Origin of the sequence: Novosphingobium rhizovicinum (genome assembly GCF_040813635.1) — a bacterium.
In the GTDB taxonomy this organism is placed as follows: Bacteria; Pseudomonadota; Alphaproteobacteria; order Sphingomonadales; family Sphingomonadaceae; genus Novosphingobium; species Novosphingobium rhizovicinum.
The window spans coordinates 112,582-153,646 of sequence record NZ_JBFNXR010000012.1 but is presented as its reverse complement, the minus strand read 5'-3'; the positions used below and the strand labels follow the sequence as shown (position 1 = coordinate 153,646).

38 protein-coding genes and 1 tRNA gene are annotated in these 41,065 nt (G+C 61.7%); 11 read left to right on the top strand and 28 right to left on the bottom strand.

The annotated features are described in order from the left end of the window. The first annotated feature begins 65 nt into the window (after positions 1-65). A protein-coding gene (locus ABUH87_RS00995) for an IS5 family transposase (RefSeq protein ID WP_367767727.1) occupies positions 66-823 on the top strand; the annotation gives its coding sequence in 2 pieces (ribosomal slippage) (positions 66-399 and positions 399-823; 759 coding nt in all). Here ABUH87_RS00995 and ABUH87_RS00990 read toward each other — a convergent pair. Both ABUH87_RS00990 and ABUH87_RS00985 read right to left on the bottom strand, forming a co-directional pair. Next, positions 754-2,676: a putative Ig domain-containing protein gene (locus tag ABUH87_RS00990; RefSeq protein WP_367768023.1), complete on the bottom strand. Its 1,923-nt coding sequence runs from the start codon at positions 2,674-2,676 to the stop codon at positions 754-756. The genes ABUH87_RS00995 and ABUH87_RS00990 overlap by 70 nt on opposite strands. A 1,704-nt stretch (positions 2,677-4,380) precedes the next feature. Next, a tRNA-Ser gene (locus tag ABUH87_RS00985) sits at positions 4,381-4,470 on the bottom strand. Positions 4,471-4,620: 150 nt separating this feature from the next. On the opposite strand from ABUH87_RS00985, the gene hspQ reads away from it, so the two are divergent. Then, positions 4,621-5,001 (top strand): heat shock protein HspQ, encoded by a 381-nt coding sequence (gene hspQ, locus ABUH87_RS00980; RefSeq protein WP_367768021.1) that lies wholly within the window; start codon positions 4,621-4,623, stop codon positions 4,999-5,001. Positions 5,002-5,031: 30 nt separating this feature from the next. Here the strand turns inward: hspQ and ABUH87_RS00975 are convergent, their stop codons facing one another. Together ABUH87_RS00975 and ABUH87_RS00970 are read right to left on the bottom strand one after the other, a co-directional pair. After that, entirely contained in the window at positions 5,032-5,496 is a 465-nt protein-coding gene (locus tag ABUH87_RS00975) for a nuclear transport factor 2 family protein (RefSeq protein ID WP_367768019.1), read from the bottom strand. Between the two features lie 82 nt (positions 5,497-5,578). Then, positions 5,579-6,457: an ABC transporter permease gene (locus ABUH87_RS00970; RefSeq protein ID WP_419956650.1), complete on the bottom strand. Its 879-nt coding sequence runs from the start codon at positions 6,455-6,457 to the stop codon at positions 5,579-5,581. A gap of 99 nt (positions 6,458-6,556) precedes the next feature. Between ABUH87_RS00970 and ABUH87_RS00965 the strand changes: the two genes are divergently transcribed. Beyond that, positions 6,557-7,255, top strand: coding sequence for a GcrA family cell cycle regulator (locus ABUH87_RS00965; protein ID WP_367768017.1), 699 nt, complete (start codon positions 6,557-6,559; stop codon positions 7,253-7,255). Positions 7,256-7,300: 45 nt separating this feature from the next. On the opposite strand, the gene ABUH87_RS00960 is transcribed toward ABUH87_RS00965, so the two are convergent. Beyond that, on the bottom strand, positions 7,301-8,698 hold the full coding sequence (locus ABUH87_RS00960; RefSeq protein WP_367768015.1) for an MFS transporter: 1,398 nt from the start codon (positions 8,696-8,698) through the stop codon (positions 7,301-7,303). A gap of 132 nt (positions 8,699-8,830) precedes the next feature. Between ABUH87_RS00960 and ABUH87_RS00955 the strand changes: the two genes are divergently transcribed. From ABUH87_RS00955 to ABUH87_RS00940, 4 genes are read left to right on the top strand one after another with little or no spacing between them, the layout of a single operon-like run. Then, the gene (locus ABUH87_RS00955) at positions 8,831-9,574 is read left to right on the top strand and encodes a peptidylprolyl isomerase (protein WP_367768013.1); all 744 of its coding nucleotides are present in this window, start codon (positions 8,831-8,833) and stop codon (positions 9,572-9,574) included. Position 9,575: 1 nt separating this feature from the next. Beyond that, complete coding sequence (locus ABUH87_RS00950) at positions 9,576-10,298, top strand: prolipoprotein diacylglyceryl transferase family protein (RefSeq protein WP_367768011.1); 723 nt, start codon at positions 9,576-9,578, stop codon at positions 10,296-10,298. After that, positions 10,249-11,715, top strand: a complete 1,467-nt coding sequence (locus tag ABUH87_RS00945) for a radical SAM protein (protein WP_367768010.1) — start codon at positions 10,249-10,251, stop codon at positions 11,713-11,715. The genes ABUH87_RS00950 and ABUH87_RS00945 overlap by 50 nt, the downstream gene beginning before the upstream one ends. Then, on the top strand, positions 11,715-11,972 hold the full coding sequence (locus tag ABUH87_RS00940; protein WP_367768008.1) for a hypothetical protein: 258 nt from the start codon (positions 11,715-11,717) through the stop codon (positions 11,970-11,972). Before ABUH87_RS00945 ends, ABUH87_RS00940 begins: the two co-directional genes overlap by 1 nt. A gap of 7 nt (positions 11,973-11,979) precedes the next feature. On the opposite strand, the gene ABUH87_RS00935 is transcribed toward ABUH87_RS00940, so the two are convergent. Both ABUH87_RS00935 and ABUH87_RS00930 read right to left on the bottom strand, forming a co-directional pair. Continuing rightward, positions 11,980-12,678, bottom strand: a complete 699-nt coding sequence (locus ABUH87_RS00935) for a M23 family metallopeptidase (protein WP_367768006.1) — start codon at positions 12,676-12,678, stop codon at positions 11,980-11,982. Position 12,679: 1 nt separating this feature from the next. Continuing rightward, the gene (locus tag ABUH87_RS00930) at positions 12,680-13,816 is read right to left on the bottom strand and encodes a L,D-transpeptidase family protein (RefSeq protein ID WP_367768003.1); all 1,137 of its coding nucleotides are present in this window, start codon (positions 13,814-13,816) and stop codon (positions 12,680-12,682) included. A 254-nt stretch (positions 13,817-14,070) separates the two neighbouring features. Here ABUH87_RS00930 and ABUH87_RS00925 point away from each other — a divergent pair, with 254 nt between their 5' ends. The 3 genes from ABUH87_RS00925 (at position 14,071) to ABUH87_RS00915 (ending at position 16,607) form a co-directional block, all read left to right on the top strand. Further along, positions 14,071-15,117 (top strand): GGDEF domain-containing protein, encoded by a 1,047-nt coding sequence (locus tag ABUH87_RS00925; RefSeq protein WP_367767994.1) that lies wholly within the window; start codon positions 14,071-14,073, stop codon positions 15,115-15,117. A 216-nt stretch (positions 15,118-15,333) separates the two neighbouring features. Beyond that, complete coding sequence (locus ABUH87_RS00920; protein ID WP_367767992.1) at positions 15,334-16,182, top strand: sensor domain-containing diguanylate cyclase; 849 nt, start codon at positions 15,334-15,336, stop codon at positions 16,180-16,182. Next, entirely contained in the window at positions 16,182-16,607 is a 426-nt protein-coding gene (locus ABUH87_RS00915) for a GGDEF domain-containing protein (protein ID WP_367768043.1), read from the top strand. Before ABUH87_RS00920 ends, ABUH87_RS00915 begins: the two co-directional genes overlap by 1 nt. A gap of 124 nt (positions 16,608-16,731) precedes the next feature. On the opposite strand, the gene pnp is transcribed toward ABUH87_RS00915, so the two are convergent. From pnp to ABUH87_RS00815, 20 genes are all read right to left on the bottom strand, one after another. After that, the gene (gene pnp, locus ABUH87_RS00910) at positions 16,732-19,047 is read right to left on the bottom strand and encodes a polyribonucleotide nucleotidyltransferase (protein WP_367767990.1); all 2,316 of its coding nucleotides are present in this window, start codon (positions 19,045-19,047) and stop codon (positions 16,732-16,734) included. A 191-nt stretch (positions 19,048-19,238) separates the two neighbouring features. Further along, entirely contained in the window at positions 19,239-19,508 is a 270-nt protein-coding gene (gene rpsO / locus ABUH87_RS00905) for a 30S ribosomal protein S15 (RefSeq protein WP_367767988.1), read from the bottom strand. 5 nt (positions 19,509-19,513) lie between these two features. Continuing rightward, positions 19,514-20,434, bottom strand: coding sequence for a tRNA pseudouridine(55) synthase TruB (gene truB, locus ABUH87_RS00900; RefSeq protein WP_367768041.1), 921 nt, complete (start codon positions 20,432-20,434; stop codon positions 19,514-19,516). 11 nt (positions 20,435-20,445) lie between these two features. Next, positions 20,446-21,126, bottom strand: coding sequence for a site-2 protease family protein (locus ABUH87_RS00895; RefSeq protein ID WP_367767986.1), 681 nt, complete (start codon positions 21,124-21,126; stop codon positions 20,446-20,448). A gap of 120 nt (positions 21,127-21,246) precedes the next feature. Beyond that, complete coding sequence (rbfA, locus tag ABUH87_RS00890; RefSeq protein ID WP_367767984.1) at positions 21,247-21,639, bottom strand: 30S ribosome-binding factor RbfA; 393 nt, start codon at positions 21,637-21,639, stop codon at positions 21,247-21,249. 79 nt (positions 21,640-21,718) lie between these two features. Beyond that, positions 21,719-22,252 (bottom strand): DUF1697 domain-containing protein, encoded by a 534-nt coding sequence (locus tag ABUH87_RS00885; RefSeq protein WP_367767982.1) that lies wholly within the window; start codon positions 22,250-22,252, stop codon positions 21,719-21,721. A gap of 115 nt (positions 22,253-22,367) precedes the next feature. Next, positions 22,368-25,037 carry a translation initiation factor IF-2 gene (infB, locus tag ABUH87_RS00880; protein ID WP_367767980.1) on the bottom strand — a complete coding sequence of 890 codons (2,670 nt, stop codon included), beginning with the start codon at positions 25,035-25,037 and terminating at the stop codon, positions 22,368-22,370. Positions 25,038-25,060: 23 nt separating this feature from the next. Next, positions 25,061-25,849, bottom strand: coding sequence for a DUF448 domain-containing protein (locus ABUH87_RS00875; protein ID WP_367767978.1), 789 nt, complete (start codon positions 25,847-25,849; stop codon positions 25,061-25,063). Next, positions 25,830-27,464: a transcription termination factor NusA gene (nusA, locus tag ABUH87_RS00870; protein ID WP_367767976.1), complete on the bottom strand. Its 1,635-nt coding sequence runs from the start codon at positions 27,462-27,464 to the stop codon at positions 25,830-25,832. The genes ABUH87_RS00875 and nusA overlap by 20 nt, the downstream gene beginning before the upstream one ends. A 4-nt stretch (positions 27,465-27,468) precedes the next feature. Continuing rightward, entirely contained in the window at positions 27,469-28,029 is a 561-nt protein-coding gene (gene rimP / locus ABUH87_RS00865; protein WP_367767974.1) for a ribosome maturation protein RimP, read from the bottom strand. A 365-nt stretch (positions 28,030-28,394) separates the two neighbouring features. Beyond that, a complete protein-coding gene (locus ABUH87_RS00860) occupies positions 28,395-29,165 on the bottom strand; it encodes an acyltransferase family protein (protein ID WP_367767972.1) in 771 nt (256 codons plus the stop codon). Positions 29,166-29,279: 114 nt separating this feature from the next. After that, on the bottom strand, positions 29,280-31,415 hold the full coding sequence (locus ABUH87_RS00855; protein ID WP_419956649.1) for a prolyl oligopeptidase family serine peptidase: 2,136 nt from the start codon (positions 31,413-31,415) through the stop codon (positions 29,280-29,282). Between the two features lie 166 nt (positions 31,416-31,581). Beyond that, positions 31,582-32,004: a 50S ribosomal protein L17 gene (rplQ, locus tag ABUH87_RS00850; protein ID WP_367767970.1), complete on the bottom strand. Its 423-nt coding sequence runs from the start codon at positions 32,002-32,004 to the stop codon at positions 31,582-31,584. A gap of 142 nt (positions 32,005-32,146) precedes the next feature. Beyond that, positions 32,147-33,211 carry a DNA-directed RNA polymerase subunit alpha gene (locus ABUH87_RS00845; RefSeq protein ID WP_367767968.1) on the bottom strand — a complete coding sequence of 355 codons (1,065 nt, stop codon included), beginning with the start codon at positions 33,209-33,211 and terminating at the stop codon, positions 32,147-32,149. Positions 33,212-33,331: 120 nt separating this feature from the next. Next, positions 33,332-33,721, bottom strand: a complete 390-nt coding sequence (rpsK, locus tag ABUH87_RS00840; RefSeq protein ID WP_007011846.1) for a 30S ribosomal protein S11 — start codon at positions 33,719-33,721, stop codon at positions 33,332-33,334. Positions 33,722-33,799: 78 nt separating this feature from the next. Then, positions 33,800-34,168 carry a 30S ribosomal protein S13 gene (gene rpsM / locus ABUH87_RS00835; RefSeq protein ID WP_367767963.1) on the bottom strand — a complete coding sequence of 123 codons (369 nt, stop codon included), beginning with the start codon at positions 34,166-34,168 and terminating at the stop codon, positions 33,800-33,802. Between the two features lie 297 nt (positions 34,169-34,465). Then, entirely contained in the window at positions 34,466-35,584 is a 1,119-nt protein-coding gene (gene dnaN / locus ABUH87_RS00830; RefSeq protein ID WP_367767961.1) for a DNA polymerase III subunit beta, read from the bottom strand. Between the two features lie 162 nt (positions 35,585-35,746). Continuing rightward, positions 35,747-36,511 (bottom strand): 3-oxoacyl-[acyl-carrier-protein] reductase, encoded by a 765-nt coding sequence (gene fabG / locus ABUH87_RS00825; RefSeq protein ID WP_367767959.1) that lies wholly within the window; start codon positions 36,509-36,511, stop codon positions 35,747-35,749. Positions 36,512-36,616: 105 nt separating this feature from the next. Further along, positions 36,617-37,552 carry an ACP S-malonyltransferase gene (gene fabD / locus ABUH87_RS00820; protein ID WP_367767957.1) on the bottom strand — a complete coding sequence of 312 codons (936 nt, stop codon included), beginning with the start codon at positions 37,550-37,552 and terminating at the stop codon, positions 36,617-36,619. Positions 37,553-37,636: 84 nt separating this feature from the next. Then, positions 37,637-38,464 carry an LD-carboxypeptidase gene (locus tag ABUH87_RS00815; protein WP_367767955.1) on the bottom strand — a complete coding sequence of 276 codons (828 nt, stop codon included), beginning with the start codon at positions 38,462-38,464 and terminating at the stop codon, positions 37,637-37,639. A gap of 55 nt (positions 38,465-38,519) precedes the next feature. Here ABUH87_RS00815 and ABUH87_RS00810 point away from each other — a divergent pair, with 55 nt between their 5' ends. Continuing rightward, positions 38,520-39,950 carry a UDP-N-acetylmuramate--L-alanine ligase gene (locus ABUH87_RS00810; RefSeq protein WP_367767953.1) on the top strand — a complete coding sequence of 477 codons (1,431 nt, stop codon included), beginning with the start codon at positions 38,520-38,522 and terminating at the stop codon, positions 39,948-39,950. A gap of 6 nt (positions 39,951-39,956) precedes the next feature. Here the strand turns inward: ABUH87_RS00810 and ABUH87_RS00805 are convergent, their stop codons facing one another. Beyond that, positions 39,957-40,904, bottom strand: a complete 948-nt coding sequence (locus ABUH87_RS00805) for a DUF808 domain-containing protein (protein WP_367767951.1) — start codon at positions 40,902-40,904, stop codon at positions 39,957-39,959. Positions 40,905-41,065 lie beyond the last annotated feature (161 nt).

The window sequence follows — 41,065 nt, the reverse complement described above, 5'->3', positions numbered from 1 at the left end:
CCTAGGCTCAGGACCCATTGATTGGTTGAGGGCAATGTGATTCAGGCTCCGCGAGGAGACTGATCATGAGCGACCTGTACTGGCTGACGGACGAGCAGATGGCGCGGCTTTCGCCATATTTCCCGAAGAGTCACGGCAAGCCGCGGGTGGATGATCGACGGGTTCTGAGCGGGATCATCTTCGTCAATAGCAACGGCTTGCGGTGGCGTGATGCGCCCAGGGAATACGGCCCGCACAAGACGCTCTACAACCGCTGGAAACGTTGGGGCGAGATGGGCGTGTTTGGCCGGATGATGGAAGGCCTTGCCGCCGAAAGAGCGGAGCCCAAGACCGTCATGATCGACGCGACCTATTTGAAAGCGCACCGCACGGCCTCGAGCCTGCGGGTAAAAAAGGGGACCTTGGGCGGCTGATCGGGCGCACCAAGGGCGGCATGAACACCAAGTTGCACGCAATCACCGACGCCAACGGTCGCCCCTTGAGCTTCTTCATCACCGCCGGCCAGATCAGCGATTATACCGGTGCGGCAGCTTTGCTGGACGACCTGCCCAAGGCACAGTGGATGCTGGCAGACCGGGGCTATGACGCCGAGTGGTTCAGGGATGCCCTCGGGCAGAAAGGTATCAAACCTTGCATTCCAGGCCGGAAATCCCGTTCTCTTCCCGTCCAATACGACAAGCGCCGATACAAGCGCCGCAACCGCATCGAGATCATGTTCGGCCGCCTCAAGGACTGGCGCCGCGTGGCAACCCGCTACGACCGATGCCCGACCGTCTTCTTCTCTGCCCTCGCTCTCGCGGCAACCGTCCTCTTCTGGCTCTGATCAACGAGTCCTGAGCCTAGCGTAACGGTATCAGAGAGCCGGGCATCCACTCCAGCACTTACACCGGTCGTCGTGGCGCTGATCTTGGCACGGCCGGTCGCCGCGCTGCGAGTGCCTACATCAATAGTACCTCCGGTCCAAACAGCTACCTTTTGGCAATCCGCGTCGGATGTAAACTGATCCAGTGCATCTGGCTCTCCAGCAGTCGCGCCAAGATTGTTGGCAACCGCAGTTGGCATTGTACCGCCACGCTCCACTTCCCCGTCCGGGAAAATGCCGTCGGCAGACGCGGCGATCTTCAACGCATTTGTAGAGCGGCGGCAGGTGCCATGAAGATTTTCAACCCGCTGCATGACGTTGGTGAGTTGCGCTCGCGCAAAGCGGCGCGTGGTCTCGGCCTGCGCGTCGCTGATGGCTTGAACCACCGGATCTGCTGACGGGTCGGGCCGGCGAGCGACGTTGACAGTCACAGTAGCGGGAGCAGAGCTGCCAAAAGCGTTCCTAAGCGTATAGACGATGCGGATGGCCCCCTCGAAGCGAGCCTGCGGAGTTACATCAAGGCGGAAGGTTCGGGCTGCATCTACCCCGCCGGCAACGAGCACGGCCGAAGCCTGTTCGGCCGGAGAGACTGCGAGGATTTCCGCCCCTCTAAACGGGCCATCCGTTGCTCCATCGGTCAACTCAATTCCCACAGTTTTGCCGTCAGTTGTGCTGGCCGTGTGAGACCGCGCAGTCGGCTTACGTGCCACAACCTGGATAACGACGGTCGCCGGCGTTGACGTCCCTCCTGGACCGACTGCTGCAAACTGGAAGCGGTCGCTGCCCTGATAGTCCGCGTCAGGCGTGTAGACTGCCAGCACCTGACTGGGGACCTGGAGCAAGGACAATGCGGCTGCTGCCATAGCGAATACGCCGCCGCCGCCACGCACCGCGAGTGTCCGCGAAATTGTCACTCGTCCATGCTGCGGCTGCGAAATGATACGGATATCGTCGTATTCGCCGGTAACAAGGCTGGACAAGTTAATGCTGACGTTTTGACCTGCCTCTGTGGTGGTATTGGCGGGGACGGAAGCCGATGTCGAATCGGCCGCAATTGGTGGCGCAGGAAGCGCAATCACGATCGTGTAGGCCGCCGTTCCGGTCGCGCCATGAGCGTCGGTGACAGTGACCGTGACGGGGTAGCTGCCGGCAGCCGTGGGCGTGCCGCTGACCGCTCCGGTCGAGGGATCAATCGCCAGACCCGCCGGCAGGCCGGTGGCGGCATACGTGTAAGGCGCGGTGCCGCCAGTGGCCGAGATCGCCTGGCTGTAGACCGAACCCACTGTGCCTCCTGGCAGCGTGCCAGCTGCAGGCGCCAAAACGAGCGTGGGTGCCGTTACGGCACTCTGGTACGGTGACCCCGCGATCGCTGTTCCGTCCAGCTTGATCTCGATGTCGTCGGTCCCCGCCATCGTAGGAACATATGTAAAAGTGTACGCCCCGCCTCCCTGATCAGTAATCCCGCTTAAGGGCACTCCGGCATTGGCACCGGTCAGGGCAGCAGTAAGTGCACCTGCCGCGCCGGCGACACCTACTCCGCTGCTGTCTTTGACCTGCACCGTCACCGTCGTGATTGCTCCGACAGTGCCGGCCGGTACTGAGGCTGATGAATGAGCCGGGCTGCGTACTCCAGTGAAGGTTACGAACACCGATCCGGAATTCGCCGTTGTGCCGTTGGCAAAGATTTGGGCATGGTAAGTCACTGATCCCGCCAACGTGCCGTTGACCGTGAACGTCGCTTGACCGCTGCCGTTGGTCGTGGTGGTAGAAGGTGTTATCGACGAGGTGCCTGCTGGACCTGCAAAAAGAGTCACCGTAGCTCCCGACAGAGGGCTCCCGGACGACAGATTGACAGTTGCAACAATCGCGATGTTTTGTCCAACCGCCACTGTTGCAGTAGACCCACCATTTACTCGAAGTGTGGATGTCGCTGGGTCTGGGGCAGTCGCGTCGAGATACTCGTTCAGCTTCGTGACGATTGCATTGGAACTGCCGGTATAGCTACTCGACGTCGTATAAGCTCCGCTGAGGACGAGTAAGCGGTGCCCACCTGTTCCGCTGAACGCAACGGCGTCTATCACGACATTCCCGTTCGGGTAACGTGAGTTCAGAACACCGGCCTCAGCATAGAGCACGCCTGCAACACGATAATACAGTGTACCGCTTGTGTTTTGAAACGAACGTTGGGTCCCCCCATCCGCAAAGCGGATTGAACCCGGATCAGCATTCAGAATGGTTGCCGTAGTGAATGTCTGTCCCGACAAGCTGCCTTGATAAGCGCGGTTAAAAGTCAGATCGGCAGCATGTGCCGAGCCAAACGCTAAGCACCCCACGAAAAGTGCTAGAATCAGTTGCACTAGCTCTTTGCAACGACGCGCTACCTTGGTGCTTTGCATGAAATGTTTGAACCCGAGCTCAACAGAATAATTGAGCTCACGTTACGCGCGAGGACATTTCAAACTTGGTGAGCAGCGCATGGTGGAAACTACGTGATGCGCTCTAGATCCACCAACTTTTGAAAGGGTGCTGCCATCTGTGGATGGCTCCCGCTGGTGCTGTCAAAGGAACCGCACCTTTGCACGCTTGAGGCGCGCTCCCTGCTCCGTTTGCCTGTTAATCAGCAGGCAAACGATAACGCATCTGGGAGCGAGCCGAGCAGTTTCGCAGGACTGACAGCAAAAGCGGCATGCATGTCGCTCTCTGAAGAAGTCGTTAGCGGCCACTGCTTCAGCGCCGGTGCATTAGCTTTGACAGCACGCTGCGGAAGACTGCGACCTCGGCGCAGGCAACACAGGGGGATTCTCAGCCGTGCACCTGTACGAGCTGGAGCTGGTCGGGGCGAAGCGGGGCTACTGACGCCAGGCGCAAACATCCTTCCGAAGCAGGTCTGACGGGTTACCGGCGAATTGAGTTTACCCACGCGCAAAGCCGCAGAGATTCGCGCAAAACCAGCGTAGTGCACCTCCGGCCAGACTCCATCTGAAGCAGGCCTGCGATGCACCTGCAGAACCGCTGTGCGTTTCTGCAGGTGCCTGCTCGCGTCCACGTGCGTCGAGCGAAGCCACCACACACAAACCGGGAATACAGCCAACCGGCCTCCGCCGGAGTGACCCACAGCAGCGAAAGCGTGCACAGAAAAACGCAGTCTGGTCGAATGGCTCAACAGGCCAGGGCGCCGGAGAAGTCTGCCGGAGATATGGCGCATGCACGCGACAAAACGCCGCTAAGGTGGTCCCGAACCCAGCCGCAAACACGCGGAACTGCGACGCTAGGGCGGCGCTCGACGAACCGGATGAAGATCCTTGAGATTCAGGTGGGGGAAGGATGGTCTCTGAACCATCGACAGGGAAGCAATCATGCGCTTCCGTACTGGCCGGAGTGCCGGCAGAGAATTCCCTGAGAGAATCCGTATCCCAGGTTCGAACTCGCCTCTCTGCACTACCGAACGGAACAGAAAGTGCGCAGTTTTGCGCCGCAGACTCGGCGAAAAACAGTGGCATTCCAATGACTTAAATGGGTGGCGGAGAGGGTGGGATTCGAACCCACGGTACGGTTGCCCGTACACCGCATTTCGAGTGCGGCGCATTCGACCACTCTGCCACCTCTCCGCAGAAGTGCCGTTGGTGGGTGTCCCACCGGTCGAGCGAAGCGCGCGGTTAGCCGAGACAGACCGCCTTGCCAAGCCCTTATCCGCGATTTCCGGGGATCGTTCCTGTCGCTCAGTTGTTACACGGTCATAGGAGCCTTATATCCGCACCATGAACCGAGCCTCATTCTTTTCGCCCCAAGCGGGCCGTCTCATCGAAGCGCCACGGAAAGCGCGGGCTCGTTTCGCGATTGGTGACATCGTTCGACATCGTCATCATGACTTTCGCGGCGTCGTCTTCGATATCGATCCTGTCTTTGCGAACAGCGAGGAATGGTATGAAGCCATTCCGGCTGACATCCGGCCGCGCAGGGAACAGCCTTTCTACCACCTCCTCGCGGAGAGTGAGGACACAAGCTACGTCGCCTACGTCAGTCAGCAGAACCTCCTGGACGATGCCGAAGGAGGCCCTGTGGATCACCCGTCGATCGCCCAGATCTTTGAAGATTACACCGGTGGGCACTACCGGATGCGGCGAGGCATGACGCACTGATTGCTTTGGCTGACTTGCTGCAAAAGCGTGTCAGCCTGCAGGCCTGACACCCCTCAAGTGAGCTGTGCCGTCTGCGCCGGCGATGATCGGCGCGGTACCCATGCTGCGCTCTACCCGCAGGTATGAAAGCTGCATTGTCTGGATATGCCAGCGCTCATCCAATTTGGCATACGTTTCCAGGTAGTGCCCCCAGCCATGATTCTGGCTGCCATCCTCCCAGATATTGTAATCCTCCAACGCCCAAACTCCTGAGGCGCTGTTCGCCCCAGTAAGCTCGATCTCCGGCATGTGCCCCTGATGGATGCTCTGCACGATCGTCATCCCCCGTGCGAAGCCCATGAAGGCGTCACGTCCCTCGAACCGGGCTCCTCCCGCACGCGTGAGGTCGACAACCACGTCGGGCGCGAAGATGCTTTCGTAAAGATCCCAGTCCTTCGTATCCAACGCTCGGAAATAGCGGGCCTTGAGCTTCTTGATCTCCTCGACGTCATCCATGAAACACACCCCTCCGCTTTTAAGGCAGCCTAGGCAGGCTGCTCTTCAAACGCCAGCAGATGCGATCAGGGCGGCAGTTGCCTCAGCTCTTCAGCTTCCAGCCTGAACGCAGCACCCGGTAAGTCACGATACTAAGAACGACGTTGAGCACGCCCAGACCAATGGCGGAGTGCAGGACGGCCATATTGGTGTCCCCGATATCGCTGGCACCCAGAAACCCGAAACGGAAACCCGAGATCACGTAAAAGAACGGGTTGAAGCGGCTGATCGTCTGAAAGATCGGCGAAAGATTGTCGATCACGTAAAATGTGCCTGAAAGCAGCGACAACGGCGCGATGACGAAATTCGTCACAGCCGCGTTATGATCGAATTTCTCGGCCCAGATTGAGGACAAGAAGCCCAAGAGCGAAAGGAAGTATGCGCCCATAAGCCCAAACCACACCACCGCCCACGGGTGCGCCATGGAAAGGCTGACCTCTGGCCAGAGCATCATCGCGAGCGCAAGTGCAAACCCGACAAGAATGCCCCTAGTGACTGCTGCGGCTGTCATTGCGAGCAGAAGCTCAAGCTCCGAAAGCGGCGGCATCAGGAAATCGATGATGGTGCCCTGTACCTTGCCAGACAGGAATGAGAAGCTCGCGTTGGCGAAGGCGTTCTGCATCATGCCCATGACAATCAGACCGGGCGCTACGAACGTGGCGAAATTGACGCCGAGCACCTCTCGCCCTCCCCGCCCGAGGGCGATGGTGAAGATCACCAGGAACAGCAGCGTAGTGATCGCGGGCGCCCAGATCGTCTGGGTCTGCACCTTGAAGAAACGCCGTACCTCCTTCATATACAGGGTCTTGAGGCCCACCCAGTTAACCTGGTTGATTACGGGCTGACCCATTGCTGGAAAGCTACGGGGCTGCGGGATGTCGGCGGGCGTGATGATCTCCGCCGAAGAGGGTTGATCGGCCATGGTGCGGGGACTATCGGCTGGCCGCTCCGCAAGCAAGGCCTGCCTCCTGCCGGCGTGAAGTTATTGATGGCCATTACGGCCCGGACGATTGGATTACGGATGAGCTGGACCGACGAGCGAATCGAGAAGCTGAGGAAGATGTGGGAAGGCGGCGCAACCGCCAGCCAGATCGCTGAAGAATTAGGCGGTGTCAGCCGCAATGCAGTGATCGGCAAGGCCCACAGACTCGGCCTCAAGGCTCGTCCCTCGCCTGTGAAGCCTAATGAAAAGACCGCGCGCCCTGCTCCGGCACCGCGCAAGTCGAAGGCGGACGATCCTGTCGAGACAGAATCGCCTCAGGAAGCCGCGCCTCCGCCGCCGGCAGCGGCTGCACCCGCTCCGGAGCGCCGTACCCCCCCTCCACCACCACCTGCAGCCGCTGCTGCTGCCGAACCGGCAACCGAAAAGCCCGCCACTCCGCAGCCGCGAATCGTTTCGGTCGGACCGGGCGGGTTCCTACGGCAAGGGCCGGGCGATCAGCAGCAGCCGATCCCACCCGCGCCGCCCCGCCGTTTGGTGCCCGCAAAGCCAAGCCCGGAAATTGCGGACAAGACCAGCCTTCTGGACCTTAACGACAGGATATGCCGTTGGCCGATGGGACACCCTGGCGAGCCGGACTTCCACTTCTGCGGTGAGAAGGTGAACCCCGGCTTCCCCTATTGTGTCGAGCACTGCGGCCGCGCGTATCAGGCGCAACTTCCGCGCGGCGCGCGCCGTCCTCCCCCGCCGATGCCCTTCGGCGGTCCACGCGTTCGCTAGAACCTGGGTCGAGAAAAGGCGATTTCCGAACTGGTGCCGCGCCTATCAGGCGGGCGCCAGTTTTGTTTCGCGCGCTCGCAACAGCATCGCACAGGCGGCCCCTGCAAATGTGAGCCCCGCCATCACGCCCATGGTCATCAGATAAGAGGACGGCGCGGGAAACTGCGCACCTCCGTCAGGCGACAAAACGGTGCGGCTCGCCAACAGCATGGCGATGATCTGAGCTCCCACCGCAGCCGCAATCCCGCGCACGACCTGCATGGAGCCCATAGCCTCACTGGTGCGATGCTGCGGCACAGTGGCGACAACGATGTTCGGCAACGCAGCCTGCAGGATCGTGGTGCCGAACGATATCACGCACAGCATGGCGATCACGAACCCGAGGACATCAGGCAGGGCCATTGCGGCGATCCAGCCAGAGGCAGCGAGCAACGCTCCGGCTGAAACAGTCGCCCGGTTGCCCATGCGCTGGATCAGCCAGCCCGCAAACGGCCCTGCGAAAAACGACAGGAAATTGGAAGGAAGCTTGGCAAGGCCAGCGACTGTCGCGGTCAACCCCAGTCCTACGGCCGTCCACCCGGGCGACTGCATGTAAGCTGAGAAGACGTAGACTATCTGCATCGTGCCCATGCCGAGCAGAACAGTGATGAGGTTCACGACGGCAAAGTTGCGGTCCCGAAAAAGACGCAGATCCAGGAAAGGTTCTTCCGCCCTCAGGCTGCGCCGCGCCCAGAATGCGAACAGCACAGCGCATACTGCAAACATGCCCAACACCTGCGGAGCAAGCCAGCCGGACTGCTTGGTTGCGCCGATCGCATACAACATGAGAGCGATGGCGGGGACTGGCAGCAGCCCCTCTACCCAGTCGATCGGCCGCCGGGTCGGCGTGCCGGGGCGGTCCGGCACGAAAGCTGCGATAGCTGCGATTGAGATAGCCAGCATGATGGCGCTTGCCCAGAACAGCGCGTGCCAGTCCAAATTATCGACGATCACGCCGCCCAGGACCAGTCCCGACGCTGCGCCGGCTCCGAGCGCCGTTGTCAGCAGGCCGATGCCCATGGGCACCTTCTCTTCCGGCAAACTTTCCCGCACGATGCCAATCGAGAGAGGCAACACGACGGCCGACAGTCCCTGGAGCGCACGGCCGACAAGCACCACGGCGAAGCTCGTGCTCATGGCGCTCAGCACGGACCCTACAAGCGCCAGCGCCAGCAGTACCAGCACCAGCCGTTTGCGTCCGCGGATGTCTCCAAGCCGCCCGACGACCGGCGAAGAAGCCGCAGCGATAAGCATGTGGATGGTCACCAGCCAGCCCACCCGCATAGGATCGCCGAACTCACTGATGAGGGTAGGAAGCGCGGCATACACCATCGACGCTTCGAACGTGACGGTCATCTCCGCGATGAAAAGCGCGCCAATGATAAGTGCCGGAACCGACCGCATCGGGTCTCCTCTCCATGGGCCGGCTTGCCTGCCGGCTGCTTTTGCAGAATGCCTACGCAACATGGGTGGCACACGGCAAGGGCTTTGGCAGCATGGGTTGCGGCCACGCACCGGCAGGGCATGATCTGCTGCATGGCAAAACGATTCGCTTACCTGCTCGCCCTTTCCTTCACCTGTCTTGGAAGTGCGGCTCCGGCCTCCGCGCAGGCGCCCTCGCCCGCCACCTCTGACCACGTCGCAATCGCCACCACCGCGGGCACGATCACCGTCGATCTGGACAGTGAGCGCGCTCCGCTCACCACTGCCAACTTCCTCAAGTACGTGGATCAGAAGCGCCTCGACGGTACGAGCTTCTACCGCGCCATGCATCTGGACTGGGGCGACCCGCCCAATGGCCTGATCCAGGGCGGCACGGGCAATGACCCCAAGCGCGTCCTGAAGCCGGTCCCTCACGAGCCGACCAGTGCCACCGGTATCCTGCACAAGCGCCGCACGATTTCCATGGCCCGCTTTGCTCCTGGCACCGCCACTGGCGACTTTTCGATACTCGTTTCCGATCAGCCCGGTCTGGACGCCCAGCCGGATGCACCCGATCCGGATTCTCAAGCCGGGTTCGCTGCCTTCGGCCAGGTGGTCGCGGGCATGGACGTGGTAGACAAGATCTGGGCCATGCCGCGTTCCCCCATCAAGGGTGAAGGTGTGATGAAGGGGCAAATGCTGGAGCCGCCAGTCAAGATCGTCAGCGTGCGCCGCGTCCAGCCGGCCACGGCAGTCGAGAAGAGGGAAGCGCCTGCCAGCCTTCCGACCGGAAGCCCTGCTCCACTGGCGCCTGAAAGGGCTTTGCAACCCCTGTCCGGCGGTGCCGCGACCCGCTGACATGCTGCATGCGCATACCGCGTGGTGGGCGCACTACCTGTTTGACCTCGCCGCCTGGGTTGGTGCTGCGCTTACCGCGCGCTGGCAGTACCGACGCTGGCCCGATCAGGCTGAGGCGCTCGCCCGCATCACCACGCCTTCCTACTTCGTCGTCCTGGCGCTGGGCGGCGTGGCAGGCGCATGGCTCGCGGGCTCTGCCAATTCCCTGCGCGCGATCGTCGCGGCACCCTCGCACAGCCTTGCCGGTGCGTTGGCTGGCGCTATCGTGGCAGTCGAGGGCTGGAAGGCCCTGCATGGCGTACGTGGCTCCACAGGTGGGGCCTTCGCCCTCCCGCTTGCGACCGGCATAGCCATAGGCCGACTGGGCTGTTTCTTCACCGGACTGCCAGACTTCACTTACGGCATACCGACGGAGGTGCCGTGGGCGGTCGACTTCGGCGACGGGGTGGGCCGACACCCTGTTCAACTCTATGAAGCAGCAACGATTGCAGCTTTCGCCTTGCTTCTGGTGCGGGCGCGACTGCGCGGCGCCGATTGGGCTCGAGATCACGCTTTCCACGCGCTGGTGCTGGTCTATGCTGGGCAGCGGTTCGTGTGGGAATTCTTCAAGCCTTACCCGACGCTCGCCGGACCGCTGAACCTGTTTCACTTCCTCACGCTGGGATTGGCCGCTTATGCAATTCTCTGGTGGCGACGCGACGGCGCTGCTCGCGCAATCGGCTGAAGCGCCTGCGCGCAAGGTCGCGCCTTATGTGTTTCATAGCCAGACGACGTCTCTGTGTGCCGAATGCCTTGAGCCGGTGCCTGCAAAGGTGATTCTTGAGGACGAGCGCGTCTACTATCTCAAGCGCTGCCGTGAACACGGCGTGCAGAAGGTGCTGATCGCCGACGACGTGGACTATTGGCGCCGGCAGAAGGATTGGCTCAAGCCCGGAGATCGCCCTCTGAGTACGCAGTCCCGCACGGAGGCGGGCTGCCCCTTCGATTGTGGGTTGTGCCCCGACCACGAGCAGCACTCCTGCCTCGCCATCATCGAGGTCAATCAGGCTTGCAACTTGTCCTGCCCGGTGTGCTTCGCCGATGCGGCAGATATCGCGGGAAGCCATCGGCCGCTTGCCGAGGTCGAGGCCATGCTGGACGCCCTGGTCGCAAGCGAAGGTGAGCCCGACCTCGTGCAGCTTTCCGGCGGCGAGCCAACCATTCACCCGGACTTCTTTGCAATTCTGGACGCGGTCAAGGCGCGCCCCATTCGGCATGTGATGATCAACACGAACGGGGTGCGGATCGCACAAGATCCGGAGTTCGTCGACCGCCTGGCCACTTACGCGCCACGCCTCGAGGTTTACCTTCAGTTCGACTCCCTGCGCGACGAGGCCCTGATGAACCTGCGCGGCGCGCGCCTCTCGCGAATACGCCGACAAGCCCTGGAGGAGTTGGAGAGGGTCAACCTTTCCACCACTCTGGTTGCCGTCATCAAATCAGGTGTCAATGATAACGAGGTAGCGGACATCGTTCGCCACGCGCTGGAGTGGTCTTGCGTCCGGGGGGTTACATTCCAGCCGGTCCAGGACGCGGGACGCAACGAACACTTTGCGGCTGAACAGCGGATCGTTCTGACGCAACTGCGGCGCAAAGTCGCCGAAGCGGGCGTGTTCACGCTGGAGGACATGATCCCCCTGCCCTGCAACCCTGACCAGATCTGCATCGGCTATGGCCTGAGACAGGGGGCTTCCGTCACTCCCGTCACTTCCCTTCTGCCACGGGAGTTGATCCTGACGGGGCCGAACACGATCAGCTACGAGGCGCATCCGGCTTTGCGAGACGCTATCAATGGCCTTTTCAGTCTCGCTACCGCCCAATGCAACACGGAAGAGAAGCTGGCGAGCGTCCTGTGCTGTCTGCCGCACGCGATGGTCCCGGAAGAAATCAGTTATGCCAATTCCTTCCGGGTCGTGATCCTGCAGTTCCTGGACCGGCACAACTTCGACCTTGCCACCGTCAAACGCAGCTGTGTCCACTTTGTGACTGGAGCCGGGCAGATCATTCCTTTCGACACTTACAACACGTTCTATCGTGAGGGCGCAGAAGGCGCCGGCGTGTTGGCTCGCCACCGGGGCCAGCCAGCAACGGAACCGCAGTAATGCGGGGCCTGCTAGGAGCGCTGCTGCTCGCCTGCGGCGTGCTTGTGGCCGGCCTGAGCGGACTATGTACGCTGGTGATCCTTAGCAGTTCGTTGATCGACAGCGGACCCGAGGTGCAAGGAATATTCCCGGTGGCGCTGGGCTTCGGAGGCATACCCTGCCTGATCGGACTTGCCATGATCTGGCTGGGCCGCATCCTGTTGCGCAAGGCGGAGGAAGCCAAAAAACGGCGAGATCAGTCGGACATATTTGAATGAGGTCTGCTCACTTGTCCTGCGAGGGACCTTTCAGGAGCGGATAGGGGTTGATCGCTCGCGCATTCTGGTGCCATCCCGATGCGGGATCCGCTTGCCAGATGGCGAAGTGCAGATGCGGTGCCTCCGGCGACGCGTTGCCGGTACTGCCCACCGTCCCCAGACGCTCGCCACGATGAACTGACTGACCTTCCCGCAGGCCGCGCTGGTACTGAGCGAGATGCGCGTAATAATAGATCGTGCGCCGGTCCTGCGAGCGAACATAGATCGTGTTCCCGCCAGCCTCAGACTGGAACAACCTTTCAATCCGCCCTGCGGCGGCGGCAAGCACTGGAGTACCTTCAGCGGCCGGAATATCGATCGCATCGTGCAGACGTTCGCCCGAAGCCCTTGTCTGCGTGAATGTGTCCACGAGGCCGTCCGCTTCGACGCCGGCCACTGGCAGTTGGAGCGCCGCGCCCTGCCTCCCGACAGGTATGTTTCGGGGCCGAGCGCTCTGCGGGCCCGCACCCGTCAGACCGCCCAGAATTCCGCTGCCTCCAACTTTGCTGCCATGCGCGTCTTTAACGGCTCCAAGAGATTGCGCGCTCCGGTGATCAGCGTTGATATGGTCGTTGAACAGCCAGGCACCGAGAGCGACCCAGAACGCCGAGGTCAACGCAATCGCAATGGCAACCGCGCGCCACATTCCGGGCCACTCTGGTGTCATGTCAGGCCTCGAAGACGGCCACCGTCCCGGGCCTTACCATCTGAGCCAATCGCGCCGCGTCCCAGTTGGTCAGTCGCACACAACCATGGCTTTCGGTCTGACCGATCGTTTGCGGCGCGGGCGTTCCATGGATGCCGTAGTGTTCCTTCGACAAGTCGATCCAGACTACGCCGACGGGATTGTTCGGCCCCGGAGGCAACGTCTGTTTGGGGTCGCTGTCGGGCACATCCCAGAAGAGTTCCGGATCATACTGGAAGGTAGGGTTACGGGCGATACCTTTGATCTGCCACTCGCCAAGGGGCAGCGGATCATGCTCCGATCCCATGGTCGCCGTATAGCTCGCCACGAGCTTGCCCGCGCCATCATAGGCTTTGAGCGTCCCCTTCGACTTGCTGACCACGACACGCTCCACCTTCGGCTGGTCGGTCCCGACCCCAAGGTTGCGCAGGGTGGTCAGCCAATCCTTGTCATCAATGCCAGACGGATCGATTGCGTCATGCCCAACATTGGGGACGCGGATTTGCTGGCCGGCACGGAACGTCATATTCGAGCTTTCGCTGCCCGCAGAAGTCGCCTTCGCTTCTGAGGGCTTCGGAGAGGCAGGAACTTGATCACCCCCACGCGCCGGCTCGCCGCCGGGATTGAGCATGCGTAAGGTTTCAGGCGTAGTATGAAACCGCTCAGCGAGCTTCTCTTGCAGGCTGGAGTAGCCGAGGCGCTCCATACGCGCTTTCGCAGCAGGAGCATCGGGCACGGGCTGAAACGATCCGGATGCGAACTCTGTTGGTATCGTGACGACCCGAGTGGGCGCAATGCTGGACCATCGTGCAAATCTGGCTCGGGTTGCCTGATCAGCCGTGCCAGTGACAGGCAAGCCGTTCGCTTCCTGGAACGCCCGCAGCGCATTGCGTGTGGCCTCATTCACCTCACCGTTGATCACCCCGGGAGAGAAGCCAAGCCTGTCGAGCACCACCTGAATGTGCATCACAGGCCGCTGCTCGCGAACTGCACCTTGCTGCTGTGCCGGCTCGCCTGAGCGTGGATCACGTGAAGCCATCGCATCCGCGCCATTTGCGGCTGACTGCGACTGCACCACCTCCTGATTACCGTCGGCGCCGGATTCGCCAGCAGGATCCATGTTGCACGCCGAGAGTAGGAGAAGAGGCAAAGGAAAAAATAAGATACTCGTGCGCACGATCTGTCCTTTTTTGTAGAACACAAAGCCGTTGAAGAGGCGTGGATTTCGGAACGTTTCACCTTGCGATTGGCTGCGCTGCAATTAAAGATGCCACTAACTAGCTTCGGGGCGTCTCGTTACACCGCACTATGGCAACCGCTGATCGAGTCCCCCACCGTAAACGCCTGTTCCGGCGGCTGACACTCGGATCGCGCTTGTCAGGCTCTCAGCAAAGCAATTCGGAAGATGCGGCAGGCGCATCTTGGGACGATGGCCGCTCGCGTCTGGACGCGATATCCAGCTTCATCCTGACACATGAGCTGGAAGTAAATTCGTTTACCCTGGCAACGGCGTACGAGATCGTCTTCGGCAACAACGAAACGCTGGCCACACGCGTTGCGCAGCGGGTGAGCGCTCGTGAGCCTGTTACGCTCGACTGGCTCCAGACGATTGCGGATGAAGCTGCGGAAGAAGAGAACGCTCCTGAACTCCAGGTGCTCGTAGAAGAACTGGAGAGCACGATGGGCGCGTTCGCCCGAACGGCGAGCGACGCGCGCAATGCGACGACGCAATATAGCAGTGCGCTGGAGCAACACGCCCGCGGTCTTGACCAGAGCGGCACGGACGCCAAGCAGATCACCCGTGTCGTTAAAGAAGTGCTGAGCCACACGCGAACGCTCGAAGACGAACTGGACCGGTCCGAACGGGAGGTTCATCGGCTTGAGCGACGGCTCGCCGATGCTCGGCGCGATGCCGAGGTAGACTACCTGACCGGGCTCCCCAACCGCCGCGCATTCGAGATGATTTTCGAGCGGGAGTTGAATCTTGCCTGCGAAAAAGACGAACCACTCTGCGTTGCGTTCTGCGATATCGATCACTTCAAGCAAGTGAACGATGTTCACGGGCATGAAGCAGGAGATCGCGTGCTGCGGTATGTGGCCGAAACGCTCTCAAGTATATCCGGCGAAAGATGTCACGTGGCGCGACACGGCGGCGAAGAGTTCGGCGCCATTTTTCGCGGACTGGATGTCATGGAAGCATGGGCTGCCATCGACGAGGTGCGCGACAAGCTCGCAGGACAACGGCTGGTCAACCGGGCGACCGACGTTCCATTCGGGCAGATCACCTTTTCGGCCGGGGTTGCGTGGGTACGCGCTTATTCTCAACCTCGCACCGCGTTGCGAGCTGCAGACGATGCCCTTTACCAGGCAAAGAGGACGGGCCGTAATCGCGTCGTCATTGCGGAACTGCCGGAGCACTAAGGCGCAGAGCCGAACCAGGCGTTATTGATAGACTGTCGATTTACGCCAGAACGCCGCATCTTTGGCGCGTAGAATTAACTTAGGTTAGATGCGTACATTTGGCTGTACGGGCGGATTAATGACACCTGTGCTGCGCCAATTATCTTGAGCTGAACGATTCAACATTCGTTAGCTTCTCTCCTTCACTCTTGTCGAAAATAGACGAGGGTGAAAGCGGTGCAGACGCAGAACGGACTCGCCATAGAAATGCAAGGAATGGCCTCGCGGCGCATTCTGCTAACGCTCCTGCATGTTGTGTGCATCGGCGCATGTGCTCTTGCGCTGTTCGGGCATGGCAATATTGCCCGAGCAGGCGCAGGTATGGCGCTTCTGATCATTTTCGGCATGTTCATTGCCACCCTGGTCTTCAGCCGCAGCGCGCTTGCCGAAGTCCGCATGCAGATCACCAATCTGCGGGAGGCTCAGGACGCCAAGCAGCAGGTCGAAGAGCTCTTCGCGATGACCGACATGCTGCAGGCGGCAGAAGACCACGAGGATGCCGGTGCGATCCTCATGGCCACGACCCGCCGCCTGCTTCCCGAGTTCGGCGGCGCTCTCTACGTCTTCAACAACTCGCGCGACCGCCTCGATCTCACCAAGTCATGGAACGAGTCCGAAGGATTTCTCCCGGTGTCATCCCTGCTTCCCAGCACTTGCTGGGCGCTCAAGCGCGGTAAGCCGCACATCAACGCCCTTGAGAGTGGCACGCTGACCTGCCTTCATCAGATTGGCAGCGCGGCCACTGTTGAAGTCCCGATGATGGCTCGGGGTCAGGTGTTTGGCTTGATCGTGCTCGCCACGGAAGCGGAAGACGCCTTCCATCGCCTCTACAAGGTGCGTCGCGTAGCCCGGGCGCTGGCGGATTCCATGTCGCTAGCCCTCTCGAACATCGCACTGCGCGAGAAGCTGCGAACACAGTCACTCCGCGACCCTCTGACAGGCCTCTACAACCGGCGCTACATGGAAGATGCGCTCGAACGCTACATCAGCCTTGCTGAGCGTCAGGTGGCGCCACGTCCGTCGTGATGATCGACCTCGACAACTTCAAGCGCCTGAACGACGAGCATGGCCATGCAAAGGGCGATGCCGTTTTGCGCGACGTCGCAGGGCAACTCGTGTCCTCGCTCCGACCTTCGGACGTTGTCGCCCGCTACGGTGGTGAGGAACTGATCGTGATCCTCCCGAACTGCGGCCTCGATGACGCCGCCGTGAAAGCCGAGATGCTGCGCATGCGCGTGGAAGGCTTGTCTGACGTTCATGGTGTGCCCGTCAGCGCTTCGTTCGGCGTGGCCGCAGTGCCTGAAACCTCGACCACCGCAGCCGATGTGATCCCGATGGCTGACTCGGCGCTTTATGTGGCGAAGAAGAAGGGCAAGAACTGCATTGCGCGAGCCGACCGTCGCGCAGGTCGTGACGACAAGGCCGCGCCGCGCCTCGCGGTTACCGGCTGATCGCGGAGACAATCGGCCGCCCCGCAGCGGCGACGCCCCTCCCGCGTAGGGCAGATAAAAGAAAGGGCCGCGCTGGTTTCCCAGCGCGGCCCTCATCCGATCATACGATCAGAGTTTTAAGCGATCAGTCTTCCTTGAGGAAGGCTGGCATGTGGTCGGGATCGCCGCCACCGCCATTACCGCCACCGTTGCCGCCATCGCGACGAGGACCGCGATCACGGTTTCCGCCACGATCGCCACCACGGTCACCACGCGGGCGACGGCGGTCACCGCCACGGTCTCCACCGCCGCTGCGTTCACCACGAGGCTCACGCGGCTCACGGGCCGGACGGGTGTCCTCCAGCTCTTCGCCGGTCTCCTGGTCGACGACGCGCATCGAGAGGCGGACCTTGCCACGGTTGTCGATCTCGAGGACCTTGACCTTCACGGCCTGGCCTTCCTTGACGACATCGGTCGGCTTCTCGACGCGCTCGTTCTTCATCTCGGAGACGTGGACGAGGCCGTCCTTGCCACCCATGAAGTTCACGAAGGCACCGAAGTCGACGATGTTGACGACCTTGCCGTCGTAGATCTTGCCGACTTCCGCTTCCTCGACGATGCCGAGGATCCACTTCTTGGCGGCCTCAATCTGCGCGATGTCCGAGGACGAGATCTTGATCGTGCCTTCGTCGTCGATATCGACCTTGGCGCCCGTCTCGGCCACGATTTCGCGGATGACCTTGCCGCCGGTGCCGATGACGTCACGGATCTTCGACTTGTCGATCTGGATCGTTTCGATGCGCGGGGCGTGAGCCGACAGCTCGGTGCGCGAGGAGCCGAGCGCCTTCTGCATCTCACCCAGGATGTGCGCGCGGCCGGCCTTCGCCTGCTCGAGCGCCTGACCCATGATCTCCTTGGTGATGCCGGCGATCTTGATGTCCATCTGCATCGTGGTGATGCCAGCCTCGGTGCCCGCGACCTTGAAGTCCATGTCGCCGAGGTGATCCTCGTCGCCAAGGATGTCGGAAAGAACCGCGAAGTCCTTGCCTTCCAGGATCAGGCCCATGGCGATGCCGGCCACCGGACGCTCGATCGGAACGCCCGCGTCCATCATCGACAGACAGCCACCGCAGACAGTCGCCATCGAGGACGAGCCATTCGACTCGGTGATGTCCGACAGAACGCGGATGGTGTAAGGGAAGTCCGCCTTGGCCGGCAGCACCGGGTGCAGCGCGCGCCATGCGAGCTTGCCGTGACCGACTTCGCGACGGCCCGGCGCACCGAAACGTCCCACTTCGCCGACCGAGTAAGGCGGGAAGTTGTAGTGCAGCATGAACGACGAATACGAGAGGCCTTCGAGCCCATCGATCATCTGCTCGGCGTCCTTGGTGCCCAGCGTGGTGGTGCAGATCGCCTGCGTCTCACCGCGGGTGAACAGCGCCGAACCGTGCGTGCGCGGCAGGAAGCCGACCATCGCCTCGATCGGCCGGATCTGGTCGAGCTTGCGGCCGTCGATGCGCGAACCGTCCTTGAGGATGGCGCCGCGAACAATGTCCGCCTCTACCTTCTTCATGGTCTTCATCGCGACCATCTGCGTCTGAGGAGTCTCGTCCGAGAACGCCTCCTTGGCCTTCGCGCGGGCGGCGTTGAGCGCGTCCGAGCGAGCCGACTTGTTGGTCAGCTTGTAAGCGGCGGCGACGTCCTTGCCGACAAGGTCCTTGAGCTTCTTCTTGATGTCGGCGGTCTTGTCCGACACGTCGATGTCCCAAGGATCCTTGGCGGCCTGCTCGGCCAAGTCGATGATCAGGTCGACGACCTTCTTGATCTCGTCATGCGCAAACATGACAGCGCCCAGCATCTCGTCCTCGGACAGCTCCTTGGCTTCCGATTCGACCATCATCACGGCATCGCCAGTGGCGGCGACGACGAGATCCAGGCGGCCATCGGTCAGCGCCGCATCCTGCTTCGGGTTCAGCGTGTACTCGCCATCGACGAAGCCGACGCGCGCTGCGCCGATCGGACCCATGAAGGGCACGCCCGAAATGGTGAGCGCAGCCGAAGCGGCAATCATCGCGACAATATCGGGCTCGTTCTCACCGTCGTAGCTCAGAACCTGAGCGATGACGTTGATCTCGTTGTAGAAACCTTCGGGGAACAGCGGACGCACCGGGCGATCGATGAGACGGCTGGTGAGCGTCTCCTTCTCGGTCGCACCGCGTTCGCGCTTGAAGAAACCGCCCGGAATACGGCCGGCGGAGGAGAACTTCTCCTGGTAGTGAACGGTCAGCGGGAAGAAGTCCTGCCCTTCCTTCACTGACTTGGCGGCCGTCACCGCGCAGAGCACCACGGTATCGCCCAGGGTGGCCAGCACGGCGCCGTCAGCCTGACGGGCAATGCGGCCGGTTTCCAGTGTGAGGGTCTTTCCGCCCCACTCCATGGATACAGTCTTTACGTCGAACATTCAGTTTTTCCTCAGCCCGCGAGCCCTATTGCCAGCGGGGTTTACTGCCGGGGATACCGTCCCGGTCCGGTGCGGAGCCTCTTGTGGCTCCCTGGCCCAGCCGCCGAATTGCAGCCTTGGCCCTGTGCTTCTGCTTTTCAGAAGCCCAATAGAGCAGCGGCCCCGGTTTCCCGGAGCCGCCGTGAAACTTGTTATTTGCGAAGACCCAGCTTCTGGATCAGCGCATTGTACCGCGCGACATCCTTTTTCTTCAGATAGTCGAGCAGAGAGCGGCGCTTGTTGACCATGGCCAGCAAGCCGCGACGGGAGTGATTGTCCTTGTGGTGCGACTTGAAGTGCCCGGTCAGGTTGTTGATCCGCTCAGTGAGGATCGCGACCTGCACTTCCGGCGAACCGGTATCGCCCGACTGGCGCGCGTTGTCCTGGATAATCGCAGTCTTCTTTTCGGCAGTCACCGACATGTCATTCACTCCGCGACATCAGCTAGATTGAAGCCCCTGACGACGCGGGCGTCTCCGCCCGAAAGATCCATCAACGCGACCGGTGTAGTGCCTAGCCTCGCCCAGTGGAGCCCGTCGTTACAGGGCAGTCCGGTCAGAACGCGGCCCTGTCGGACCGCCCTTGCCTGCTCCGGGTCAAGGTCGATGGCCGGGATGTCGTCCAGCCCCGCCTCCAGCGGCAAGAGTATATGCTCAAGTGGCGCGCCTTGGCCGATTTCGTTCAATTTGTCCAGCGAAATCGCCTGTGACACATCGAACGGACCTGCCTTTACCCGCCGCAGCATCGTTACCGTTCCATAGGTGCCGACCGCGTACGCAACGTCGCGCGCCAGACTCCGAATATAGGTACCCTTCGAGACATCCGCCACCAGCGTCAGCGACTGAAGCAGACCTTCCTCACTAACCTCGGTCTCTAGAATGGTGAGCCGATGTACCGTAACCCTGCGCTCCGCAAGCTCGACCGCTTCCCCCGCGCGAGCAAGATCATAGGCCCGCTGCCCCCCTACCTTCAGCGCGGAATAGGCGGGCGGAACCTGATCGATCGGACCTGTGAACCGCGGCAGTACCGCTTCTATCTGGCTCTTGGCCGGCAGCACCTCACTCGCGGCGACGACCGCACCCTCAAGGTCGAGGGTGCTCGTCTCCTCACCGAACCGGACTGTGAATTCGTAGACCTTGCTGGCATCGAGCATGCGCCCGGTCAGCTTGGTTGCCTCGCCCACTCCGATCGGCAACACGCCGCTTGCCAGAGGGTCAAGCGTGCCTCCGTGCCCCACCTTCACGCCTTTTCCGTAGCCTGACTGACGCAAATTGCGTTTCACTGCCGCCACGGCCTGTGTCGAACCAAGCCCGAGCGGCTTGTCTAGGATCACCCAACCTGAAACCATGACGCGACCTGTCACACCCCCGCGATCGTGCGGACAAGCGCTTCATAATGGCCGGCTGCCCAGAGCACCGGCGGGACCACGAACCGTTGAACAACCCCGAACTGCGGCCACAGATAGGGGATCACCAAGAGCAGCAGGAACAGCAGCGGAAATCCCAGAGGCCGCAGCTTCTCGTACGTGCGCGCGGCACGGCGCGGAAGCAGTCCCTCAACGATATGAGAGCCATCGAAAGGCGGGATTGGGAGGAGGTTGAACAACGCGAGGAAGATGTTGATCAGAATGAAGTTCTGAAGGTTGAGGGCGATGAACGCCACGAGAGCACCGCCGCTCTCACTTCGTGCGAGCAACCCCAGCGCGACTGCACCGATCGCGGCCAGCAGCAGGTTCGTGGCCGGCCCTGCGGCGGCAACCGCCATCATCCCATAGCGCGGATTGTTGAGCCGCTGCTTGACAACCGGCACTGGCTTTGCCCACCCAAACACCGGGGCACTCACCAAGGCGAGCATGCCTGGAACCACGATAGTACCGACGGGATCGACATGCCTCAGCGGATTGAGACTGAGCCGCCTCTGCCGATGAGCGGTGGGATCACCTAACGCGCGGGCAACCCAGCCGTGGGCGACCTCGTGAAATACGATCGCGATGATAAGGGGAAGGATGAGCGCTGCGGCTTGCAGCAAAGTCTCTTGCATTGCGGCGATCTAGGAGGTGCCTCGCCAACCCGCAAGCCGGGCTACACAGCCGGCCCGCCGACTTCGCAAAACGACGGGGCAAAACGAGGGGGCAAAACGACGGGAAACGTCGCCGCGCCCTTATCCCTCAAGATCGCGCTTCACGCGAGGGTCTGACAGAAGGCGTTCGATACGGTCTGCCTCATCGAACGTCTCATCCAGGCGAAACCGGATCTTCGCGGCGGACTTGAGGCCCAGGCTTTGGGCCACCTCCTTCTGAAAATACGCAGTGTTCTGCCGGAGAGCGGTCAGAACCTCCTCCTCGTCCGTACCGAGGAGCGGCTTCACATATGCCGTAGCGAGGCGAAGATCGGGCGACATACGCACTTCGGTAACGCTCACCGAGTGGGCGGTGAGTGTATTATCATGAACCTGCTGACGGGTGAGGATCTCGGAGAGGACATGACGCACTCGTTCGCCCACCTTCAGGAGACGGACGGAATGCTGTTCGGGGGTAGTTTGCTGGCGTGCCATGGCGTGCCTCATGTGGATGCCCCGCAGTATTTTGCAACATCTCATTACTTCGCGGGAGAAAGCGTGCTGCCGGGCCGGCTTACATCTTCTCGAGAATCCGCCGCAGGGAACGCATGTTCCGTGCCGTACCCGGACAACCCAAACGCCTCTCGATAAATGCGCTGGTGAGCCTGCTGCCGCCTGCCCCGCTGACGAAGTCGATAAACAGCGCTCGCTCACCTGCCGCCAGCTGCTCCGGACCGCGCCCGTCGTAATCGGCCATCAAAGCCTCGAACTGAGCCTCATTTGGCTGGCAGCCCAGAAAATGCGTATGAACGAGATTGTCCTCGCCAACTCCGTTAAACGGGTTGCTCTCGATTGCCGCTTGCACCTCCTCCTTGGTGCGGACCGCCACGAAGCTCTTCATGTCGAAACGATCGCGCATCATATGCGCGAAGAGGTCTTCAAGGCCATCGGTGGGTCGCTGATCGAATGAGAAGAGTACGTTGCCGCTCGCCACGACCGTTTCCACGTCCTCGAACTCTTCGCGTTCGAACGCGTAACGCAGGTCGGCCATCTTCAGCCGATTCCCCCCGACATTGATGCTGCCGAACAGAGCAACGTAGCGAGTCATGCAAACCACCTTCCTGCCCGGTCAGGCAGTTTCATCAGCCGAAACGGCAAAAGGCGGCGACGGCAGGAAAAGCCCGCAGTCACCGCCTTCTAAAGCCTAATTTGCGTATCGGCGTTTAACCGATCGTTCGCTCGCGGTGGCTGACTTCAAACACTTCGAGCTGGTCGCCCGCCCGAATGTCATTCGTGTCTGCCAGCACGACACCGCACTCCAGACCCGCACGCACCTCGTCCACGTCGTCCTTGAAGCGCCGCAGCGACTGGATGAGCGTTGCCGAGACGATGACATCGTTGCGGGTGAGACGCGCGTGGATGCCTTTGCGAATGAAGCCTTCCTGCACCAGCAGGCCCGCTGCCTTGTCCCGCTTGCCCGCAGGGAAGACCTGCTTGACCTCGGCGCGACCCACGACGGTCTCGATCCGCTCCGGCCCCCAGATGCCGGCCATCTGCTTGGCAACCTCAGCCGTCAGTTCGTAGATGATGTCGTAGTACATCATCGGCGTCTTGGTCTTCTCGATCTGCTCGCGCGCCTTGGCGTTCGGACGGACGTTGAAGCCGACGATCGGCGCACCGCTGGCGGCTGCAAGAGTCACATCACTCTCGGTAATGGCACCCACACCGGAACTGAGCACACGCACCTTGATCTCGTCGTTCGACAGAGCATGCAGGGCCTGGTTGATCGCTTCGACCGAACCCTGGACGTCAGCCTTGACGACGACCGGGTACTCAATGACGCTCTGCTTGGCCGTAAGCGCCGAGAACATCGTGTCTAGACTTGCCGGAGCCATCGCAGTCCGCTTCGCCGTCGCCTGCTCCTGGCGGTAGGACGAGACTTCGCGCGCACGCTGCTCACTCTCGACCACGCTCAAGAGATCTCCGGCCATCGGCACACCGCCGAGGCCCAGGACCTCGACCGGCAGGGCTGGCGGCGCTTCCTTGACCTGACGCCCCTTGTCGTCGAGCATGGCTCGCACGCGACCGCTTTCGGTGCCAACGACGAAGATATCGCCGACCTTCAAAGTGCCACGCCTCACCAGTACGGTGGCCAGAGGGCCCTTGCCCTTGTCGAGCTTGGCTTCGATTACCGTTGCCTCGGCGTTCCGATCCGGGTTCGCCTTAAGCTCCATGAACTCGGCCTGCAGCAGGATCTTCTCGAGCAATTCATCCAAACCGTGTCCGGTCTTGGCTGACACTTCGACGTCCTGCACGTCACCCGACATGGCCTCGACCACGATTTCGTGTTCGAGCAGACGTTCGCGCACCTTCTGCGGGTTGGCCTCTGGCTTGTCGACCTTGTTGATCGCCACGATCATCGGCACGCCTGCGGCCTTCGTGTGACGGATGGCTTCGATCGTCTGGGGCATGATGCCGTCATCGGCAGCGACAACCAACACGACAAGATCCGTCACGTTGGCACCGCGCATACGCATCTGCGTAAACGCAGCGTGGCCCGGCGTATCGAGGAAGGTGACGAGATCGCCCTTCTTCGTCTTCACCTGATAGGCGCCCATGTGCTGCGTGATACCACCGGCCTCGCCGCGGGCCACATCGGTACCACGGAGCGCGTCCAGCAGGCTCGTCTTGCCGTGATCGACATGTCCCATGATCGTTACCACGGGCGGACGCGGCTTCAGCGATTCCTCCGTGTCGACATCAACAGACGTGTCGATGTCGATGTCACTTTCAGACACGCGCTGAATGTTGTGACCGAACTCGGTGACAAGCAGTTCTGCAGTGTCCTGATCGATCGTCTGGTTGACGGTGACCATCATGCCCATCTTGAAGAGCGACTTCACCAGATCGGCGCCCTTCTCGGCCATGCGGTTCGCCAGTTCCTGCACCGTGATGGCTTCAGGCACGATCACGTCACGGACTTGCTTCTCGCGCTGCTGCGATTGCCCGCCAAAGTGCGCGCGACGCTCCTTTTCGCGTGCACGCTTGAGAGCGGCGAGGCTGCGAGCGCGAGCGCCCTCATCTTCGTTCAGCGCCCGCGTAACGGTCAGCTTGCCCGACTGGCGGCGGTCGCCACCCTTGGCGTTGCGATCGCTAGGACGCGCAGGCGCTGAGGGAGCGCCCTTCTTCGCGTCGGGCTTCTTGGACGTCGAAGCAGGAGCACTTGCCGCAGGTGCTGCCTCAGCTTTGCGGATCGGCTCTGGACGCTGCACAGGCGTAAAGCGGCGTGGAGCAGGAACGACTTCAGGTTCTGCGGCCTGCGCTGCCGGCTGTTCGGCAGGCGTAGCGCCGGCCTCAGGAGCAGGCACAGCTTCCGCGGCGGCAGGCGCTTCGGCAGGAGCCTCCGGCTCGGGCTCAGGTGCCGACTGAGCCTCAGCGGCAGCAGCCTCCTCCTGGGCGCGACGGTTTTCCTCCGCACGGCGCCGCTCTTCTTCGAGAGCACGCGCACGCTCATCCTCTTCGCGGCGGCGAGCCTCTTCTGCCACGCGCAGGCGATCTTCCTCAGCTTCGCGCTGCAAGCGTGCCACACGCTCCTGTGGCGTTTCATTGCTCGGAGCAGCCGGACGACGGGGTGGAGCAGGCGGCGGCGCTACCGGGCGCGGCGCCGGTGCCGGCGTGGGTGCTGGCGCCGGTGCGGGCTCTGCTGCGGCTGCTGGTTCCGGACGAGCATCAGCTTCGCCCGGCTTGCCAATCAGCTTGCGGCGCTTCACCTCCACGACCACCTTGTTGGTCCGGCCGTGGCTGAAGGTCTGCTTGACCTCGCCGGCCTCGACCGACCGCTTGAGTCCAAGCGGTTTGCGGCCCAGTGTCGGCTTGTTATCGGTCTCGCTCATAAGTCTCTATTCGCCCTTCGGTCTTAATTCGTCGTCACGGCCGTAGACTCGGCTTGCGCCTGTCCATGACCTTTGTCAGCTTCGGCCGCAGCCTCGTTCACCGCGGCCTGCCCTTGAAAATGCAGCAGGCGCCGGAGTGGCGCGGCAACCCGTTCGGCCGCCCCGCGATCCACCAGCGCCAAGTGAACGACGTTGTCGCGGCCCAATGCCACAGACAGCGCCATGCGGTCCAGTGGCAAGACTGTTCCTCGCAATCCCGTTCCTTCGGCCTCGCTCCCGACGCGCCACGCCTGATCGAGCTTGCGCGAACCGTCATCGGCGGCATCCGCAGCGTGTGCGAGCCAGCACACCAATCCGCCGCGCGCCTGCTCGGCAATGCGATCCGAACCCATCAGGAGACGCCCTGCCTTGAGTTCCAGGCCCAGGCGGTCGGTGAAAGCGCGCGTCAAGGCACTTTCGATTCGGTCCGAAAGATCGTCGGGAATGACAAGCGTTGGAGCGCCTGCTGATTTTGCGCCCAGCGTTTTGCCAAAGGCGCGCAACAGGGCTCCCTTTAGTTTGCCCTTCGCCTGCGCTTTTTCAAGGTCTGCGCGTGAAACTCCGATCCACGCACCACGTCCCGGCGCCCGCGCATGGACGTCAGGCAACACCACGCACGCGCCATCCGGCCCTGGCGGTGATATTGCCAAGCGGATCAGCGCATCACGCGCCGCGACACCCCCGGAGAGAATGCATGTCCTCTCCGGCTCGCCGGCTCTCGCCGGAGCGTCGGTTCTGTCGGAGCTTACGCGATCATTGCGAGGACTCCGCATCGGCGGCCTCCTCGGTTGCAGGCTCACCCGCGGCCGGCTCTTCGTCGAACCAGTGCGCGCGTGCGGCCATGATGATTTCGTTGCCCTGCTCTTCGTTCAGGCCGTACTCGCCCAGCACTCCGCCCTTGTCTTCTTCACGGGCCCGGCGATTGACGGTGCCGTCGCGACGGCGCTGTTCAGTCCGCTTCTTGGCGATCAGTTCGTCCGTGGCAAGGTCTGCCAGATCGTCGAGCGTCTTGATGCCGGCTTTGCCGAGAGTGACAAGCATTGCCTCTGTCAGGTGCGGCAGCTCGGCCAGAGCGTCCTCAACACCAAGAGCACGGCGCTGTTCGCGGTAAGCCTCCTCACGGCGCTCAAGCGCTTCGGATGCACGGCTCTGAAGTTCCTCGGCGAGCTCCTCGTCAAAACCTTCAATGGCCGCGAGTTCACTCACATCGATGTATGCCACTTCCTCCAGCTCGCTGAAGCCTTCGGCCACCAGCAGCTGTGAGAGCGTCTCGTCGACATCGAGCTCCTCTTCGAACATCTTTGAGCGTTCGGAGAATTCCTTCTGCCGCTTCTCGCTCGCCTCCTGCTCAGTCATGATGTCGATCTGAGAGCCGGTGAGCTGGCTGGCGAGACGGACGTTCTGCCCGCGCCGGCCGATCGCCAGCGACAGCTGGTCGTCAGGAACGACGACTTCGATGCGGTTTTCCTCTTCGTCGATCACCACACGGCTGACGGTAGCGGGCTGCAGCCCGTTAACGACGAAGGTCGCGGTGTCCTCGCTCCAGGGAATGATGTCGATCTTTTCGCCCTGCAGTTCCTGCACAACAGCCTGAACACGGCTGCCCTTCATGCCGACGCAGGCACCGACCGGGTCGATCGAATGGTCGTGGCTGATCACACCGATCTTCGCACGCGACCCAGGATCGCGCGCAGCTGCCTTGATCTCGATGATTCCATCATAGATCTCAGGCACTTCCTGCGCGAACAGTTTCTTCATGAACTCGGGGTGAGCGCGGCTGAGGAAGATCTGCGGTCCACGGTTCTGCCGCTCGACCTTGAGAACGATCGCCCGGATACGCTCGCCGACACGCGCAGCTTCGCGCGGAATCTGCTGATCGCGCCGAATCACGCCCTCGGCCCGGCCGAGATTGACGATCACGTGGCCGAATTCCACCGACTTGATCACGCCGGTGATAACCTCACCCACGCGATCCTTGAACTCTTCGTATTGACGGTCACGCTCGGCATCGCGGACCTTCTGGAAGATCACCTGCTTGGCCGACTGCGCATCAATGCGCCCCAGGTCAACAGGAGGCAGCGGATCGACGATGAAATCGCCAATCTTGGCATCCTTCTGCAGCTTTTGCGCCTGGTTGAGGTCGACTTGCTTGAAATAGTCCTCGACCTGCTCAACCACTTCAACCACACGCCACAGGCGCAGATCGCCCGTGCGCGGATCGAGCTTCGCACGAATATCGTTCTCGGCACCATAGCGGTTGCGCGCCGACTTCTGGATCGCCTCCTCCATCGCCTCAATGACGATAGCCTTGTCGATCATCTTTTCGGACGCAACCGAATTGGCAATCGCGAGCAGCTCGGCGCGGTTAGCGGAAATCGCACTGGCCATGGGGTTAGTCTTCCTGTTCCTCAAGAATTTCGTCGGCGCCCTCGGCGTCGATCGGACGGGTAGCGGCAATCAGACGGTCGGTCAGTACGAGCCGTGCAGAATGAACGTGAGCAAGCGGGAACGTCACCCGTCCAGATTTGCGCTCATCAAGCACTACGGCCTCACCTTCAAGCCCAACAAGATCCCCCTGGAGAGCCTTGCGATTGCCTTCGATCGGCTCGCTCAGACTGAACTTCGCCTCATGCCCCGCCCAGTTCGCATAGTCCTTGGGGCGGGTAAGAGGACGATCGATCCCGGGCGAACTGACCTCGAGGCGGTATGCCTCTTCGATCAGCACTTCACCCGCCTCTTCAAGCGAGTCCATGCGGTCCGACACCCGATGGGAAAGGGCCACACAGTCATCCAGCAAAAGCTGGCCGGTCTCGGGACGCTCTGCCATGATCTGCAAAGCAATCTCGTCATCGCCGACCTCGCTCTTGCCCAGGATCTTCACGCGCACGAGCTCGAAGCCGAGGGCCTGTACCTCTGGCTCTACAACCTCGATAATCCGCGCAATGTCGACCAATCCAGAACTCCAACGGCAAGAAACACGGCAATGCAGCTAAGCGCCGGCCCCTCGCGGCGCCAGCCCGATCTTGCGTCACCAATGTCGGGATGTGCGGGAGATAATATCATTTCGCACAAAACGCAAGCACAAGCATGCTGCTTCAGCGCCGCTCATGCTCTCGATGCACAGGGCGCTAATTGGCCTCCAGGCCGATGCGGCCGGTGGAACAATGGGCGCGAGTTCCGTTTGACGCTCAGGATTTCCTCTCGACAGCAGGTGCTACGGCCATTTCCCGGCGGCGAGCGAAGACAAGTTGCGCATGCCGCTCGATGCTAATGCGGGTGCTCGTCGGCAATTCATACAACCAGCCCATCCCCACTCGATCAGCCATGAACAGCGGCCAGAGGCGCGGAGAGGACACTACGCTCAAGTCCCGCAGCAAGAACAAGCCCGGCGAGCAACGCACTGGCCGTCAACGGAAGCGCCCACGCGTGCAGATTGGCGCCTGACACTATCAGGAAATGGCAAGCCATGCCCCAGAGCGGTATCGCCACCAGGAAGCCCCATCGGAAATGGCGCTTAACCAGAGCGGCAACCTGGTCTCGCAACACGTACCCGAGCCAGAACCACACAAAAAAGCGGGCCAAACGCAGAGCGAAAGGTCCGTCGGTCACCGGCCCCACCGACAGTGCAGCCCCTCCTACGAGCAGGGCCCCGACCGCGACCAGAAGCTCAGGCAGACGCCTCAGAAGCCATGCGAGCAGCGAATAGAGGGCGAGCGCGTAGATGAACCACAAGGTTGTTTGCGGCTCCCAGAAGATGCGCAGCAAGCTTGAGAGATCCGAGGGCTGCCCCCGCAAGTACGGCACACCAGCAACGACCCCCCACTTCACAAGAGACCAGATGACGTACAAGTATAGCAGGGGTGCAATCCGCCGCCCCAATAGACCGGGAAGGTCATACCCCATCATCTTTCGCAGGAATAACCCCGACGCGAAGAAGAACAGGGGCATTCTGAAAAACAGCAGCACCTCGTCGACGTGCGCCATCTGTGGAGTGAAGCTGTATTGGCTGTGGTGGAAGACCACGAGCAGGATGCTGATGGCCTTCGCGATGTCCACCCACTGACTTCGCGGAGCCCTTACGTCCGGCATGGTGCACCTGATGTCGCCTCTGGGAGCGGCAACCCTGGCGTCGGCGTGCGTCAACTCACAAGCGCGGTTGCATCCGTAACGACGTAAATCGGTGGAGGCCCTTCAGTGCGCCTGTCAGCGCCTCGCCTCGGCAACTTCCGCGCTACTGAAGGAGGGCACCTGCAAACCGGACCAATAAGCCAGGAACGAAAGGATATCCGCGCCTTCCTCTATGACCTTATCCGTCGGCTTGCCGGAACCATGACCCGCACGGGTCTCCACGCGGATCAGGTGCGGCTTGTCGCCTGCATCGGCATGCTGAAGGGCAGCCGTATACTTGAAACTGTGGCCCGGAACGACGCGATCGTCCGTATCGGCCGTGGTCACGAGCACAGCCGGATAGTCCACGCCAGATCGGATGTTGTGGTAGGGTGAATACGCCAATAAAACTCTAAAGTCGGCTTCCCGCTCCGGATAGCCGTAATCATCCACCCAATACCGCCCGGCCGTAAACCGATCGAACCGCAGCATGTCCATGACACCGACCTGCGCATTCGCCGCAGCGAACAGATCAGGACGCTGGTTCACGACGGCGCCGACCAGAAGACCTCCGTTCGAGCCGCCCTGGATCGAAAGCCCTCCCTCTGGTGTTATGCCTTGCGCGATCAGGTACTCCCCAGCGGCGATGAAGTCGTCAAACACGTTCTGCTTGTTGGCAAGGCGTCCGGCATCGTGCCAGTCCTTCCCATACTCGCCCCCGCCGCGCAGGTTTGCCATGGCGAAGGCGCCGCCCGCCTCAAGCCAGGCCATGCGCACCGCCGAGTAACCCGGCGTCAACGCGATATCGAAACCGCCATAACCGTACAGCAGAGTTGGCTGCGCCAGCCCCGCTTCAGCAGCCGCCTTGCTGCGCACGATGAACAAGGGAACACGGGTGCCGTCTTTTGATCGATAGAAGCGCTGCTCCACCAGATAGGCTTCCGGATCGAACTTCAGTTCGGGCTCGGCGAACGGCTCGGACTGCCCTGTTGCGATGTCCATCCGGTAGATGGCCGCCGGCTGATTAAAACTTGAGTAGGCGTAGAAGGTCTCCGGATCACCTGGCTTGCCTTCGAAACCCGACGCAGTCCCAAGGCCGTTCAGCCCTAACGTGTGCACGGATTTGCCATCGAGACTCACGACCTCCGCGTGACTCGAGGCATCTTTCAAATAGTTGAGGACGAGGTAGTCACCGATGATCGTCGCGCGCTCGAGAAGTTCCTTGCGTTCGCCAACCACCTCAGCGAATTCCGGCTCCCCTTCGGCCAAATCGATCGTCATCAGACGGTAACGCGGTGCGCCTTTGTTGGTCACGAACCACAGCTTCGTTCCAACGTTGGCCACGAGTTGCCAGTCATGAGCAAGATCGGAGACCAGCGTGCGCAGCTTCCAGCCATCTCGCTCCCGCTCGGTAAGGTCGATCACCCGCACCTGATAGCGCGCATCCGTTCCCGTACTGCTGCGGATCACGACATAGCGCCCATCCGGCGTCACTTCAGCCGCATGGTTCATCTCACGCTGCTCTGGCGTTGCGAAGACGAGTTCGTCCGCCTCCTGTTCCGTGCCTAAGCGGTGGTAATAAACCGCATGATCATAGTTGCGTCCCTGGAAGGCCGTTCCCTGCTCCGGTTCAGGAAAGCGGGAATACAAAAAACCGTCTTCCCCAATCCACGCGAGATCGGTGAATTTGGCCCACTTGATCTCGTCGGAGAGACGCTCGCCCGAATCCACATCAAGCACTCTCAGCATACGCCAGTCGCTACCGCCGTCCTGAACGCTGAACAGCAGGCGCTTGCCACTTGCGGAAGGCTTCCATGCGTCGAGCGCGGTTGCGCCGTCCGCAGCCCATCCGTTCGGGTCGAGCAACAAACGGGACGCCCCTTGGAGACCGTGGCGAACAAACAGCTGCGCCTGGTTCTGAAGCCCAGCATTGCGGGCGTAGAAGTAGCGACCGCCCGCCTTCACTGGGACTCCGAACCGCTCGTAATCGATCAGTGCCCTGATCCGCTGTGCAAACCAGTCGCGCTGCGGGAGTGTGTCCAGGTGCGCTCGAGTGACAGTGTTCTGCCGCGAAACCCAGTCAGCCACCTGCGGATCGTTCCGCACGTCATTCTCGAGCCAGCGGTAAGGATCGGCAACGGACTTGCCGAACTGCTCTTCCACAAGGCTCTCACGGCGGGTCTCGGGATAATCAGGAGATTTCATAGTCTCAGCCCAGATGGGGGAGATCATCAGCACGGACAAGGCTGCCGCAGCGGCAAAGTAGGGGCGCACGAACCCGGCCAGACGGGACAAGAAGAGTCCTCCAAAACGCAAAACGGCCCCGAGGCTAGCACCCGGAGCCGCTTTGACCAATGAACACTGAAGGACAGCTCTGAACCGAGCAGCCTCGCGAGACTTACGCTTCCGCGTATTCCTCAACCTCGCTGGCGACCGGACCTGAGTCCTGCCCCTTGGCGTCGACGTCGCGGTCTACGAGTTCGATGATCGCCATCGGCGCCGCGTCAGAACCGCGGTAACCTGCCTTGATGATACGGCTGTAGCCGCCGTTACGGCCTGCATAACGCTCGGCCAGAGCTTCAAACAGCTTCCGCTCCTGCGCTTCATCCATGAGACGGGCGTGCGCCAGACGACGGTTGGAAAGGCCACCCCGCTTGGCCAGCGTGATCAGCTTCTCGATATACGGACGCAGTTCCTTAGCCTTCGGCAGAGTGGTCTGGATCTGCTCGTGCTTGATCAGAGCGGCAGCCATGTTGCGCAGCATAGCTATGCGATGGCTGGAGGTGCGCTGCAGCTTGCGACCGCCAAGTTTATGACGCATTTTATTGTCTCCGTTCGTAAGGGGCCCGTATGAGGTAGCCCGGTCCCGGTGGCAGTCTGGGTCGCCACCAACACCCTTTCACTCGGCAGGCCTTCATCGTCCACCGTCACGAGATCTCCCTCGCGACGGTAGATAGCTCTGCTTAGCCGAGCAGCTCCTGCTCGAGCTTCTTGGCCATTTCCTCGATGTTCTCCGGCGGCCAGCCGGGAATGTCCATGCCGAGGCGCAGACCCATCGAAGAGAGTACTTCCTTGATCTCGTTAAGCGACTTGCGGCCGAAGTTCGGCGTGCGCAGCATCTCGGCCTCGGTCTTCTGGACCAGATCGCCGATATAGATGATGTTGTCGTTCTTGAGGCAGTTGGCCGAACGGACCGACAGTTCCAGTTCGTCCACCTTCTTGAGCAGATAGCGGTTGAGCTGATTGGTGTCGCTCTCTTCCGGCGCGGCGCTACCAGCGGCCATGCCGATCATCGGCGACTGACCGACAGGAGCAACGTCCTCGAAGTGGACGAACAGCGCCAGCTGATCCTGCAGGATGCGCGCAGCATAGGCCACTGCATCCTCTGGGCTGACAGTTCCGTCAGTTTCGACGGTGAGGCTCAGCTTGTCGTAGTCGAGCTCCTGACCGATACGGGCGTTGTCGACCTTGTAGCTGACCTGACGCACCGGCGAATAGAGCGAGTCGACCGGGATCAAGCCGATCGGCGCGTCTACTGGACGGTTGGACACGGCCGGCACGTAGCCCTTCCCGGTGTCGGCAGTCAGTTCCATATTGAACGTCGCGCCGTCATCGAGATGGCAGATCACCAGGTCCTTGTTCATGACCTCGATATCACCGGAAACGGCGATGTCGCCCGCCTTGACCTCGGCCGGGCCGGTCGCGGAAAGCTGGAGACGCTTCGGGCCTTCGCCCTGCATCTTGAGCGCGATCTGCTTGACGTTGAGAACGATGTCGGTGACGTCCTCACGGACGCCCGCAAGGCTCGAGAACTCATGCAGCACGTTTTCGATCTTGATCGACGTGATGGCGGCGCCCTGCAGCGAAGAAAGCAGCACGCGACGCAGAGCGTTACCCAGCGTCAGACCAAAGCCGCGCTCGAGGGGTTCTGCGACAAAGGTGGCGCGAAGCTTGGGGTCGGCGCCTGGCTTGACCTCAAGGCTGTTCGGCTTCTTGAGTTCCTGCCAGTTCTTGATGTTGACGCTCATGGACTTCCCCTGGGGTTATTCAGTGCGGCGACGGCCGCGAACCCTTGCAAGGGGCCGCGGCCGATGCATGGCGGAGGGTAACCGGCCTAGGAACCCGGAACACCATCCGCAGAGACTCGATCAGACGCGGCGACGCTTCGACGGACGCACACCATTGTGCGGGATCGGAGTTACGTCGCGGATCGAGGTGATGGTGAAGCCAACGGCCTGCAGAGCACGCAGAGCGCTCTCGCGGCCCGAGCCAGGCCCCTTGACCTCGACCTCAAGCGTCCGCACGCCGTGCTCCGCAGCCTTCTTGCCAGCATCATCGGCGGCAACCTGGGCGGCGTAAGGCGTAGACTTGCGGCTACCCTTGAAACCCATCATGCCCGCCGAGGACCACGAGATCGCGTTGCCCTGGGCGTCGGTGATGGTCACCATGGTGTTGTTGAAGCTGGCATTGACGTGAGCAATGCCGCTCGTGATGTTCTTACGCTCGCGGCGCTTAATACGCTGTGGTTCGCGTGCCATGATCGTCTATCCTGTCGAAAAGTCGCTGAGGGAAAGCTGCGGCCAGCAAGGCTCGTCTCGAGCCCGTGGCCGACCAGCTTACTTCTTCTTGCCGGCGATCGGCTTAGCCTTGCCCTTGCGGGTGCGCGCGTTGGTGTGCGTGCGCTGGCCACGAACCGGCAGACCCTTGCGGTGGCGCAGGCCGCGGTAGCAAGCGAGATCCATCAGACGCTTGATATTCATCGCGGTCTCGCGACGAAGGTCACCCTCGACAGTATGCTCAGCGTCGATCGTTTCACGGATCTGAAGCACTTCGGCATCCGAGAGGTCCTGGATGCGACGGCTGTGGTCAATGCCCAGCTTGTCAGCAATCTCAACGGCCTTGGTGCGACCAATACCGTGAATGTAGGTCAGCGCGATGATCACACGCTTGTTGGTGGGGATGTTTACCCCGGCAATACGAGCCACTTTAATCTCCTGCTCCACAGGGGAGCCATAGCCCCCCTATCTCAACGCCCTGACGCTCTTGTGACAGGCGACAGCACCGAAATGGCAAAAGTCCGGTAGGCGGGGCTATGACGCCATTCGCCTTCCGGACGCGGCCGTATTCTGTCGAGCGAAGGGCGCGCTTAGGACGATTCGCAAAGCGTGTCAACGGCAAGCCACCGGGAGCGCGCAAGATCCTGGCGCTACACTCAGGATATTACCTGAAGGCTGGCGCTGCGTCAAAGGTGCCCCTCATAGCTGTGCATGTCAGACGTGAACTCAGACGCGCATGGGCATCAGGACGTAAAGCGCCGGGCTTTTGTCGTCCTGCCGGATGAGCGTCGGAGCCCCGGCGTCCGCCAGGTGCATCTCGACCGAATCGCCTTCGATCTGCCCAAGGATGTCCTTGAGGTAGTTGGCGTTGAAGCCGATTTCGAACCCTTCGGCCCGGTACTGCGCCGGAACTTCCTCGGCAGCGGTCCCATTGTCGGGCGATGTCACGGAGAGCGTCACACGATCATTGTCGAGCGCCATCTTTACGGCACGAGTCTTTTCGGTGGCGATCGTCGCGACGCGGTCCACGCCCTCGAAGAAGGTGCGCGGATCGACCTTGAGCAGCTTGTCGTTCCCGGTCGGGATGACGCGCGTATAGTCCGGGAACGTGCCGTCGATCAGCTTGCTGGTCAGCACAACCCCATGCTCTCCGCCCAACGTAAAGCGAATCTTGCTCGCAGAGAGCTCAACCAGCACATTCGTGTCCAGCGACTCCTCGAGAAGCTTGCGCAATTCGGCAACGCACTTCCTCGGGACGATCACGTCGGGCATGCCCTGCGCACCGTCGGGACAAGTCAATGTGAAGCGAGCGAGGCGATGCCCGTCGGTCGCTGCCGCCTTAAGCTGCTCCTCCGCCACATGGAGGAAAATACCGTTGAGGTAGTATCGCGTCTCTTCCGTGGAAATCGCGAAGCGCGTGCTGTCAATCATCTGCGCAAGCGTCGCACCGGGGATCTCGAAGCTGGTGGGCAACTCGCCTTCCGCGATCATCGGGAAGTCATCACGCGGCAGGGTCGGCAACTGGAAGCGGCTGCGACCGGCCTTGACGACCATGCGATTATCTGCGGCATCCAGACTGACCTGACTACCGTCGGGCAGCTTGCGCGCGATGTCGAAGAGCAGATGCGCCGAGACAGTGATCGCCCCAGACGACTCCACGCTCACGGCACCAACGGTTTCCACCACCTGCAGATCGAGATCCGTCGCCATGATCTTGACCGCCCCACTGGACGATGCCTCAATCAGGACGTTGGAAAGGATGGGGATCGTATTTCTCCGCTCCACCACGGATTGCACGTGAGACAGGCAACGCAGCAATGTGGAACGTTCGATTGTGGCCTTCATGATCGCCTCATGTCCCCCCAGGCACGGCCGGGAATTCGATGCCTAAAATATGGACCATCTTCTCTAGCGCGAGGATGCTAGGCGGCAAGCCGGAACTGGGCGAGGAGGCGGGTATCTGGGGATAACGCCCGCACAACAGCCTCCGCACCCCGACTGACGCGATCAGATCATGGCCATGCCGCCGTTCACATGGATGGTCTGGCCCGTAACATACCCGGCTTCCTTGCTGGCCAGGAACACGCAAGCCGAAGCGATATCGGCGCCCTCGCCCATCCTGCCCATCGGAATCTTGGCGTTGAGTGCATCCTTCTGCGCATCAGGCAAGACATCCGTCATGGCTGTGCGGATGAAGCCCGGCGCGACGCAGTTCACGGTGACGTTCCGGGTCGCCAGTTCCTGTGCGAGACTCTTCGACATGGCCGTCAGCCCGCCCTTGCTGGCGCAGTAGTTCATCTGCCCCGGATTGCCGGTCGTCCCCACAATTGAGGTAATGGTGATGATACGACCGAACCGCGCCTTCATCATCGGCTTGGTCACGGCACGCATCAGGCGAAACGCGGACTCCAGATTAACCCGGATCACCGCGTCCCATTCGTCGTCCTTCATCCGCATCGCGAGGTTGTCACGCGTGATGCCGGCATTGTTGATGAGAATGTCGATCTTGCCGAGCGAATCCAGCGCGGCGGGAACGAGCTTCTCCACCTGCTCTGCGTTGGAGAGGTCACAGGCGATCGCAACGTGATCGACCTCCTGCAGATGTTGCGGCGTGTGCTCGTCCAGTTCGTCACGGAAGGCACGCAGCTTGGCTTGATTGGAGCCGGAGACTGCCAGCCGCGCACCTTGCGCGGCAAGACCACGCGCCACTGTAGAGCCGATACCGCCCGACGCTCCGGTCACGAGCGCAGTCATTCCGTGGAGGTCGAACATCAGTGGAAATCTCCCATGGTCATTCAGCCGGACGCAGCTGCCGTGTAATTCGCAAAGTACGCTCTTCGGGCTCCGAGCGCCCTCCCGTCAAGCGCTGAACCCCGGTCAGAGGGCCTTCGCCAGAGCTTCGATCTCGTCCATGGAAGCTACGGATGTGACTTCCACCTCTCCGGCGCTGCGCTTGATCATCGGTCCGACAACCTTGCCGCCGAACTCGACGAAGTGCTCCACGCCAGCCTCGCGCATCGCGATCGCGCTCTCGCGCCAACGCACGCGACCGGTCACCTGCTCGACCAGAAGCCGCCTTACTTCCTCCGGATCGGCAACCATGGCAGCGGTGACGTTGGCAAAAAGCGGGAGACGCAGTGCCCCTGGCACGCATTCCGCGAGCGCTTCAGCCATGGCTTCGGCTGCAGGCTGCATCAAGGCGCAATGGAAGGGCGCAGAGACAGGCAGCGCCACACCACGCTTGATGCCATGCTCCTTCACCAAAGCGATCGCCCGCTCAATCGCAGCACGGTGGCCTGAGAGCACGACTTGCGTAGGATCGTTGTCGTTTGCCACGGAGCAGACTTCGCCCTGCGCAGCCGCTTCCGCGAGCGCAGTCGCCTTCGCGATGTCCGCCCCCAGAAGGGCAGCCATGGCGCCCTGCCCCACCGGCACTGCGGCCTGCATCGAACGGCCGCGCAGCTTCAGCAGTCGCGCCGTGTCTGCCAGACTGAAAGCACCCACCGCACACAACGCCGTATACTCGCCGAGCGAATGCCCAGCCACGAAGTCGCACTTGTCGGCAACGGTCAGACCGCCTTCCTTCTCGAGAACACGCAGGACAGCGATGGCATTGGCCATGATTGCAGGCTGCGCGTTCTCCGTGAGCATAAGCTCATCCTCCGGGCCTTCACGCATGATCTTCGACAGGCTCTGGCCGAGCACATCGTCGACTTCCTCGAAGACTTCGCGGGCGACGGGGCTTGCAGCCGCCAGTTCGGCGCCCATGCCGATCTTCTGACTGCCCTGTCCCGGAAATACAAATGCACGCATTGCGACCACTCCGTTGTACGGCGCGAAGGCCGCAGCGCCCTTCGGGGCGGCTCCTATGACGATTCGGTGACGTGGCGCGGCGGACTATTGTCCTTGCGCACGCTCCGCAACCCCGAACGGCACGATTTTGTTGGCGGCATCGTGGCCTATGTCCGCCGGGCCAAGGAACGGGATCGCGTGACGCTTGCACCAGTAGCGGGCGATCTCCTCCGCTCCAGCGCCAAACGGGCGGTCGTTCTCCGGGATGTCACTGACTCGTCCGAGCCTCAGGCCTGCGATCCCGCCAAGATGCGCCGTAGCGTGAAAGAACAGCCGATCGAGAGCGTACAAATGCTCCGACACCTCCTCCACCATGACCACATGGCTGGCTAGGCCCGGCATGAGTCGCGTTCCGCACAGCATCGCCAGTGTCGTCAGGTTGAACGCGACGGCAGGACGTTGATCCAGCGCGGAGTCCAATCCCGTGTCCTCTCCCGAAACGAAGCGCAGCACGCGGCGCACTGCGTCCGCTCCGCCATCACGCCGTATGCACCCCAGCATGGGGGCATGGACAGGACGGCCGATGCGCTCGCGATAAAGGGCGCCCAGCAGATACCCCGCGTCGGAGTAGCCAAGCCAGGCCTTGCTCTCGGCTGCGGGGCCGAAGCGGCGCAGCGCATCCTCCGCGATACGGCAGGCTCCATAGCCGCCCCGCGCGAACCACACGGCATCGAAAGACGGATCGTTCGCGCACTCCACCAACGCATCGAGGCGCTGTTCATCGTTGCCGGCGAAATGGCCGTCGATTGCAAAGCACTGGGGGTGCACCGACAGTTCGATCTCGGGAAACTCAGCCGCAGCAAGAGTCAGAACCCGGCGCGCATCCTCTTCGGCGATAGGAGTCGACGGCGCGCAGACGGCAATGCGGATCATGGGCCTGTCCTATCGAGGTTGTCTTGCAGGGCAAGCACGCATACCGCTGGGCGCCATGACTTCAAGCACCGCTACAACCGAGCCGCTTTCAGCACACCCCTGGTTCTTCTGCGGGATCGGCGGTTCGGGCATGCTGCCGCTCGCGATGATCCTGAGGGGACTGGGGGCCAGTGTTTCCGGATCGGATCGCAGCCGCGATCAGGGCCGCAGCCCGGCCAAGTTCGCCTGGCTTGAGAGCGAGGGCATCACGCTGTACCCGCAGGACGGCACCGGACTGACCTCCTCCGAACAGGTCCTCGTCGCCTCCGCGGCCGTGGAAAACACGGTGCCAGAAGTCGTTCGCGCCGCGGAACTAGGGTGTGAGAGGATGAGCCGGGCTCAATTGCTGGCCATGCTCTTCAACGCAGCACCCCACGGAGTTGCAGTGGCAGGTACTAGCGGCAAGTCCACCGTCACCGGGATGATCGGCTGGATTCTGACGGACGCAGGACGGGACCCCACCATCATGAACGGCGCCGTCATGAAGAACTTCGCCGCTCCGGAAGCGCCTTTCGCCAGCGCGCGGGTCGGCGGTGGTGACCTGTTTGTCTCTGAGGTGGACGAGAGCGACGGATCGATCGCGCTCTACCGCCCCGAAGTGGCGGTCCTCGGCAACGTCAGCCTCGATCACAAGAGCCTGGAAGAGCTGCGCCAACTGTTCGGCGATTTCCTGGGTTGCGCCAAGGTGGCCGTGGTCAACCTCGACGACAAGGAAACCGCCGCACTGGTTGGGCGCGCTGGCGAATGCCTTGCTTTCGGCATCGAGAGCCCGGACGCCTCGATCGGCATAGAGCACGGTTCGATCGTGCAGGAGACTGGCGCCATCAAAGCGCGCGTTATGGACCGCCGGATCGGCGAAACCTACGCACTGACACTCCGGCAACCTGGACGGCACAACCTCTACAACGCGCTTGCAGCCATCTCCGGCTGTGCCGCACTGGGGGTTCCTGTGTCGCAGAGCATCGCATCGCTACAATCATTCGCCGGTCTCGCGCGGCGCTTCGACGTAGTGGGCTCCAGCGCTTCGGGCATCACCGTGATCGACGATTTCGGCCACAACCCCGACAAGGTCTCCGCAACTCTCTCCACCCTCAAGGCTCACCCGGGGCGGGTCATCGCCTTCTTCCAGCCGCACGGGTATGGGCCACTTCGCCAGATGGGTGCGGAATTAGCCGAAGTCTTCGCGCACAAGCTGGGAGCCGAGGACATCGTCATCCTGTGCGACCCCGTTTACTTCGGCGGCACTGTCGACCGCACCCAGGGTAGCCAGCGCATCGTCGAAATGATCGATAAGGCTGGCGGGCAAGCGGAGTACCTGCCCTCACGGGAAGACTGCGCAGCGCGTATCGCGGAGCTGGCACGCGCGGGAGACCGCATTATCGTGATGGGTGCACGCGATGACACCCTGACTATTTTCGCGAAGGATCTGCTCGCCAATCTTCCGTGAAGCTTGTCAGTGCGCAGGCTTGCCGCGGGCAGAGGTCACCGTGTGAACGCCAAACGCGACGATCGCGCCTAACACCAGCCCCACCACGGCTGAAGCAATTGCATACGTGAGCCAGCCCAGCACACCGCCCAGCGATCCCGTAGCGTGGGCGACAGCGTGTTGCGCATCGTGAGTGATATGAGCGGGGCCGGCAAATCCAAGCTCCTCAAGGCCGTGCAGGATGATCCCTCCCCCAACCCAGAGCATCGCCACGGTTCCCACCGACGACAGCACCAGAAGCAGGTAAGGCATTGCGTGGACCAGCATGCGCCCAGTGCGTTGCACCGAAGCGCTACGGTGCTTCGCATAGTGCAACCCGATGTCGTCCATCTTCACGATGAGACCGACCGCACCATAGACCAGCACCGTGATGACAATACCCACCGCCGCAAGGATCGCGGCCCGCGCGACCAGTCCTTCACCGGCCACCTCAGCAAGCGAGATCGCCATGATCTCGGCAGAGAGAATCAGGTCTGTCCGCACGGCGCCAGAAATCCGCGCCTTCTCGAAAGCGACAACGTCGGTGATCTCCTCGTCCAGTGTCTCACCGTGCTTGGTACCACCCAGCTTTTCCATGACCTTCTCTGCGCCCTCGAAGCAGAGGAACAGGCCGCCCAGCATCAGCAACGGCGTGATGGCGCCTGGCAAGAACTCGCTGAGCAACAGCGCAACCGGCAGGAGAATGACCAGCTTGTTGAACAGTGAACCTTTGGCGATCTGCCAGATCACCGGCAGCTCCCGCTCGGGCGTGAAGTTGGTCACATAGGAAGGCGTCACGGCGGCATCGTCGATGACTACACCCGCGGCCTTGCTTCCCGCCTTGGCCACGCCTGCAGCCACATCGTCGACCGAGGCCGCGGCAGCGCGAGCAATAACGGAGATATCGTCCAGCAGCGCGACGAGACCTGAAGGCATGGCAGTAACGCACTCCCTGTTCTGAAAAGTGGCTCTCAGTGGCCGATTTCGCGTGCCATGGCGAGGGCCAAGCGAAAAGCACCCAGCTCGCCGATGGTTCCACCGACCGCCAGGCCGCTCGACCAGTCGCTGCTTGCGTTCTGCATGCAAATCGCTATGGG

Excerpts from the sequence above, each read along its gene's own strand:
- ABUH87_RS00930 (WP_367768003.1), bottom strand. The coding sequence starts at position 13,816 with ATGGATCCTGCTGGCGAATCCGGCGCCGACGGTAATCAGGAGGTGGTG.
- fabG (WP_367767959.1), bottom strand. The coding sequence starts at position 36,511 with ATGTTCGACCTCCACGGAATGACTGCGCTCGTGACCGGAGCGTCGGGC.
- rplQ (WP_367767970.1), bottom strand. The coding sequence starts at position 32,004 with ATGCGTCATAAACTTGGCGGTCGCAAGCTGCAGCGCACCTCCAGCCAT.
- nusA (WP_367767976.1), bottom strand. The coding sequence starts at position 27,464 with ATGGCCAGTGCGATTTCCGCTAACCGCGCCGAGCTGCTCGCGATTGCC.
- ABUH87_RS00940 (WP_367768008.1), top strand. The coding sequence starts at position 11,715 with ATGCGGGGCCTGCTAGGAGCGCTGCTGCTCGCCTGCGGCGTGCTTGTG.
- ABUH87_RS00845 (WP_367767968.1), bottom strand. The coding sequence starts at position 33,211 with ATGAGCGTCAACATCAAGAACTGGCAGGAACTCAAGAAGCCGAACAGC.
- ABUH87_RS00915 (WP_367768043.1), top strand. The coding sequence starts at position 16,182 with ATGATCGACCTCGACAACTTCAAGCGCCTGAACGACGAGCATGGCCAT.
- dnaN (WP_367767961.1), bottom strand. The coding sequence starts at position 35,584 with ATGAAGGCCACAATCGAACGTTCCACATTGCTGCGTTGCCTGTCTCAC.
- rbfA (WP_367767984.1), bottom strand. The coding sequence starts at position 21,639 with ATGGCACGCCAGCAAACTACCCCCGAACAGCATTCCGTCCGTCTCCTG.
- ABUH87_RS00970 (WP_419956650.1), bottom strand. The coding sequence starts at position 6,457 with ATGGCCGATCAACCCTCTTCGGCGGAGATCATCACGCCCGCCGACATC.
- ABUH87_RS00895 (WP_367767986.1), bottom strand. The coding sequence starts at position 21,126 with ATGCAAGAGACTTTGCTGCAAGCCGCAGCGCTCATCCTTCCCCTTATC.
- ABUH87_RS00955 (WP_367768013.1), top strand. The coding sequence starts at position 8,831 with ATGGCAAAACGATTCGCTTACCTGCTCGCCCTTTCCTTCACCTGTCTT.
- ABUH87_RS00975 (WP_367768019.1), bottom strand. The coding sequence starts at position 5,496 with ATGGATGACGTCGAGGAGATCAAGAAGCTCAAGGCCCGCTATTTCCGA.
- ABUH87_RS00855 (WP_419956649.1), bottom strand. The coding sequence starts at position 31,415 with ATGATCTCCCCCATCTGGGCTGAGACTATGAAATCTCCTGATTATCCC.
- ABUH87_RS00860 (WP_367767972.1), bottom strand. The coding sequence starts at position 29,165 with ATGCCGGACGTAAGGGCTCCGCGAAGTCAGTGGGTGGACATCGCGAAG.
- ABUH87_RS00815 (WP_367767955.1), bottom strand. The coding sequence starts at position 38,464 with ATGATCCGCATTGCCGTCTGCGCGCCGTCGACTCCTATCGCCGAAGAG.
- ABUH87_RS00950 (WP_367768011.1), top strand. The coding sequence starts at position 9,576 with ATGCTGCATGCGCATACCGCGTGGTGGGCGCACTACCTGTTTGACCTC.
- rpsO (WP_367767988.1), bottom strand. The coding sequence starts at position 19,508 with ATGTCGGTGACTGCCGAAAAGAAGACTGCGATTATCCAGGACAACGCG.
- ABUH87_RS00805 (WP_367767951.1), bottom strand. The coding sequence starts at position 40,904 with ATGCCTTCAGGTCTCGTCGCGCTGCTGGACGATATCTCCGTTATTGCT.
- fabD (WP_367767957.1), bottom strand. The coding sequence starts at position 37,552 with ATGCGTGCATTTGTATTTCCGGGACAGGGCAGTCAGAAGATCGGCATG.
- ABUH87_RS00945 (WP_367768010.1), top strand. The coding sequence starts at position 10,249 with ATGCAATTCTCTGGTGGCGACGCGACGGCGCTGCTCGCGCAATCGGCT.
- ABUH87_RS00965 (WP_367768017.1), top strand. The coding sequence starts at position 6,557 with ATGAGCTGGACCGACGAGCGAATCGAGAAGCTGAGGAAGATGTGGGAA.
- ABUH87_RS00810 (WP_367767953.1), top strand. The coding sequence starts at position 38,520 with ATGACTTCAAGCACCGCTACAACCGAGCCGCTTTCAGCACACCCCTGG.
- ABUH87_RS00885 (WP_367767982.1), bottom strand. The coding sequence starts at position 22,252 with ATGACTCGCTACGTTGCTCTGTTCGGCAGCATCAATGTCGGGGGGAAT.
- hspQ (WP_367768021.1), top strand. The coding sequence starts at position 4,621 with ATGAACCGAGCCTCATTCTTTTCGCCCCAAGCGGGCCGTCTCATCGAA.
- ABUH87_RS00960 (WP_367768015.1), bottom strand. The coding sequence starts at position 8,698 with ATGCGGTCGGTTCCGGCACTTATCATTGGCGCGCTTTTCATCGCGGAG.
- pnp (WP_367767990.1), bottom strand. The coding sequence starts at position 19,047 with ATGTTCGACGTAAAGACTGTATCCATGGAGTGGGGCGGAAAGACCCTC.
- rpsK (WP_007011846.1), bottom strand. The coding sequence starts at position 33,721 with ATGGCACGCGAACCACAGCGTATTAAGCGCCGCGAGCGTAAGAACATC.
- truB (WP_367768041.1), bottom strand. The coding sequence starts at position 20,434 with ATGGTTTCAGGTTGGGTGATCCTAGACAAGCCGCTCGGGCTTGGTTCG.
- infB (WP_367767980.1), bottom strand. The coding sequence starts at position 25,037 with ATGAGCGAGACCGATAACAAGCCGACACTGGGCCGCAAACCGCTTGGA.
- ABUH87_RS00875 (WP_367767978.1), bottom strand. The coding sequence starts at position 25,849 with ATGCGGAGTCCTCGCAATGATCGCGTAAGCTCCGACAGAACCGACGCT.
- ABUH87_RS00935 (WP_367768006.1), bottom strand. The coding sequence starts at position 12,678 with ATGACACCAGAGTGGCCCGGAATGTGGCGCGCGGTTGCCATTGCGATT.